Source organism: Micromonospora violae, assembly GCF_004217135.1.
Classification (GTDB): domain Bacteria; phylum Actinomycetota; class Actinomycetes; order Mycobacteriales; family Micromonosporaceae; genus Micromonospora; species Micromonospora violae.
The window spans coordinates 1,379,467-1,436,486 of the sequence record NZ_SHKK01000001.1 but is presented as its reverse complement, the minus strand read 5'-3'; the positions used below and the strand labels follow the sequence as shown (position 1 = coordinate 1,436,486).

Annotated in this window: 49 protein-coding genes, 2 pseudogenes and 1 riboswitch (2 of these 52 only partly in view); of the genes and pseudogenes, 19 read left to right on the top strand and 32 right to left on the bottom strand. The window is 70.2% G+C overall.

The window, feature by feature from the left end; translation table 11 throughout:
• A protein-coding gene (locus EV382_RS06275) for an acyl-CoA dehydrogenase (RefSeq protein WP_130400653.1) crosses the window boundary here: on the bottom strand, positions 1-1,739 show its 5' portion. 64 nt of this gene lie to the left of the window's left edge; the window shows 1,739 of its 1,803 coding nt (coding positions 1-1,739); it begins with the start codon at positions 1,737-1,739; its stop codon lies beyond the left edge, outside the window.
• 148 nt (positions 1,740-1,887) lie between these two features.
• Here EV382_RS06275 and EV382_RS06270 point away from each other — a divergent pair, with 148 nt between their 5' ends.
• Positions 1,888-2,310 carry an MmcQ/YjbR family DNA-binding protein gene (locus EV382_RS06270; RefSeq protein ID WP_130400652.1) on the top strand — a complete coding sequence of 141 codons (423 nt, stop codon included), beginning with the start codon at positions 1,888-1,890 and terminating at the stop codon, positions 2,308-2,310.
• An 86-nt stretch (positions 2,311-2,396) separates the two neighbouring features.
• Positions 2,397-3,434, top strand: a complete 1,038-nt coding sequence (locus EV382_RS06265) for an SMP-30/gluconolactonase/LRE family protein (RefSeq protein WP_130400651.1) — start codon at positions 2,397-2,399, stop codon at positions 3,432-3,434.
• A 36-nt stretch (positions 3,435-3,470) separates the two neighbouring features.
• On the opposite strand, the gene EV382_RS06260 is transcribed toward EV382_RS06265, so the two are convergent.
• From EV382_RS06260 to EV382_RS06250, 3 genes are all read right to left on the bottom strand, one after another.
• Positions 3,471-4,730 carry an MFS transporter gene (locus EV382_RS06260; protein ID WP_130400650.1) on the bottom strand — a complete coding sequence of 420 codons (1,260 nt, stop codon included), beginning with the start codon at positions 4,728-4,730 and terminating at the stop codon, positions 3,471-3,473.
• On the bottom strand, positions 4,727-5,323 hold the full coding sequence (locus tag EV382_RS06255; RefSeq protein ID WP_130400649.1) for an ArsR/SmtB family transcription factor: 597 nt from the start codon (positions 5,321-5,323) through the stop codon (positions 4,727-4,729). Before EV382_RS06255 ends, EV382_RS06260 begins: the two co-directional genes overlap by 4 nt.
• Before the next feature lie 66 nt (positions 5,324-5,389).
• The gene (locus EV382_RS06250; protein ID WP_130400648.1) at positions 5,390-7,015 is read right to left on the bottom strand and encodes an LLM class flavin-dependent oxidoreductase; all 1,626 of its coding nucleotides are present in this window, start codon (positions 7,013-7,015) and stop codon (positions 5,390-5,392) included.
• 113 nt (positions 7,016-7,128) lie between these two features.
• Between EV382_RS06250 and EV382_RS06245 the strand changes: the two genes are divergently transcribed.
• Positions 7,129-7,734: a MarR family winged helix-turn-helix transcriptional regulator gene (locus EV382_RS06245; protein WP_130400647.1), complete on the top strand. Its 606-nt coding sequence runs from the start codon at positions 7,129-7,131 to the stop codon at positions 7,732-7,734.
• A gap of 98 nt (positions 7,735-7,832) precedes the next feature.
• On the opposite strand, the gene EV382_RS06240 is transcribed toward EV382_RS06245, so the two are convergent.
• Together EV382_RS06240 and EV382_RS33290 are read right to left on the bottom strand one after the other, a co-directional pair.
• Positions 7,833-9,341: a CehA/McbA family metallohydrolase domain-containing protein gene (locus tag EV382_RS06240; protein ID WP_130400646.1), complete on the bottom strand. Its 1,509-nt coding sequence runs from the start codon at positions 9,339-9,341 to the stop codon at positions 7,833-7,835.
• 219 nt (positions 9,342-9,560) lie between these two features.
• Positions 9,561-10,199, bottom strand: a complete 639-nt coding sequence (locus EV382_RS33290) for a hypothetical protein (RefSeq protein ID WP_244236563.1) — start codon at positions 10,197-10,199, stop codon at positions 9,561-9,563.
• A 438-nt stretch (positions 10,200-10,637) separates the two neighbouring features.
• Between EV382_RS33290 and EV382_RS06230 the strand changes: the two genes are divergently transcribed.
• The gene (locus EV382_RS06230; protein WP_130400645.1) at positions 10,638-11,600 is read left to right on the top strand and encodes a helix-turn-helix transcriptional regulator; all 963 of its coding nucleotides are present in this window, start codon (positions 10,638-10,640) and stop codon (positions 11,598-11,600) included.
• 58 nt (positions 11,601-11,658) lie between these two features.
• Complete coding sequence (locus EV382_RS06225) at positions 11,659-12,300, top strand: DUF6624 domain-containing protein (RefSeq protein ID WP_130400644.1); 642 nt, start codon at positions 11,659-11,661, stop codon at positions 12,298-12,300.
• Between the two features lie 26 nt (positions 12,301-12,326).
• On the opposite strand, the gene EV382_RS06220 is transcribed toward EV382_RS06225, so the two are convergent.
• A complete protein-coding gene (locus tag EV382_RS06220; RefSeq protein WP_130408512.1) occupies positions 12,327-12,722 on the bottom strand; it encodes a winged helix-turn-helix transcriptional regulator in 396 nt (131 codons plus the stop codon).
• Positions 12,723-12,819: 97 nt separating this feature from the next.
• On the opposite strand from EV382_RS06220, the gene EV382_RS06215 reads away from it, so the two are divergent.
• Both EV382_RS06215 and EV382_RS06210 read left to right on the top strand, forming a co-directional pair.
• On the top strand, positions 12,820-13,677 hold the full coding sequence (locus EV382_RS06215; protein ID WP_130400643.1) for an SDR family oxidoreductase: 858 nt from the start codon (positions 12,820-12,822) through the stop codon (positions 13,675-13,677).
• 176 nt (positions 13,678-13,853) lie between these two features.
• On the top strand, positions 13,854-14,315 hold the full coding sequence (locus EV382_RS06210; protein WP_208758324.1) for a GNAT family N-acetyltransferase: 462 nt from the start codon (positions 13,854-13,856) through the stop codon (positions 14,313-14,315).
• 12 nt (positions 14,316-14,327) lie between these two features.
• Here EV382_RS06210 and EV382_RS06205 read toward each other — a convergent pair whose 3' ends face one another.
• The 8 genes from EV382_RS06205 to EV382_RS32625 are packed head-to-tail and all read right to left on the bottom strand — an operon-like array spanning position 14,328 to position 22,445.
• Positions 14,328-15,017, bottom strand: a complete 690-nt coding sequence (locus EV382_RS06205; protein ID WP_130400642.1) for a TetR/AcrR family transcriptional regulator — start codon at positions 15,015-15,017, stop codon at positions 14,328-14,330.
• Between the two features lie 46 nt (positions 15,018-15,063).
• Complete coding sequence (locus EV382_RS06200) at positions 15,064-15,822, bottom strand: hypothetical protein (RefSeq protein ID WP_130400641.1); 759 nt, start codon at positions 15,820-15,822, stop codon at positions 15,064-15,066.
• A gap of 29 nt (positions 15,823-15,851) precedes the next feature.
• Complete coding sequence (locus tag EV382_RS06195) at positions 15,852-17,054, bottom strand: amidohydrolase family protein (RefSeq protein ID WP_130400640.1); 1,203 nt, start codon at positions 17,052-17,054, stop codon at positions 15,852-15,854.
• On the bottom strand, positions 17,048-18,331 hold the full coding sequence (locus tag EV382_RS06190) for an aminotransferase class III-fold pyridoxal phosphate-dependent enzyme (protein WP_165435732.1): 1,284 nt from the start codon (positions 18,329-18,331) through the stop codon (positions 17,048-17,050). The genes EV382_RS06195 and EV382_RS06190 overlap by 7 nt, the downstream gene beginning before the upstream one ends.
• Positions 18,328-19,683, bottom strand: a complete 1,356-nt coding sequence (locus EV382_RS06185; RefSeq protein ID WP_165435731.1) for an RtcB family protein — start codon at positions 19,681-19,683, stop codon at positions 18,328-18,330. The genes EV382_RS06190 and EV382_RS06185 overlap by 4 nt, the downstream gene beginning before the upstream one ends.
• Complete coding sequence (locus EV382_RS06180) at positions 19,680-21,275, bottom strand: PEP/pyruvate-binding domain-containing protein (protein WP_130400637.1); 1,596 nt, start codon at positions 21,273-21,275, stop codon at positions 19,680-19,682. Before EV382_RS06180 ends, EV382_RS06185 begins: the two co-directional genes overlap by 4 nt.
• On the bottom strand, positions 21,260-22,279 hold the full coding sequence (locus tag EV382_RS06175) for a hypothetical protein (RefSeq protein WP_130400636.1): 1,020 nt from the start codon (positions 22,277-22,279) through the stop codon (positions 21,260-21,262). The genes EV382_RS06180 and EV382_RS06175 overlap by 16 nt, the downstream gene beginning before the upstream one ends.
• Positions 22,280-22,286: 7 nt before the next feature.
• On the bottom strand, positions 22,287-22,445 hold the full coding sequence (locus EV382_RS32625; RefSeq protein WP_165435730.1) for a hypothetical protein: 159 nt from the start codon (positions 22,443-22,445) through the stop codon (positions 22,287-22,289).
• Positions 22,446-22,634: 189 nt separating this feature from the next.
• Here EV382_RS32625 and EV382_RS06170 point away from each other — a divergent pair, with 189 nt between their 5' ends.
• A complete protein-coding gene (locus tag EV382_RS06170; RefSeq protein ID WP_208758323.1) occupies positions 22,635-23,201 on the top strand; it encodes a RipA family octameric membrane protein in 567 nt (188 codons plus the stop codon).
• Positions 23,202-23,239: 38 nt separating this feature from the next.
• Here EV382_RS06170 and EV382_RS06165 read toward each other — a convergent pair whose 3' ends face one another.
• A complete protein-coding gene (locus tag EV382_RS06165) occupies positions 23,240-23,878 on the bottom strand; it encodes an HAD family hydrolase (RefSeq protein WP_165435729.1) in 639 nt (212 codons plus the stop codon).
• 76 nt (positions 23,879-23,954) lie between these two features.
• On the bottom strand, positions 23,955-25,907 hold the full coding sequence (locus tag EV382_RS06160; RefSeq protein WP_130400634.1) for an HD domain-containing protein: 1,953 nt from the start codon (positions 25,905-25,907) through the stop codon (positions 23,955-23,957).
• A 314-nt stretch (positions 25,908-26,221) separates the two neighbouring features.
• On the opposite strand from EV382_RS06160, the gene EV382_RS06155 reads away from it, so the two are divergent.
• The 4 genes from EV382_RS06155 (at position 26,222) to EV382_RS06140 (ending at position 30,466) form a co-directional block, all read left to right on the top strand.
• Positions 26,222-27,160: an ion transporter gene (locus EV382_RS06155; protein WP_244236562.1), complete on the top strand. Its 939-nt coding sequence runs from the start codon at positions 26,222-26,224 to the stop codon at positions 27,158-27,160.
• 77 nt (positions 27,161-27,237) lie between these two features.
• A complete protein-coding gene (locus EV382_RS06150; RefSeq protein ID WP_130400633.1) occupies positions 27,238-28,413 on the top strand; it encodes an acyl-CoA dehydrogenase family protein in 1,176 nt (391 codons plus the stop codon).
• Positions 28,413-29,258, top strand: a complete 846-nt coding sequence (locus EV382_RS06145; protein ID WP_130400632.1) for a phosphate/phosphite/phosphonate ABC transporter substrate-binding protein — start codon at positions 28,413-28,415, stop codon at positions 29,256-29,258. The genes EV382_RS06150 and EV382_RS06145 overlap by 1 nt, the downstream gene beginning before the upstream one ends.
• Positions 29,255-30,466, top strand: coding sequence for a ferritin-like domain-containing protein (locus tag EV382_RS06140; RefSeq protein ID WP_130400631.1), 1,212 nt, complete (start codon positions 29,255-29,257; stop codon positions 30,464-30,466). The genes EV382_RS06145 and EV382_RS06140 overlap by 4 nt, the downstream gene beginning before the upstream one ends.
• 63 nt (positions 30,467-30,529) lie before the next feature.
• On the opposite strand, the gene EV382_RS06135 is transcribed toward EV382_RS06140, so the two are convergent.
• Both EV382_RS06135 and EV382_RS06130 read right to left on the bottom strand, forming a co-directional pair.
• Entirely contained in the window at positions 30,530-30,880 is a 351-nt protein-coding gene (locus EV382_RS06135; RefSeq protein ID WP_130400630.1) for a DUF1330 domain-containing protein, read from the bottom strand.
• A 111-nt stretch (positions 30,881-30,991) separates the two neighbouring features.
• Positions 30,992-31,582 (bottom strand): TetR/AcrR family transcriptional regulator, encoded by a 591-nt coding sequence (locus EV382_RS06130; protein WP_130400629.1) that lies wholly within the window; start codon positions 31,580-31,582, stop codon positions 30,992-30,994.
• Between the two features lie 117 nt (positions 31,583-31,699).
• On the opposite strand from EV382_RS06130, the gene EV382_RS06125 reads away from it, so the two are divergent.
• A complete protein-coding gene (locus tag EV382_RS06125) occupies positions 31,700-32,053 on the top strand; it encodes a TraR/DksA family transcriptional regulator (RefSeq protein WP_130400628.1) in 354 nt (117 codons plus the stop codon).
• Positions 32,054-32,201: 148 nt separating this feature from the next.
• Here EV382_RS06125 and eno read toward each other — a convergent pair whose 3' ends face one another.
• Positions 32,202-33,467 (bottom strand): phosphopyruvate hydratase, encoded by a 1,266-nt coding sequence (eno, locus tag EV382_RS06120; RefSeq protein ID WP_130400627.1) that lies wholly within the window; start codon positions 33,465-33,467, stop codon positions 32,202-32,204.
• Positions 33,468-33,585: 118 nt separating this feature from the next.
• Between eno and EV382_RS06115 the strand changes: the two genes are divergently transcribed.
• Positions 33,586-34,503 carry a MerR family transcriptional regulator gene (locus EV382_RS06115; protein WP_130400626.1) on the top strand — a complete coding sequence of 306 codons (918 nt, stop codon included), beginning with the start codon at positions 33,586-33,588 and terminating at the stop codon, positions 34,501-34,503.
• On the opposite strand, the gene EV382_RS06110 is transcribed toward EV382_RS06115, so the two are convergent.
• Positions 34,500-35,495, bottom strand: a complete 996-nt coding sequence (locus EV382_RS06110) for a ribonucleotide-diphosphate reductase subunit beta (RefSeq protein WP_130408504.1) — start codon at positions 35,493-35,495, stop codon at positions 34,500-34,502. The genes EV382_RS06115 and EV382_RS06110 overlap by 4 nt on opposite strands.
• A 38-nt stretch (positions 35,496-35,533) precedes the next feature.
• Positions 35,534-37,864, bottom strand: coding sequence for a ribonucleoside-diphosphate reductase subunit alpha (locus EV382_RS06105; RefSeq protein ID WP_244236908.1), 2,331 nt, complete (start codon positions 37,862-37,864; stop codon positions 35,534-35,536).
• Between the two features lie 192 nt (positions 37,865-38,056).
• Positions 38,057-38,273: riboswitch (cobalamin riboswitch) on the bottom strand.
• 295 nt (positions 38,274-38,568) lie between these two features.
• On the opposite strand from EV382_RS06105, the gene EV382_RS06100 reads away from it, so the two are divergent.
• Positions 38,569-40,005, top strand: a complete 1,437-nt coding sequence (locus tag EV382_RS06100) for an enolase C-terminal domain-like protein (protein ID WP_244236561.1) — start codon at positions 38,569-38,571, stop codon at positions 40,003-40,005.
• Positions 40,006-40,012: 7 nt separating this feature from the next.
• Positions 40,013-40,735 carry a FadR/GntR family transcriptional regulator gene (locus tag EV382_RS06095; RefSeq protein WP_130400625.1) on the top strand — a complete coding sequence of 241 codons (723 nt, stop codon included), beginning with the start codon at positions 40,013-40,015 and terminating at the stop codon, positions 40,733-40,735.
• A gap of 10 nt (positions 40,736-40,745) precedes the next feature.
• Here EV382_RS06095 and EV382_RS06090 read toward each other — a convergent pair whose 3' ends face one another.
• The 6 genes and pseudogenes from EV382_RS06090 to EV382_RS33935 all read right to left on the bottom strand — a co-directional run.
• Entirely contained in the window at positions 40,746-41,765 is a 1,020-nt protein-coding gene (locus EV382_RS06090; RefSeq protein ID WP_244236560.1) for an aldo/keto reductase, read from the bottom strand.
• Positions 41,762-42,580, bottom strand: coding sequence for an ATP-binding cassette domain-containing protein (locus EV382_RS06085; RefSeq protein ID WP_130400624.1), 819 nt, complete (start codon positions 42,578-42,580; stop codon positions 41,762-41,764). Before EV382_RS06085 ends, EV382_RS06090 begins: the two co-directional genes overlap by 4 nt.
• Positions 42,580-43,635: an ABC transporter substrate-binding protein gene (locus EV382_RS06080; protein ID WP_130400623.1), complete on the bottom strand. Its 1,056-nt coding sequence runs from the start codon at positions 43,633-43,635 to the stop codon at positions 42,580-42,582. Before EV382_RS06080 ends, EV382_RS06085 begins: the two co-directional genes overlap by 1 nt.
• A gap of 40 nt (positions 43,636-43,675) precedes the next feature.
• A complete protein-coding gene (locus EV382_RS06075) occupies positions 43,676-44,683 on the bottom strand; it encodes an ABC transporter permease (protein WP_130400622.1) in 1,008 nt (335 codons plus the stop codon).
• 318 nt (positions 44,684-45,001) lie between these two features.
• Positions 45,002-45,310: an amidohydrolase family protein gene (locus tag EV382_RS33755; protein WP_208758567.1), complete on the bottom strand. Its 309-nt coding sequence runs from the start codon at positions 45,308-45,310 to the stop codon at positions 45,002-45,004.
• Positions 45,298-45,650 (bottom strand): annotated as a pseudogene (locus EV382_RS33935) (amidohydrolase family protein); the annotation flags it as partial. The pseudogene EV382_RS33935 and the gene EV382_RS33755, both read right to left, overlap by 13 nt.
• A gap of 372 nt (positions 45,651-46,022) precedes the next feature.
• Between EV382_RS33935 and EV382_RS33930 the strand changes: the two are divergent.
• Positions 46,023-46,346: pseudogene (locus EV382_RS33930) on the top strand (histidine phosphatase family protein); the annotation flags it as partial.
• Between the two features lie 2 nt (positions 46,347-46,348).
• Here the strand turns inward: EV382_RS33930 and EV382_RS06060 are convergent.
• Positions 46,349-47,008 carry a response regulator gene (locus EV382_RS06060; RefSeq protein WP_130400621.1) on the bottom strand — a complete coding sequence of 220 codons (660 nt, stop codon included), beginning with the start codon at positions 47,006-47,008 and terminating at the stop codon, positions 46,349-46,351.
• The gene (locus EV382_RS06055) at positions 46,992-48,125 is read right to left on the bottom strand and encodes a sensor histidine kinase (protein ID WP_130400620.1); all 1,134 of its coding nucleotides are present in this window, start codon (positions 48,123-48,125) and stop codon (positions 46,992-46,994) included. Before EV382_RS06055 ends, EV382_RS06060 begins: the two co-directional genes overlap by 17 nt.
• Before the next feature lie 196 nt (positions 48,126-48,321).
• On the opposite strand from EV382_RS06055, the gene EV382_RS06050 reads away from it, so the two are divergent.
• Positions 48,322-49,260, top strand: coding sequence for a hypothetical protein (locus EV382_RS06050; protein ID WP_130400619.1), 939 nt, complete (start codon positions 48,322-48,324; stop codon positions 49,258-49,260).
• Here EV382_RS06050 and EV382_RS06045 read toward each other — a convergent pair.
• Together EV382_RS06045 and EV382_RS06040 are read right to left on the bottom strand one after the other, a co-directional pair.
• Positions 49,257-54,863, bottom strand: coding sequence for a GH92 family glycosyl hydrolase (locus EV382_RS06045; RefSeq protein ID WP_130400618.1), 5,607 nt, complete (start codon positions 54,861-54,863; stop codon positions 49,257-49,259). The genes EV382_RS06050 and EV382_RS06045 overlap by 4 nt on opposite strands.
• A gap of 267 nt (positions 54,864-55,130) precedes the next feature.
• On the bottom strand, positions 55,131-56,207 hold the full coding sequence (locus EV382_RS06040; protein WP_130400617.1) for a glycoside hydrolase family 19 protein: 1,077 nt from the start codon (positions 56,205-56,207) through the stop codon (positions 55,131-55,133).
• 425 nt (positions 56,208-56,632) lie between these two features.
• Between EV382_RS06040 and EV382_RS06035 the strand changes: the two genes are divergently transcribed.
• On the top strand, positions 56,633-57,020 hold the 5' end (the start) of the coding sequence (locus EV382_RS06035; RefSeq protein WP_130400616.1) for a polysaccharide deacetylase family protein. The gene runs 647 nt beyond the window's last position; 388 of the gene's 1,035 nt are visible here — the first part of the coding sequence; the start codon lies at positions 56,633-56,635; its stop codon lies off the right edge, out of view.

Genomic DNA, 57,020 nt, shown 5'->3' with positions numbered 1-57,020 from the left:
GGGCCGGTCCGGGGCAACTCGACAGTGAAGAAGTAGCGTGCGGCCTGCCGCTTGCCGGCGTGGAACGCGTCGCCGGCCCCCTCCGGCGGCAGCGCCAGCACCTGCTCCAACCACATCCACGCGACCACGACGTGCCCGACGGCCTCCAGGTAGGCGCTGGCGTTGGCCAACGCGAGCACCGGGTCACCGTCGGCCCAGAGTCGACGAGTGACAGCGGTGACCCGGTCCACCGCGGCGGCCAACCGGCCCGCCAGCTCGGCCGCCGCACCCTCGGCCTTGCGGGCCCGCTCCACCGTGTCACCGATCGTCGCGGTCAGCAGGGCGAGACCAGCGCCGCCCTGCATGGTCATCTTGCGCCCCAGCAGATCCAGTGCCTGGATGCCGTGGGTGCCCTCGTGGATCGGGTTGAGCCGGTTGTCCCGGTAGTGCTGCTCCACGTCGTGGTCGCGGGTGTAGCCAGCGCCGCCGAGCACCTGGATGGCCAGGTCGTTGGCGGCGAGGCACCACTGCGACGGCCAGCTCTTGGTGATCGGGGTGAGCACGTCCAGCAGCAGGTGCGCACGCTCGCGGTCGGCCTCGGCCGGGGCGGTCTTCTGCTCGTCGAGCAGCCGCGCGCAGTAGAGCACCAGCGCCAACGCCCCCTCCACGTAGCTCTTCTGCGCCAACAGCATCCGGCGGACGTCCGGGTGGTCAATGATCGGCACCTGCGGGGCGGCCGGGTCCTTCGCGCCGACCGGCCGGCCCTGCGGCCGCTCCTTCGCGTACGCCAGGCTCTTGAGGTAGCCGGTGTACCCCAACGCGGTGGCGCCCGCCCCGACCCCGATCCGCGCCTCGTTCATCATGTGGAACATCTGCGCCAGCCCCTGATGCGGCGCGCCGACCAGGTGGCCGACCGCTCCGGCGCGGCCGGCGGGGGTGTGTGCGCCGTCGCCGAAGCTGAGCAGGGTGTTGGTGGTGCCCCGGAACCCCATCTTGTGGTTGAGCCCGACCAACACCACGTCGTTGCGGTCGCCGAGCGACCCGTCGGGACCGACCAGCACCTTGGGGACGATGAACAGCGAGATGCCCTTGACCCCGGGCGGCGCGCCGGGGATGCGCGCCAACACCAGGTGGACGATGTTCTCGGCCAACTCGTGGTCACCACCGGAGATCCACATCTTGGTGCCGAAGAGCCGGTACGTGCCGTCCGCCTGGGGCTCGGCGCGGGTGGTGATGTCGGCCAGCGAGCTGCCGGCGTGCGGCTCGGACAGGCACATGGTGCCGAAGAACCGGCCGTCCAGCATGGGCCGGACGTAGGTGTCCACCTGCTCGGGGCTGCCGTGCGCCAGCAGCAGGTTGGCGTTGCCCAGGGTGAGGAACGGGTACGCCGACGTGGCCACGTTCGCGGCCTGGAACCAGGTGAAGCAGGCCGCCGCGACGGCCTGCGGCAGTTGCAGGCCACCGACCGTGGCGTCCAGCCCGGCGGTGAGCAGGCCCGTCTCGGCGAAGCTGTCCAACGCCGCGCGGACCTGCGGGATCAGCCGTACCCGCTGCCCGTCGAAGGTGGGTTCGGCGAGGTCGGCGGCCCGGTTGTGCGGGGCGAACTGCTCGGTGGCCACCCGCTCGGCGAGGTCCAGGGCGTCGTCGAACGTCTCCCGGGAGTGCTCGGCGTAGCGGGGACGCTCGACGAGCTCGGACACCCGCAGCCAGTCGTGCAGCAGAAAGTCGAGGTCGCGGCGGGAGAGCAGGGTGGACGGCACGGCACTCCTCAGCGGGCACGGGGGGCGGGCGGGGCGACGGCCCACTGTCGCCCCGCCCATCCTGGCCGATCGGCACGGCCCGCACCACCGGCCCGGCCCGGGTTGGACGGGCGGGACTTGTCACACCCACCGGTTAGCGTCGTTGGCCGTGACCGCACCCGGAGACGTTCCACCCGAGATCCTCGACCGGCTGCGGCCGATCTGCCTCGGGCTGCCGGAGACCTACGAGGAGCCGGCCTGGGTGGGCACCCGCTGGCGCATCCGCAAACGGACCGTCGCCCACGTGCTCACCGTCGACCCCGATCGTCAGCCGGTCCACGCCCGGGCTGCCGCACTCGACCAGCCGGCCTGCCTGCTGACCTTCCGGTCGCCACTCGACGAGATCGCCGGGCTGCTCGCCATGGGCCACCCGTTCTACAAACCGGACTGGAGCCCGACCGTGGTGGGCATGATCCTGGACGACGACACCGACTGGGATGAGGTCGGCGAGCTGCTGACCGAGAGCTACTGCCTGCTGGCCCCGAAGCGGCTCGCCACCCAGGTCGGCCCCCCGGCACCGCCGATGCGCTGAGCGCCGAGGGCACCCTGCCGCCGGTTGAGCGCCGGCGGTGTCCTGCGACCGGCGTTTCGGCCGGCACGCTCCGGGGATACCGCGCGATGTTGTCGCTGCCCACCGAGGAGGACCACCGGTTGACGCCGGTGTTCCAGGAAGACCGGGTGTGCACGGGCGTGACCACAGTGCGCGGGCGGGTGTTCCTGAGCTACCCGTCGGCGGATCGGCCCGGCGTCCAAGTGGTCGAGGCGTTGCCGGACGGCCGTCGTGTCCCGTACCCGGATGTCGCCTGGAACCGTGCCAACCGGTCGCCGAGTGAGGGGTTCGTGCACGTCAACGGTTTACGCGGCGGCCCGGACGGCCGGTTGTGGATCGTCGACTCGGGCACGCCGCAGCTCGGTGGAGCGCAGGTGCCGGGCGGCGCCCGGCTGATCGCTGTCAACCTGGACGGCGACCAGGTGGAGCGGGTCTACCACCTCGACGAGGCGGTGTACCCGGGCAGCTATGTCGACGACGTCCGCTTCAACGGCCGGATGGCGTACTTCAGCGACGCCGGAGCCGCCGGCCTCATCGTGCTCGACCTCGACTCGGGTCGGCCCCGGCGCGTGCTGGACGGGCATCCGAGCACGGCCGGCGGCCCGGTGGTCGCCGACGGTCGCGTGCTGCGTGACCCGGACGGTGCCGACGTACGCCTGCACGTCGACCAACTGGAGGTGTCGCCGGACGGCCGCTGGCTCTACTACCAGCCGGCCTCCGGCGGGATGTCCCGGATCGCCACCCGCTGGTTGGACGACCCGTCGGTGTCCGCCGACGAGATGGCCCGGACTGTCGAACGCTGGTGTGACACACCCAGCACCGGTGGCACGGCCATCGACGCCACCGGCACCATCTACCTCAGCGACCTGGAACGGCGGCGCGTCCTCGTCCTCGCACCCGACCGCAACGTACGGACGCTCGTCGCCGACCCCCGACTGGCCTGGGTGGACGCGATGTGGCTCGACGCCGATGCCCGGCTCTGGATGCCGGCGGCCCAGCTGCACCTGACCGCCGGGCTCAACGGCGGGGTCGCGGCCGTCGACTACCCGGTCCAGATCTACCGGATGCCCGTTGAGATCGGGCCGCCCGCCCGGGACCACGCCTGAGTGCCCCGATCCGGCAGCCGCCGTCGTAGGTCGGGGTTAGGCCGGCTCGTCGAGGGTTTTGATGTGGCGCACCGGTGACGCGAGCAACCACAGCACGGCGAGCGCGCCGCCCAGGCCGGCGATGGCCAACGTGGGCCGCAGCCCGATGGTGGTGCCCAACGCGCCACCGACCAGCGCGCCGAGCGGTCGGATGCCGTAGTTGACGGCGCTGTAGGCACCGGCCCGGCGTCCTCGCGCGTCGTCGGGTGTCACGGCGGTGAGGAGGGCGTTGAGGTTGACGTCCATCAGCATCACCCCGACGCTGGAGACCAGCTCGATGGCGGCCAGCGTCGCCACCTTCGCCCAGGTCGGCCCGGCCACCAGCGCGGTCGCCGCCAGCGGGGCGGGAAAGAGTACCGCGCCGATCATGGCGGTGCGTCCCAGGCCGATGGCGCGCGAGATCCGCGGTGCGAGCGCCGCTCCCGCGAACCCGCCGAGCGCTCCGATCCCGAGGGCGATGCCGATCGCGCCGGCCGACAGGTCGAGTTCCCGGCTGGCGTAGAGCACCAGCAGCGCGCTGGCGATGAAGGTGAAGAAGTTGACCGTGCTGGTGCAGCCGAGGGCGGCCCGCAGCACCGGGTGTCGCAGCACCAGCGTGAGCCCTTCCCGGACCAGGCCGAGCGTGGATGTCTGACGCGGCGGTGGCGGTGACTCTGTCACCGGGATGCGGTGCAGCAGCAGCGCGGAGCCGAGGAAGGACACCGCGTCGACGACGATCGCGACCGGCGCGCTGAGCGCCTGGACCAGCCCACCGCCGACGGCCGGGCCGGCGATGAAGGACAGCGACCGGCTCATGCTGAGTTTGCTGGTCGCGTCCACGTACGCCGATCGTGGCACCAGGGCGACGAAGAACGCCTGTCGTGCCATGGCGAACAGCACCGCCCCGACGCCGGTGAGCAGTGCCACCAGGTAGAGCTGGGTGAGGGTGATCGCGTCGAACAGGTAGGCCACCGGCAGGCTGAACAGCACCGCGGCGCGGACGAGGTCCGCGATGATCAGCAGCCGCCGCTTGTGGGTGCGCTGGTCGACCCAGGCACCGAGGAACAGGCCCAGCAGGTTGGGCAGCCAGATCAGCGCGGTGAGGACGCTGACCTGCACGGGTGTCGCGGTGAGCAGGGAGACGGCGATCAGCGGCAGAGCCAGTTCGCTGATCCGGTCACCGAACTGGGAGATCGTCTCGCTGGCCCAGAAGGCGCGGAACCGTCGGTCGCGGTGCAGGGCCGGCGGGGGCACCGGGGGGCTCACGGTGGCGGTCATGACGTGGCCGGGTCGTCGTCGCCGGGCTCGGGCAGGAGGTAGCGCAGCATCCGGACGATCCGCGCGCCGTCCGGGGCCGACTCCTCCTTGCGCCGCACGTACGGAGCGATCAGCTCCTCGATCGACTCCTCCAACTGCCGCAGCTCGTCGGCGGTGGCCACGAACCGGGTGTCGGCCATGCCGGCCAGCGCGCGCCAGTCGTCGTCCAGTCGGGGCTCGTCATGCAGCAACCACTGCTGGGGTACATCGGCTCTGCGGGCGAACATCTCGCCGCGCAGCTGTCGGCTGGCGGACTGCCCTTCGGCGCTGTCGGGCGCGGTGAAGCGGAAGCCCCGGGCGACAGCCTGCCACCACCGCTCCCGTTTGCTGGTGGCACCATCCCAGTCGGTGACCAGCCCGAACGTCGCGAGGTGCCGTAGGTGCCAGCTGACCACCGACGGCGTGGCACCGACGTGCGGCGAGAGCCCGGTCGCCGTCGCCGGGCCGTGCCGCTGAAGGTGTTCGAGGATCGCCAGCCGCACCGGGTGGGCCAGCGCCCGCAGCGCCTGCGGCTCGGTGATCTCGAAATCTCCGTACGGATTCTTGAGAGACATGTTTCGAAAGTAGTCTCTCAGGTTCCGTCAGGGCAAGCCCCGAGCCGCCGCGGCGGCGGCGCTCGATCAGGCGATGCCCAGCCGCGCCAACGGCTCCACCAGCTCCCGCTCCTCGTAGCTGAGGTGGGACAGCAGGGCGTCGGTCAGCAGGTCCACCGCCGCCCGCAGCTCGGCGAGGCCGTCCGGCGACCCGACATACGCGACCAGGGCGCGGTCGACGCCCTCCAGCACGTCGTGGATGACGTGATGCTCCTGCTCCAGCCGGTCGACCACCGGGCCGAGCCGGGGGTCGCGGGCCCGCAACCGGGGGAAGAACGACTGGTCCTCGATGGTGTGGTGAGTGGTGACGATGCGGCAGTACGACTCGCAGTAGACGCCGAGCGTCCACCGGTTCTGCCGCATGGTCATCGTGTTGATGTGGGACCGGGCCGCGCCGGCGTCGATCTCGCCGGCCGCCACCTGCTCGATCAGGTCGTGAATCTGGGCCAGCTCGGCGCGCAGGCCGTCGTGGATCTGCACGAGGTGCGCGCCGGTCGCCTGCTCCTGCGGGGTGTAGGTGCGCTCGGGGTCGGGGGCGGGCCCGGTCGGCCGGGTCGACTCGTCCCACACCCGCCGCTCGCTTCGCCGTACACCGTCATCGGCGGTCGGCACCACGGCGAACGCCCCGCCGGTCACGGTGGCGCGGCTCGCCCGCACCGGCGCGGCAGCGGCCGGCTCCGGCTCCGGCTCCGGCTCCGGCTCCGGCGTACGCTCCGCCGCCGGCGTACTCCCCGGCGCTGGCGCGCTCTGCGCCGCCGCGCCCCGGTCACGTTCGGCCGCGACCAGCTCGCGGACGGCGGGAGCCACCTCGCCGGCGAACCGACGCAGGTCGTCGGGGTCGTCGCTGGCCAGGATGAAGGTGCCGACGCCCTCCTCCAGCGCCAGCTCGGCCAACTCCTCGGCCCACTGCTCGGCAGGCCCGTTCAGCGGGCCGCGCCCGACGGCCGAGAACTCGCCGGCGATGTTGAGCAGTCGACGCACGTCCTGCGGGGACCGGCCGGCCTGCTGCGCCGCGTCATCGATGATCGCGTTGCCCTTGGCCAGGTCACCGGGCTGAAGGTAGCCCAGCGTGGGCAGCCAGCCATCGGCCCGACGGCCGGTGAGCTGGAGCATCCGCGGCTTGTACGCACCCAGCCAGATCGGCACCGCGTGGGCCGGCGCGGGCCCACGCTTGGCGCCCACCACCCGGTAGAACTCGCCGTCGACCCGTACCCCGCCGCGCGTCTCGGCGTCCCAGAACTGCCGGATGACCTCGATCGCCTCCTCCAGCGCCCGGACGCCCTGGCCGGGGGTCAACCGCCGGCCGCCCATCGCCTCGATGGCATCCCAGAACGCCCCCGCCCCGAGGCCGAGGCTGACCCGGCCATCGCTGAGCAGGTCCAGGCTGGCGACACTGCGGGCGAGCACCGCCGGCGGGCGCAGGGGCAGGTTCGTCACGTTCGCCGCCAGGCGCACCCGGCTGGTGCGGGCCGCCACGAAGCTCAGCAACGTCCAGGTGTCGAGGAACGCCGGCTGGTACGGGTGGTCCTGGAAGGTGACCAGGTCCAGTCCGACCTGTTCGGCCAGGACCGCGACGCCGACCGTACGGTCCGGATCGCCAGCGCTGGGCGTGACGAAGGACCCGAAGACCAGGTCGTGGCCGTAGTCGCTCATCTGGGCACCTCCTGATTCCGCGACACCTCGGGCGACGCGCCGCGACCATAACCTTATGCCAGGCAGAAGATCTGTTGCCAACAAGGTCTGGCTCGCTGCGGTATTGTCGGGGGATGACGGGTGCCACTCACCGGCCGGATCGGCCCGATCCGCTCGACGACGACCTGGGTTGGATGCTCGGGATCGTCTTCCGCGGCTACGTCCGGGCGGCCGAGCACGCGCTCAGCGACTTCCCCGGTGGCCCGCGCGGCTACCAACTGCTCACGGCGGCGATCAACGGGCCGGCCCGAAACCAGGGCGCGATCGCCGAGGAGATCGGCATCGACCGCACCGTCCTCACCTACCTGATCGATGACCTGGAGGGGCCCGGGTTCGTCGCCCGTCGGGCGGACCCGGCCGACCGGCGCAACCGGCTGGTCGAGGTCACCGACGCCGGCCGTGCCGCCTGGGAGCAGCGGCGACTGGCACTACGGCGGGTCGAGTCACATCTGCTGGGGGCGCTCACGCCCACCGAGTCGGCGACGCTGCGGTCACTGCTGCAGAAGGTCGCCTGTTCGGCTCAGGCGGCTGACCCGCTGCGCGACCTCTGCGAGGTGGTGACGCAGGTGCACGACGACGCCGCGCCAGCGGAGGCACCGACTTCGCGCCAGACCGGTGCCACGACGGTGCGGGGCGGACGAGCCGCCACCCCCCGTGCCCGCCGCCGCGGCACCGGCTGACCTGCCGCTACGGCGGGCGGCGCGGGCCCGCCCGGCAGCACCCGACGTGGTCCGTCGAGCGGTGCCGGACAGGCCCGCAATGTCGCTACCGCGCTCGGTCAGCGCACGTGCACGAACACCGGGTTCGAGTAGAACCACAGGTCGCTCCACGGGCTCTCCAGCCCGTCGGCGAGCGGCTCGGCCTCGTCCGTGCTGGTGCCCCGCACCCGCGCGTAGGTGTCGGCCTCGACGTTGCGCAGGGTGTGCCGGATGACGTAGTCCGCACCCTGGCGACGCCAGTCGCGCGGGCCGAACCGGGCGACGACCTTGGTGGTGGGGTTGGTGTCGGCGTCCAGGCTGGCGCTCGGGCCGGTGATCTGGCCGACGATCAGGTCGACCCGGCGGACCTCGGGCCGGTCACCGTTGCCGTTGACGCCGTCCAGCGGACGGAACTTGATCTCGATCTCGACATCGGTGCGGTTGCGGCGGTTGACCGTGATGGTCTCGCCCACCTCGGCGGTCTGGCCCTGGGACTTGGCCGTGACGTCGAGGCTGCGGATCAGGTCACCGGTGGTGACCCAGATCCGGCCGTTGCGCAGGCCGTCCATGATGTCGCCGTAGTCCTGGCGGGCGTGCACGTACGTCTTGCTGTACTCGCCCGGCCAGAAGTCGGAGCCGCCGCGGGTCCAGTGCACGTGCGAGTCCGAGGTCGCCGTGATCCACCAGCGTCGACCCTCGCCGAGCAGCGAGTCCCAGAGGCCACCGACCCGGGCGGTCATCTGGTCGAAGCCACCGTAGGTGGGGTGGTTGCCGTACCCGCCCCGCGCGCCACCGTTGAGCGGGCCGGCCTGGTGGCCGGGGGCGCCCTCGAAGCCGATGTAGACGTCCGGCGCGGCGTTGTTGCCGTTGCGGAACTCGCGCGGGGTGTCCTGACCGTAGACACCGAGACCGGGCGCCGAACGGGACGCGTGGTGGGCGATCACCAGCGGCTTGTGCGGCATGCCCCGGGCGACCTTGAGGAACTCGACCATCTTGGCCTCGGTGTCGCGCGCCGGGTCGGTTGGGAACGCGTCGTACTTGGCGAACCGGCTCTCCAACTCGAAGAGCTGCTTCGCCTCGTCGTCGTGGCGCGGGATCATCAGCGTGTGGTGGTCCAGCGCGGGCGCGTCGAACTCCATGCCCCAGAACTGGAGCACCTCGGGGACCAGCTTGCGGGACCGCAGCAGGTCGGGGTACGCCTGCTCGATGTTCACCTTCGAGTGGGTCGGTCCACCGTGGTCGGTGCACATCGCCCAGGTCAGACCGAAGTGCTTCGCCATGATCGCGTTGGTGACGATCGGGTAGACCGCGTCCGCGCCCTTGTGGAAGACGACCGGCGACTTGGTGGTGTCGAACTCACCGCTGTACTCGGAGTGGATGTGGTGGTCGCCCGCACGCCACGCCCGGTTCTTCGTGTTCCCCCGGTCGTCCTTGTCGTCGCCGGGTCGGCGCTCCTCGTCGGCCCAGGCCGCGCCGCCACCGATCAGTGGGCTGGCGGCGGCCAGCGTCGCACCGACACCCGCGTACTTGACCAGCTTGCGCCGGGACAGCTGCGCGTGCTCGGTCTCTTCGGAATGCTTGTCTCTCACCTGAGAGCCTTTCCTCGATCAAGCGAATGCTCTTTCGATGAAGGAGCCTCGGAGAGGGCAGTGAACAGCCGCCGAACGCGACCGGTGCTAGCGATGAACACCCTGCCCCGTCCTGTGGGCAGCGCCGGGCGGGGCAGCGGTGGGTCACCTCGTGACTCGCGTGGAGTGCGCCGTCCGGACCAGGCCCCGGCCGGGCCGCGCGCGGGGCCGGCGGCCCGGTCAGAGCCGGGCGCGGGGCAGCCAGCCCAGGAAGCGGAGCCGGGCCCGGGGCAGCGGCAGCGTGGGCAAATCCTGGGCGGCGGCGACGAGGCAGGAGCCGAGATAGACCGCGAGGGAGGCGCGTGCGCCACCGAACTCGGCGAGCAGTTGGCTCTGCTTGGTGGCGCAGGGCCACTCGCGGCCGCATCCGGTGCAGGTCCAACTCGGCGGGTTGGGGAGGTGCTCCGGCAGCTTGGCCCGGCGGTACCGGCCGACGACGCTGTTGTCCGAGCGCACATCGCGACGCCGGGACACGGGGCCCTGGTTGCGGTGGGCCAGCGGACGGGCGCCCGGCAGGTAACGCCCGACGGTGCCGAAGAGCACCCCGACCCGGATCAGGGCGTCCGGCCCCACGTGCTGGGCCAGCAACGCGGTCATCAGGTAGTGCCCCAGCAGGTCGAAGGCGTCACGGTTCAGACCCAGGTCGCGGCAGAGGTCGACGAAGTGCGGGGTGGTCAGCGGCACCTGGTTGTCGAGGGCACGGCGCAGTACCTGACGCAGCCCACGCCCGAGCCCTTCCAGCACGTCCCCCTCCCCCAGACCCAGGCTGTCCTCGTCCGCCACTCGGGCCAGCGCCTCGGCCACGGCCAACCGAACCACCCGGTCAGGATCAGTACCGTCCAACGCGTCCCCCCTCCGTACGCCGGCCTCCCGGCAGCCAGCCGGACGTCCTCCGACGAATCATGAACAAGATTTCGCTGTCCTCCACGCGGGTGGCTAGCCCCGCAGGCGCAGAACCATTCGACGCGTTAGCCGGAAAACGAAGTCGAGCTGCCGACACACCACGCTGATTCGCGGGACGGCGGGTCGCTGACTGTCGTATGGTGAAATTCCCATACACAGATTTTGCGACTCAGCGCTCCTGAATGGTCCGACCAGATCCGAGACCCTGTCGCTGCCGTCCCGCTCGCGACGCTCCCTCTCACCGCACCGCCGGCCACCGACGTGCCGGGTCACCGCCGAACACCCCGGCAGGTCCCGATCCTGCCGTCGCACCGTTCCACGACCGGGCGGCACTCCACCGGACGGAGACAGCGGATGACGTCATCGCCAGTGCAGACCCACCAGTTCGACAGTCGTGACCCGGCGGCCATCCAGGATTTCCTGTCGGCCACGTACGACCCGAAACTGCATATCCAGAGCAGGAACGGATACCGGCTCACCCATCGCCGCGTGGACACCGGTCCTTTCGCCATCGCGACCACCCGCCAGACCGGGCACCTCGACATCGGTGCCGCCACCCTCGGCGGGCTGGTCATCGGTCGTACCCGCACCGCACGCGTCGATCGCTCCTGCGCCGGCTCGACCCACCGGTTCGGCCCCGGCGAAGCCTTCCTCGTCACCAGACCGCAGGAGCCGTGCACCGTCCGCTGGCACCCCGGTGAGGTGGAGCTCTGCGTCCTGGACCTGTCGGTGCTGGCGCAGGTGGCCACCACCGCGCCGGCCCGCCGGCCCGGTCGCATCCAGTTCACCGAGCTGGGCCCGGTCAGCGCGGCCCTCGCCCGGCAGTGGCACAACACCACCAGTTTCGTCCGTGAGATCGTGCTGAACAGCCCGGCGGCCGGGGCGCAACCGCTGGTGATCGGCAACGCCGCCCGGATGCTGGCCGCAGCGGCGCTCGCGGTCTTTCCCAACACCGCGTTCACCGAACCGACCGCCGCGGACCGGCACGACGCCACGACCGCCACGTTGCGACGGGCGATCACCTTCCTGGAGGAACACGCCGACCGGGACATCAGCGCGGCCGACATCGCCAGTGCCGCCGGCGTCTCCCTGCGGGCGGTGCAACTCGCCTTCCGCCGCCATCTCGGCACCACCCCCATGGCCCACCTGCGTCGGATCCGGCTCGTTCGGGCACACCACGATCTGGTGCGGGCCGACCCGCACCAGGAGACCGTCTCGGCGATCGCCAGTCGGTGGGGGTTCGCGAGCCACAGCAGATTCACCGCGCGATACCACGCGAGCTACGGCGTGCCGCCGCGCGAGACCCTGCACACCTGAGAGACGGCACCGGTCTGCGCCTTGTGTCGGTGGCCACGACCCGACGACAATCGGCGACGTGAAGGTCCCGAGGCCGATCGCGGTGCCGCTGGTGGCACTGCTGAGCATCGCCGCCTGCGGCACCTCGTCCCGGTCGGCCGGTGACCCACCGAGCAGCGTGCCGTCGGCGTCTCCGAGCGCCCTCTCCCCCACCGCCCGACCCTCGGACGCCTTCGACACGGCGCTGCACGACGAGTTGATCGCGATGCTGGAGCGCGACCAGGCCGACCGCGAGGGCACCCCGCAGACCGACTCCGACCAGGAGCGCACCGCCCGGCTGAAGGACATCATCCGTACTCACGGCTGGCCGACCTTCGCCCTGGTGGGTGAGGACGGCGGCAACGCCGCCTGGGCGATCGCCCAGCACTCCGACCAGGATCCGACCTTCCAACAGGAGGCACTGGACCTGCTGCGGGCCGCGGTCGCCGCCGGCCAGGCATCGCCGGGCAACCTGGCCTACCTGGAGGACCGGGTCGCGGTGGGCAAGGGCGAGCCCCAGGTGTACGGCACACAGATCCGCTGCGGACCGGGCGGCCCGGTCCCGGCGACCCCGATCAGGGATGAGCCGGGTGTCGAGCGGCGGCGGGCCGAGGCCGGCCTACCCACGCTGGCCAGCTATCTGGCCGAGATGACCACGATCTGCGCGCAGGACAGCAACTGACGCGGGCGTAACCGCGACGGTCGTCGCTAGCCCCGATCGCGCTCGTGGCTGTCACGGGCGGTCTGCACCTCGGGCACCGACGCCTCCAGCAGATCGGCGAGGCCCCGCAGTTGCTCGGCGACGCGGGTGCCGAGCGGGGTCAGCGAGTATTCGACGCGGGGTGGGATCGCGGTGAGCACCTCACGGGTGAGCATCCCGTCGCGTTCGAGGGTCTGCAGGGTCTGGGAGAGCATCCGCTCACTGACCCCGTCGATGCGGCGACGCAGCGCGTTGAACCGGTAGCGGCCCTCGCCGAGCGCCAACAGGGCCAGCGAGGCCCACTTCGAGGTGACGTCCTCGAAGGCCGCGCGGGAAGCGCAACCGCGCGCGAAGACATCGGTGACGAATTCCTGGGTAGGCCCCGCCGGATCCTGGGCCGGCATGTTGCTCACCTCACCAGCCTAGCGCACCCATCCTATTAGTAAGTGCTATAGATTCGTAAGTGCATGCAGATTTGCCCCTACCCTGTCGGAGGTTCCCATGCCCACCTATGCCGTCACCGGCGCCACCGGCCGGCTGGGCCGCCTGGTGATCGAGCAGCTGCTCGACAGCGGTGTTCCCGCCGTCGAGATCGCCGCCATCGTCCGCAGCCCGGAGAAGGCCGCCGACCTGGCCAAGCGAGGGGTCGAGATCCGCAAGGCCAACTACGACGACCCGTCGACGCTGCCCGGCGCCGTGGCCGGCGTACGCAGGCTGCTGCTCATCTCCGGCGACACTCCCGGCCAGCGCGTCGCGCAGCACACCGCGGTCATCGACGCCGCCAAGCTCGCCGGCGTCGAGCGTCTCGTCTACACCAGCATCCTGAAGGCCGACACCACCGCGAACCCGCTCGCCCCGGAGCACAAGGCCACCGAGGAGGTGCTCGCCGCGTCCGGTCTGACCTACACCGTGCTCCGCAACAGCTGGTACACCGAGAACTACACCGACCAGCTGCCGCAGTACCTCGGGTCCGGCACGATCCTCGGCGCCACCGGCGGCAGCAAGATCTCCGCCGCGCCCCGGGCCGACTACGCGGGGGCCGCCGTGGCGGCGCTGACCCGCGAGGAGGACGGCAACGCCGTCTACGAACTGGGCGGCACCGCGTTCACCTTCGACGAGCTGGCCCAGGCGGTCTCGGAGGTGACCGGCACCACCGTCGTGCACCAGGACATGTCCGCCGCCGAGCTGGCCTCGGCCCTGGAGAACGTCGGCCTCGACGCGGGCACCGCCAGGTTCGTCGCCGCGCTCGACCACTCGATCGCCAACGGCGAACTGGCGACCGACAGCGACGACCTCAGCCGACTGCTGGGCCGTCCCAGCACCCCGCTGCGCGACGCCATCCGGGCCGCGCGCGCCTGACCGGGTCCGCGCCGAAGCGGGCGACGAAGCCTCCGGGCGCCGTCGCCCGCTTCGCCACCTGGTGCACGTATCCTCGACGGCATGGCGAGGCACATCGACGACCAGCTCTCCCGGCCCGCCGGATCGTCACGTCGGCACCCCACGCGGTCCGACCTGGACACTCTGGCGTCGGCCCGGTGAGCGGGCGCGATGTCGTCGTCCGGGCCGCCGTGGCGGCGGACGACCCCGAGCAGGTCTTCGATGTGCTGTGGCAGCTCGCGCCCGACGACGCGCGGCCGGACGCCAGCCAGTTGGCCACCGCCTGGCGTGGCCTGCACGCGCAAGCTGGCCGCCGCCTGCTGCTGGCCGTCGCCGGGGACACCGTCGTCGGCACCCTGGACACCCTCGTCGCCCCCAACCTCACCCACGGCGCGCGACCGTACATGGTGGTGGAGAACGTGGTGGTCGCGCCCGACTGGCGTCGTCGCGGCGTCGCCCGGGCCCTCGTCATGGCGGCGCTCGACGACGCGACGGCGGCCGGTTGCTACAAGGTGCAGCTGGTGTCGAACGCCGCGCGCACCGACGCCCACCGGTTCTACGCGTCCGTCGGGTTCGCGCAGTCCGCCGTCGGTTACCGCAGGTACCTCACCACCACGTGACAGGCACGCCGGTCAGCCCGCCCCGGTCGAGTCGGCGAGCAGCAGACCGGTCAGCAGACCCCGCAGGGTCCGCTCGACGAGGTCCGCTCGGGGCGCCGGCCCGGAGGGCTGACTGAAGGCCGCGACCAGGTGCGGGTACGCCGTGAGGTCCACCCCGGCGAAGCTGAACGCCCCGGCGGCGGACTCGCGGCGGGCGAAGAGGCTCGCCACGCCGGTCATCATGGCGATGGCCTCGAACTTGGCGGCCGCCGGGCAGCGCACGGGTTCCAGGACCCGGATGCAGTTGTCGAACCAGGCCAGGCTCTCCGGGCCGATGCCGGACGACCGGTGGATCACGTCGAGCAGCCACGGATGGGCCGTGAACAGCGCCACCTGCCGGCGACCCAACACCACCATCGTCTCCAACCAGTCGCCCTCCACCTGCGGGTAGGGGCGCAACTCCCCCACGGCCCGGTCGGTCATCAGATCCAGCAGATCGTCACGGGACGACAGGTACCGGTAGAGGGATCCGGCCCCGGTGCCCAGCGCTCCGGCGACGGCCCGCATCGACACCGCCGCGAGCCCTTCGCTGTCGGCCAGGGCGATGGCGGCCACCACGATGGCGTCCCGACTGTGCGCCGGAGTGGGGCCACGGCTGCCGCGCTCGGGCCTGCTCCAGATCGACTGCCGGTCGGGGCCGGTACTCGCGGGTGCGTCGCTCACTGATCTACTGTAAACTGCAAACGTTGTTCGCAGTCATTCCGGTTGGTTAGATCGGCGGCACCGGCCGCCAGCTCAGGGTGCCGTCGTCCCAGCCCGTCGGCAACGGGTACGGCGCATACTCCTTGACGTCGCGAACTGGCGACTCGAGCGCCAGCGCGATGAACTTCTTGGCCCGGCACCGGGCGTCGTTCACCAGGTACAGGCTGCGGCAGGTGTTGATCGAAGGACCTCGCCCGGCCAGCCCGGCGTCCAACTCCGCCTTTACCGTCCACAGTCGGTCATTGGCCAGATGGAGTCGGCGGAAGGCGTCACCGGCGAAGATGTCCGGCAGCCGGTACGCGAGCCAGATCTCGCTCAGCATGTCCGCGTCAGCCGACGTGGGCGCACCCAGGCGCTGCTGCCGTACACGTTGGATGGCAATCTGGTCTGCGTAGATATCCAGGCCGACGACCACCTCCACGAGCGCAGTTTCGCTGCCGTCGCCGAAGCTGGTGTCGACGGCGCGGCGGTGCCCGGCCCGGTCGGCGTTCAACCGCTGGATATCAGCGAACAGGTGCCGGAATTTCGGTCCGAACGCGCCACGTCGCTCCGCGGTCCGCGTTGCGTTCTCCAGGTGCCACAACCTCCGGTGAACCGAGCCGAGCAGCGCGTATGCCGGCACCGTGCGCGGCGGGCGAAAACCGGCGGCGGCCCATGCCGCATCGAGCCCAGCCGCTTCGACGGCGGCGATGCGTCGATGGTGCTCGTCGTGGAGCAGTTCACGTTTGACGTCCAGCAGGGCGAGCCGGTCAAGGACGGCGCCCACGCTGGCGAAGTACGGCAATGGACAAGCGGTCACGTCGAGCGGATTCGGTCGGTCAGTCCGTAGAAACGCACGCAGTTGCCGGCCAGGATGCGATGGCGCTCCTCGGCGGATACACCGGAGAGGCTCGCCTCCGCTACCTGGCGGGACCGCGGCCAGAAGGTGCCGAAGTGGGGATAGTCGGTGGACCACATGAGGTTGTCGACGCCAATGGCATATCGGCTCTGGATGCCGGCGCGGTCGTCGAGGAATGACCCGGTCATGTGCGAGTGCCAATAGTGCGAGGGAGGGTGGCGCAGCAGGATCCGGCGCAGGTGCCGGTTCCGACGCCAGATGTCGTCGACAGCCTCCAGAGCCCGTGGTATCCAGCCAACCCAGGTTTCGATGAACCCGATCCGCAGCCCTGGGTGGGCGTCGAACAGTCCGGACAGCAGGAGATCGCTGAGAACGGCAGCGGCGCGGCCCAGACTGACGCCGAAGTTGGGGGCGCGGTGGTGGTACTCCAGCGGTCGGGGAGCATGGTCCGGCCTGTGCGGGTGGAAACGGACGCTGGTGAGCTCGTCGTCGAGCCGTCGCTCCTGCAGCTCGCGCAGCAGTAGCCGCTCCTCGCGCGATCGGAACCCGACGTGCATGCAGATGGGCAGTCCAAGCTCCTCGGCGCAGCTCCAAAACGGCGCGCTGGCCGCGTCAAGATGGTCGCCGCCGGTGGGCCAGCAGGGCAGCACCGCCCCCACAAAGCCCTGTTCGACGCAGGACCGGAGGGTCCGGACGCAGTCGTCGACACCGGTGGTGGGCAGCTGCGCCACCGGAAAGAGCCGGTCGGGTGCCGCGGAGCAGAATTCCTCCACGATGAAACGGTTGTACGCCTCCACCCCGGCGAGCACGAAGGCCGGATCGGGGTCGTCGAGGAAGTGCCCCATCGGACGGGCGCTGGGGAAGATGACCTCCGCTGCGACGCCGTCGGCGTCCTGGTCAATGAGCCGCGCCGCGCCGTCGAACGTGCCGGGTCGGATCTCGTCGTAACGGACGCCACTGGGGCGGAGTTGGTCGTCGGGCCGGCCAGGTAGGCCGGCCAGGCCGATCGGCTCCGGTTCGCGGGCACCGGCGTAGCGCCAGGCGTGCCCACCGTCGGCGTCCTCCACGAGTTGCGGTGCCTGGTCCCGGTACCGCGCTGGCAGCCAGCGGTCCCACAGATGTGGCGGGTCGAGGATGTGCGAGTCGGCAGAGATCAACATATTGTCGCGTCCTCTCCGGAGGGAAGTGCCGCCGCCGCGGCCCGTACCGCGGCGGCGATTCGTGCGCACGCCAGGTCGGCCGTGTCGTCGGAGACGGTCAGCGCGGGAAGCAGGATGAGCGCGCTGGCGGTGGGCATCGGGACCAGTACCCGCCGGTGCAGCAGGTCGGCGGCGACGAAGAGCGCGGTCTCCGGATTGGGAAGAGCGAGCTCGAATGCCGCACCGTGGCGCCGCAGCTGTCGTCCGGAATCGTCGGGGTGGCCCAGGTGATGACGCAGGCGCAGGGCGAACGCCTCGGCGGTCCGCTGGTAACACCGTTGGTTGTCGGGGTCGGTGAGCTGTGCCAGAGCGGCGCGGCCAACCGCCATACCAAGGAGGCTGCCGCCGTAGGAGGATCGGAGCGGGCTACGCCAGTCGCGCAGGACGCCCTCGTCGCGTAGCCCGTACGCCGCCACCGGGTAGAGCCCGGCGGACAGCGCTTTCCCGACGAGCAGGATGTCCGGAACGATCCCGCTGTTCTCGTGCGCCCACAGCGGGCCGCAACGGTTCAACCCGGACTTGGTTTCGTCGAGGACGAGGATGGTGCCGGTGGTGTCGCAGCGGAGCCGCAGCGCGCGCAGCCATTCCGCGCTAAGGAGACAGATCCGGCCGCTCAGTTGAACCGGTTCCGCGATCACGGCCGCGACCCGGTCGTCGATCAGCGCCAGCGCGACATCATCGTTCGGGGTGATCCGGATCGGCTCGACGGCGAGTCGGGGGTAGGGACCGGGCAGGTGCCGCGGGTCGGTCACGGCGGCCGCCAGCCCGGCCTGCCCGTGGTAGCCGCCGTGCAGCGCGACGACACGATCCCGTCCGGTGGCCGCCATGGCCGTACGCAGCGCGAACTCGGCGGCCTCACTGCCGCCGCCGCAGAACTGCCACCGCCACCGGCCCTCCCCCACCGTGGTGCTGAGGTCGGCGGCCAGGTCGGCGCGGAGTTGGCTGGGTAGTTGCTGGTCGCCGATGTCCATGGTGCGCAGCGCGTCCCGCAGCGCGTCGACGGCGGCCCGGGGGCGGTGGCCCAGCGCCGCCACACCAGCGCCGCACCGCAGGTCGAGATAAGCGGTGCCGTCCGGATCCCGGACGAGGTCCCGGTCGCCACCGTTGGTGAGGATCGATGCCCGCAGTGCCCGCAGGGGTGCGCTGATGTCGTCCGCGACGTGAGCGGCGTAGTCGTCGAGCAGCCGCTGTCGCTGCGAATCGGCGGTGGTCGGATCGGCGATCCACCAGGCTGTCACAGCCCGAGCTCCCGATAGTTCATGAGCTGCCTCAGCCGTGCGGCCGGGCGGGCGATCCCCAGGCTCGCGAGTTGGCCGATGACGCCCTCGATGTTGCCCAGGTCGGCCCAGAACCGACTTTCGTCGAAGCGGGTGTTCGCGGTCATCGTGTCGACCCAGCCGCGTAGTGCGCCGGGGCTGACGTCCAGATCAGGGCGGTCCCAGACGGACGGCGGGACGGCGGGCGTCTCGCGGACGGGAGCGCCGTGGCAGCACACCCCGTCGCTGACTGCCGTGTCATCTCCGCTGTGGCACAGATAGGCGTGGGTATGTTCACCGCCGGTGATGAACACCGGCCGGGCGGCGTGCAGCGGTTGCAGCCCGCGCCGTGCGCGGATCGCGTCGTCGACCTGCTCGAAGGCGGTGTGGTCGACGTGGCGCAGTTGTACGGCCGGTGCGACGACAGCTGTGGGCAGGGCTGCGGTGAGGGCCTGAATGACCCGGTCCGCGACGATCTGCCGGTTGGCGTAGCCGAAGTTCCGGGCCGCCATGGCGGTGCCCAGTAGGGCGCGTCCTCGGGTGCTGTCGAGATCGACGGCGAACAGCCCGTCGGCGGCGTCGTGTTCCAGGGAGATGCCGGAGTGGACCGCGTCCTGGGCGAGATCGAGGAACAGGCCGCGCCGATTGAGGTGGTCGCGGATCGGTGCCGCGCCGACATGGACGACGACGATGATCCGACCGGTGGATGGTGTGCTCGGCCGCAGCGGCTGCTGCACGACGTAGCAGGCGACGAAGTGCCCAGCCGCGCTACCGAGGCTGCGTTGCAGGGTCGTGTCGGTGAAGTCCGGGTCGAGGAGCGCCAGCTCCGTGGGCCAGTCGTTGTGCTCTTCGGCCGGAGCTGCCGAGGTGGTGAACGCGGCGGGCGCGGCAAGCGCATCGAGGCCGCCGACAAGTACGTCGCGTACGTGGCAGGATGCGTCGGGCCGGTCCGGGGAGTCCACGGCGATTTGCCGCAGCATGCCGTCGTACGCGGACGCCATGGCCGTCCTGTCCATCTCGTCCGGGTCGACGGTGATGCCGGAGTCGACGACGAGATATCCGCAGCCCATGTCGGGTGCCGACAGTGGATACAGCCACCCCGGTTCGGTGTGGAGAGCGATGCCGGCGGGGAAACCGAAGGGCTTCACGCTGACGTCGGGATGCACGACGACCGGCCCGTGGACGTACGGCAGTTGCGCGACTCGCGCGAGTCGGTCACGCAGCGGAGAGGCGAGCAGCGGACCGAGGAACTCGCCGCCGAGCAGAAACCGCACCGCCCGGTCGCCAGCATTCCGGAAGCGTCCCTCGAAGTGGTCGAACGACGAGTACGTCATTGCAGCGCACCCGGTACGGACAGCAGCCGGCACACCCGGCGCAGCAGATCCGGGTCCACCCCGCGTGCCAGCAACGACCATCCGCCGGATACCTGCCGAAGCCGCCAACCGGGCTCGGGGCACAGCGTTTCGGCGACTTCGGTGGTGGCGACGACGACGACCAGGTGGTCGGGGGCAGCGGCGAGGGCGTCGGGGGCGACCGAACCGTAGCGGGTGAGGATCAACACGACCACGTCGCAGGCGGTGAAGACCTCGTCGGCCGGGTCGGGTGGCTGGTCCGGTGGGAGGAATCCGACGCTGACGTCGTCGGCCGGCTCGGCCGGGCGATCGATGTCCTCCGGCACGGGAGCGGCTCGGACGGTGCCTGCGGTGCCATCCACTGTCACCACCATGTCCTCGGGGAGCGCCGTGGTGGCTTCGTGGATACCGATCACGCAGGGCTTACCGAGCTCCCGAGCGACGATTGCGATATGGCACAGCACCCCGCCGTCGGTGCTGACGATGGCCGACGCGCGGGCGATTGCGGGCAGCAGCTCGGGGCGGGCCGCCCCGCACACGAGAACCCGTCCGTCGGCAGGGGTGTACCGGCCGATACCGGCCGGCGAGGACACTGGCCCGCGCCACGTACCGGGCGCACCGGGTTCACCGCGCAGGGTTCCGGTTGGCTCTCGGCGCCGATCGGATGCGGTCGGTTCCGTCGGTCGGGCGGTCAGAGGGCGTAACTGCACCAGCCACACCGTGCCGTTGGCGTCCTCGACCCATTCCACGTCCACACCACTGGAACAGCCGGGCACCGGACGACCCACCAGTCGCTCCAGTTCGGCGAGCAGCCCCGGGTGCAGGCAACCCCGCTCGGCCAGGGCCGGCGGCAGGCGTAGGTAGGCCAGCCCGGCTGGCTCGTCGACATAAACGACCTTGGCCGGAAACCCGTGGTCGGTGACCACGACATCGCCGGGTCGATGCGCGTGGTCCGGCACCGGATACACGGCCAACGGCTTTGGTCGGACCCGGTGCCCGCCCACTGGGCCGCTGCGGTGGGAGTCACCGGCGCTGATGCCCTCGACGAGGTGCACCGCCAGCCCCCAGGTGCCCTCGACGAGCAACTGCGGTCCGTCCGGTGTGTGCCAGCCGAATGCCACTCCGCTGCTGCGGGCGGGCACGGTGGCCTGCACCACGATGGCCATCCGGCCGGCGGACCGTGGCAGGCCAACGGCATCCTCGTAGGCGGCCCGGGTCGTGGACCGGGTGGAGGCGATCACCGACGTCAGGGCGTCGGTGAGGCCCACCGGGTCCAGCCGGCTGAATGCAGAGCCGAAGACACCCGCATAGCTGTGCGCGGCCTGGTCTTCCACCTCCGCAGACGAACGCACAACCAGGTGGCTGACGCCGCTGTCGCGCGCCCACGCCGCGATCTCCATGCTGCTCTGCCGCAGCCACGACGGGTCGGCCTCTCCGCTCTGTGGAACTGCGGTAGCGGGAATCACCGCGGTGGGCGGGACGCGCCACCCATGGGCGTCGGCGACACGCAGACCGAACGCCTTGCCGCCAACCTCGGTGGCGGGTCCGGACAGGTCGGTCAGGAGCGCAGCCACGCCCAAGCTCCATCGGTGGCATCGATGAGCAGTACCGGGCGGTCCCCAGCGGTCTCGTCAGTGTCGCAGGCGCTCGGCAGCACCGTACCGAGGTCCAGGCCGCCACGGTCGGCGGCAGAGCGCAGCGTCTGCAATGTCTTGGCCTGCCACCGGCGGCGTTGCTCCTCCTCCTCGGCGGCGAGCCGACACATCGACACGAACGCCCAGGTGCGGGCCACGCGCCGGCCCGTGCCGCCGGCCGCCAGCAGCAGCATGCTCGTGTCCCGGGCCAGCCGCCGCCGGGCAGCGTCCCGGGAGTCGCGCATGGCTTCCAAGTAGCCCACCTCCGGCGGGTCGAGCGATCGGACGTACGTCTCCAAGGTCCGCGCGTCCTCGAACGGGCGCTGCGGGAGGCCGGGCGCCTGCAGATGCCCGATGCTCGCGGAGAGCTCCGCCGCTCGCTGGCTCGACCAACCACCGGCGTGGATGGCGTGATGGGCGGCAGCCGTGAGCGTGGCGAAGTCGGTCAGGTGCGCGGATGTGTTCGGCACGAGAAGGCGCATGAGAAGCTCCCGGGCAGCCTGGGGGTCACGAGTGAGGCCGGCCAACCAGGTCTCGATGTCGGTGAGCGGCAGCGCCCAGTTCAGGACGTGGAAGGCCATCAGCTCGGCGAGCGCGTCAACCGCCGCCTGGATGCCGCCGGCTGTCGGGGCATCAGCACCGGCCAGCCGAGCGGTGGCCTCGGCGACCCGGCTAACGCACCTGCTCAGTCGTCCCGCGAGGCCGGCCACGAAGGACGGCTCGGCGCAGCGGTTGCCGAACTCGTGCAGCGTTCGGTCGTAGTGTCCCGCCGGAATGTCGAGCAGTCCGGGGCGTCGGTGCGCCCCCCACCGGTCGGCGCACTCGAGCAGGATCCGTGGCGCCAGCGCCGCGCCGGTGCTGTAGAGCGCGAGTTCCAGCGGCGAAGCGGTGGGAAAGTCGACCTCGTAGTCGAGCACCACGATGTCGCGCCACCGACTCTCCACCCTGGGATCACCGCTGCTTGGGCTCGTCGCGGGCGTCCGGTGCCGGCGTGGAGGGCGGGTGCGAGCGGTCGGCCGACTGCTCGTCCAGGGTGCTGCGGTGCCGGCTGCCGCCGAGTTTCTGAATAAGGCGTGCGATAGCCAGATCGCTCGCGACGCTTTCGGCCACGTCATACCCCTTCCTCTGACGCGTCCGCCGAGGCACGGCCGACGGCGCAGTGACCAGTGTCACTGGATGCGAATGGGACACTATGAGGTACGCGCCCCGTACACAAGAGTCGGCGAAGCGCCGGACGAGTTCTGTCCGTTGATCGTCGAATGTCTTGGCGAGAGGAGCAGAGATGCCGATAATCGGCGGATGCTGACGGGCGCGGCACGACAGTACCTTGGACGCAACCAGGTGGACATTGCGGCAATTCGATCGGCGCTATGGACGTCCGAGGTGACCGCCGACTCGTATGGGGGCGAGACCGAGCGGTATCAGGGCGCGATTCTCGAACAATACAAGATCTACGTCGAGATGGCCGACCGCGTGAGCGCGCGGAGGGGCTCGACGAACACCTTCTTCCTAGCCGTGAACACCGCCGTCTTCACACTGGTCAACGTCATCTGGGCGCAGGGCGTACAGGTGCCCCGCACCGCACTGGTGCTCCCACTGGCCATCCTCGTCGCGCAGTGCGCCGCGTGGTCGTGGATTCTGCGCTCGTACCGGCAGCTGGCGTCCGCCAAGTTCCGCGTGATCGGCGCACTCGAGGAGCGGCTACCGGCGTCGCCGTATTGGAGGGCGGAGTGGAAGGGCCTCGGCTCCGGCAGGGATCGGTCGCTGTACTGGCCAATGGCCTATCTTGAGCAGTGGGTGCCGGTCGTGTTCGCCGTGGCCTACCTGATCCTGCTCGGTCTGGTCCTGGCCGTCACGGTCTCCTGAAAGGGTCGAGCCCGCCCCACCCCTCCGCCCACGGCCTCCTACGAGCGGACGCTCGACAGTACTCGCCGCATCTCGTCCAGGCTGGTGTAGAAGTGGGCCCGCCAGCCAGCCTCCGTCGCTACCGACACGTTGGCTTGGTCATCGTCGAAAAACCACATCCGCTGCGGGTCGTCGCATCCCGTCCTCGCCTGAGCGGCGAGATAAAAGTCGATATTGCTCTTGGTCATGCCCAGCTCACCCGACCACAGGATGTGATCGAACAGGTCACCGAGGCCCACCTGGTCGGTCAGGTAGGCGATCCGGTACTTCTCCTGGTTGGTCACCGCAATGGCCGTACCCCCCGTCCGCTCCCGCCACATCCGGACTTCGGCGGCGACATCCTCGTCGACTCGCGCGTCATTGACGAACCAGTAATTGAGAAAATCGTCGACCGTCACGGCGGGGTTGAGCTCGGGCAGCACGGTCTCGAGGGTCTCCCGCAGGTCACGCTTACCCACAATGATCTCCGGCCAGTAGACCTTGAAGAACCGCTGGCCCAGCGCGCGCGGGTCGATCCCCAGATCGTGCTGAATGTGGGTGTCCCACGGCCCGCCGTCGAACCGGTCATTCGGATGAACCAGCACACCGTCCACGTCGAGGGCCAGTATGTTCAGATTGCGGTCGGTCCCGATGCTCATCGTCGTCATGCACCTTCGTCGGTCGGGAAGATAGGGGCGGCTGCGTGCAGCGTAGGCGATGTCAGGCGGAGGCTTGTCACCTCATCGACCGTGTCGCGTCCGTCGAGTCTTTCCAGGATCTGTCGATCACCTGCAGGGCGCTGTCAAGAGCGCGGGCAATCTGACTGGTCGTCGCGTTGCGGATCGGAGCACCCAGGAACGGCACCTCCTCGTGACCGATCAACGCCCAGGGGAACCGGTCCAGCTCCTCCCGGTAGTCGGCCTTTGCATCGAGCGACACGGGAACAATCCGCTCCGGCGGCACCTTCCGGCCCAGCGCGATCAACTCCGGGTAGATGTTGCCCTTCGGGTCGGTTGCCCGCTCGGCGTAGGCAGGAGAGAGAAGGATGAGCGCGGCATCGGCCTGCGCCGCATACCTCGACCCGTTCTTCTTGGTGTTTCCACCCAGGCCGTGATAGTCCTCGACGAAGGCGTAGTACCGACGACGGCGCTCGTACAACAGGCGCAGCATCGCCCGCATCGAGTCGATGTCCTCCCAGCAGAACGACACGAAGATCGACGGCCCGCTGTGCGTCTCCTCCGCACGGGTATCGTCCACGACGGAGAGCCGCACCTCGGCGTCGCGGGTGATAGCGGCCTGGTAGAGCCCGCGCCGCTCCGCCGCCCCTCGAGCAACAGTGGCCCGGAACCAGGCGGTCCGCTGCGGTGGCACGAAAAAGAGCACGTTGTTCTGGACCGGCGGCGAGTCCCACATCATCTGCAGGAACTCACTCACGTGCCCGGCCGTCCGCTCCAGCGGAACCGTCTCCAGCGGCGCGGCGTACGGTGCCCCGCTCACGCGCACCGACGCCGGGCGGTACAGACGATGCGTCTCGTAGTCCCAGTACGCGTCGACGAAGATGTCCGGTCGCAGGACCAATTGCGCCGGCGACTCGGCACTGGTCGGCCGGTCCAACCAGTGATACTCGTACGGCGTACCACCACCCAGCAGCTCGTCGGCGGCGCGCGCCACGTGGCGGTCCAGTACCTCTGCTTCCCGATCGGCGCGCAGCTGACGTAGACCGGCGAACAGGGACGTGTCGTCCAAACGGCTGAACGCCTCACCACTGAGCGTCCCGTAGCGGGCGTCGAAGTACTTGGTCATCCAGTCGGGCTGTCGGCGCAGCAGCTCCGACATCACGACCGCCAGCAACGTGACCCGGAACCGCACCGCGGGCGCCGAATAGACCTGCGAACGTAGCACCGCCCGCAACATCAGAAAGTTGGCCACTGGTCCGGTCGAGTTGAAGATCGGACCGTCGCGATCGTAGGTGATCAGCGACTCGATGACGTGGGCCGCTGACGACAGGCCACTGTCGATCGAGTGGTGCGAGTCCCGGTGGACGTAGTCCAGCCGGTCGGCGTCGACCACCCCATCGACGATCTGACGGACCGCCAGCAGAGCGTCCGTAACGTGGATGTCCGGTGTCGGCTGACCGGCAATCAGGTAGGCGAGCACGCCGATGTCCAGCCCGGTACGGAGCGGTTCGTGCACCTGAAACACATCGATGATGCCGTTGAGCGTGAACAACTCCTTGTCGGACATTCCGTGGGTCGACACCTCCAAGTCCGCGGCGACCCGGGTGGCGATCGTCGCGTGGGGGTAAAGGAACAGGCCCACCGACGGCTTGTGCGGCAGCTCGCCGATGTCCTGGAGCAACCCGGCGAACACCACGTGTTCGGCGAGTCGGCGGATGAGCGTCGCGTCGTCGCCGTCGGCGAGGGAGGGCACCGCCTCACGCAGTCCGGCCATCGTCACCGGGGTGAAGAATCCCATCCGGTGCAGGCGCTGCATCAGTCGCAGCGCCACATGCGCCGTCCCCACCGCATGCGAGAACCTGTTGTGCGTCGAGGACAGGAACGCATGGTCGCCGAAGGGAAGCTGCTGGAGCCGCCTCAGTCGTTGCAGTTGCGGGGACTCCAGCAGGAGTTGAAGGAGATCGCGTCGGGCGAACAGTGTCGGGTCATCGAAGTCGATGACGCCGTGCACGGCGTCATGGATAGGCCAACTCTGACCATGCATGGTCCCTCACCCCCCGGCTCCGCTCCGGCGGCACACCGCGACTGCCAGCCGATCAGTTCGAGCCTCCATCGAAAGACTCACATCAGCGACGCCAGCACGATGTCGGATATCTGATACGGCGCTCGGAGGTGGGCTGCCCCGCCCGTGCGGGCGGGAGGGATCGCGCCACCGCCATGGCGCCTGATTAGGCTGACGGGCATGCCGCCAGAGCGCCCGCACCGCCCGGACGACCGTCGAAGGTCGACCCCCGCCGCGGCGCGCCTGATCGGGCCGGCCGACTGGTGAGTGACGCACCAGTGCCCGCCCCGCGGGGTGCGCCACCGCGGCACCGCTCGGGCTGGATCGACCGTTGCGACCGACTCGCCCGGTCGCGCCCCTTCGAGATCGCCATCGTGGTGGTCATCCTCGCCAACGGCATCGTGCTCGGCCTGGAGACGTACGACGACCTGAGCCCGGCGGGCACCGCGCTGCACGCGCTGGAGCTGCTCTTCCGGGCCGTCTTCGTCGTCGAGATCGCCGTCCGGCTGACGGCGTACGGCAAGCGCCCACAGGACTTCTTCCGGCACGGCTGGAACGTCTTCGACTTCGTGGTGATCGCGGCGATCTTCATCCCGGGCCTGCACGGCGACCCGGCCCTGCTGCGGGTCGTACGGGTCGCCCGGATGGTCCGCCTGGTGCGGTTCTCGCCAGGTCTGCGGACCATCGTCTCCGCGCTGTGGCGCAGCCTGCCGGGCGTCACCGGGTTCCTCGCCCTGGCCGTGGTGACGCTCTACGTGTACGGCATGGCCGGCTGGCTGATCTTCGGCAACAGGTATCCCGAGGAGTACGGCGACATCGGGCGATCACTGCTGACGCTGTTCGTGCTGTTGTCGCTGGAGACGCTGCCGGACCTCATCGAGCAGGGCTTGGCGATCTCACCATGGACGCTGCTCTACTACGTCAGCTATGTGGTCATCACCGTCAACCTGCTGCTCAACATCCTCATCGCGGTCATCGTGAACTCCATGGAGGAGGCCCGCCGGTTGGAGATGACCGAGCGGCTGGCTCCCGGGTACGACGAGGACGGCGACGGCGTACCGGACGAGGTGGACCGCATCGCGCTGACCCAACGGCTGGACGACCTGCGGGCGGTCATCACCGAGTTGGAACGGGAACTGCGCATCGACCGGGACGACGGGTCCGGTCGACCTCATCGGGACAACGCCCGCGTCAGACGGTAATCCGACGCTCGCGCTGCGTCCTCCCGTTCGGATAGTGTCGACGGCGGTCCCAACGGCCCTTCTGAGGGGGTACCGGCATGACGGCCACTGTCGACAATGCCCAGACCGCCGCCGAACCCGCCAACCTGCTCGACCCGGTGATCGACGATGTGATCCGCCCGCAGGCGCCAATCGTCGACCGGGATGGGGCCTTCCCTCGCCCGGGTGTCGACGCTCTCGCCGCCGCCGGCCTGCTCGGCCTGGCCTCCTCGACCGAGGTCGGTGGCGGCGGCCACGGCATGCGGACGGTCGCCGGGGTCATCGAACGGCTGGCCGCCGAGTGCGGGTCCACCGCGATGGTGGTGCTCATGCACTACGCGGCGACCGCGGTCATCGAGGCGCACGGCCCGCGCGACGTCCGCGCGGCCATCGCCGCCGGCGATCACCTCACCACGCTGGCGTTCTCCGAGTACGGCTCGCGCAGCCACTTCTGGTCGCCGACCGGCACCGCGAGCGCCGCCGCCGCCGCCGACGACACGGTCCTCCTGGAGGCCCGTAAGAGCTGGGTCACCTCGGCCGGCGAGGCCGACAGCTACGTCTGGTCGAGTCTTCCGCTGACCCGCGAGGCCGGCCCGATGACGCTGTGGCTCGTGCCGGCCGGCAGCCCTGGCCTGAGCGTGACCGGCGACTTCGACGGCCTGGGCCTGCGCGGCAACGGCTCTCGGCCGATGACCGCCGACGGGCTCCGGGTTCCGGCGGCGGCGATGATGGCGGCCGACGGCGCCGGGCTCGACACCGCGCTCGGCGCGGTCCTGCCCTGGTTCCTGGTGCTCAACGCCGCCTTCTGCCTCGGCCTCGCCGACAGTGCGGTGACCGAGGCCGGCCGACATCTGACCAGAACAACGCTCACGCACACCGGTGCCGCCCTGCGCGACGCGCCCGTCACCCGACGCGACCTCGCCCGACTGATGATCCGCACCGACGCGCTGCGCGCCTTCCTGGGCGACACGCTCACCGCCCTGGAGACCGGCCGCGACGACGCGATGCTGCGGGTGCTCCAGGTCAAGGCGCTCGCCGGCGAAACGGTCGCCGAGGTGACCGACGGCGCGATGCAGCTCTGCGGCGGCAGCGCCTTCCGCAAGGAGTTGGGCCTTGAGCGCCGTTTCCGGGACGCCCGCGCGGCTCGGGTGATGGCACCGACCACCGACGCGCTGCACGACTTCGTCGGTCGTGTCGCCACCGGGCTGCCACTGCTCGACGAGGCCAACCGCTGATGCCCGCGCCAACCGTTCTGCTGGGCGCGGTGGCGTACGACCCGAAGGTGGTGACCATCTGGGAGGGCTTCCGCGCCTGGTTGCGCGGCCGGGGCCTGGATTTCGACTTCGTCCTCTACTCGCACTACGAGCGACAGGTCGAGGACCTCGTCGCCGGGCGGATCGACGCGGCCTGGAACTCGCCCCTGGCCTGGCTGCGGGCCGAACGACTGGCGGCCGCCAACGGCACGACCGTACGCGCGCTCACGATGCGCGACACCGACCAGGACCTCACCTCGATCGTGGTGGTTCGCGCGGACTCGCCGGTGCGGCAGCTCGCGGACCTCAACGGCCGGGCGGTCGCCGTCGGGGCGATCGACAGTCCACAGGCGACGCTCATTCCGCTGGGCCACCTCGCGGCAGCCGGGGTCACTGTCGACGTACGCCGCTTCGACGTGGGCGTCGGCCTGCACGGCGACCACATCGGCGGCGAACGCGACGCGGCCCGCGCCCTGGTGGCCGGCGAGGTCGACGCGGCCTGCATGATCGACGCCAACCATCTGGCGTTCGTACGGGAGGGCACCTTACCGCCCGAGGGCACCCGGATCGTGGCGCAGACCGCACGCTACGACCACTGCAACATGACGGTCCGCGCGCCGGAGTCCGACGGGGTCCGGCTCTTCGGCACGCTGCTGCTCGGCATGTCGTACGCCGATCCGCAGGTGCGTCCGCTGCTCGACCTGGAGGGGCTGACGGCCTGGCGGGAGGGCCGCACCACGGGCTACGCGGCCCTCGCCGAGGCGGTCGACGCCAGCGGCTTCTACTCCCCCGACGGGCGGGTGACGGCCACGGACTACCGGCCGTGAGCGCGACACCGGTCGCCGAGGTACACCTCGCTGACCTGGGTTTCGGGCAGGGCGCGCACCTGCTCGTGCAACGCGCCCTGGCCGGGCTGCCGCCCGGCGGTCGGTTGGCGGTGTCCGGCCGCGACCCGGCGCTGCGCGTACACCTGCCCGCCTGGTGTCGGGGCCGGGGCCATCGGGTCGAATGGCCGGATCGGGACGACCGGAGCGACCTCGTCGCGGTGGTGGTCCGGGGCTCGGCGGACGACGACCGCTGGCACGGCGCGGAGCGGGCCGGCCCGGCGCAGCCGTCGGCGCTCACCAGGCGTCCGCCGGCGCGGTGGGGGCTCGGCGCCCGCGGCGCGCTCCTCGAAACCGGCGGTCCCGAGGCGCGGTTCGACCTGGACGACCGCGATCTGGTCTGGGCCGACATCGCCCCCCACCTGTACGCCCAGGCGGCCGCCCGACAGTGGGATCCGCAGACCGCGGTGCCGTGGGACGACCCGTTCGCGCTGCCGGCCGACGTCGAGGCCGCGGTGGTGCAGGTGATGACCTACCTGGTTGAGAACGAGCAGGCCGCCCTCGTCGTACCGGCCCGGTTCGTGGGGCGCATCCATCCGCACTTCCGGGAGGTGGTGCAGCTGCTCGCGGTGCAGATGGCCGACGAGGCCCGGCACATGGAGGTCTTCAGCCGGCGGGCGCTGCTGCGCGGCGCCGAGTTGGGCACGTCATCGGCGGGCGGCCGGCAGTCGCTGTTCACGCTCGTCGCGGAGTCCGACTTCGCGTTGGCGTCGTTCCTGCTCTCCGTGCTCGGCGAGGGGAGCTTCGTCGACCTGCTCTCGTTCCTGCACCAGTTCGCCCCGGATCCGGTGACGCGGCGGATCTGTTGGCTCGCCATGCAGGACGAGCGCCGGCACGTGGTGTTCGGCATGGCGCACCTGGAGCATCAGGCGCAGGTGGATCCGCTGCTGCGCGACCGGCTGCGGGCCGCCATCCACCGCCGTCACGACGCGCTGATCGACACCGCCGGCCTCAACGCGGACGTCTTCGACGCCCTGGTGGTGCTCGCGGCGGGTGGTTGGCGGCCGGACGACGTGTCCACCGGCTTTGACCGGGTGCGGGCTCTGCAGGACGCGATGGATCAGGGCCGTCAGCGCCGACTCGTCCGCCTGGGCTTCCGGCCCGACGAGGCGGCGGCGCTCTCCGCCCTGCACACCCGCAACTTCATGTAGGCGACCCCCGCGCACGGCGGGTCGTGCGCGGGGGTCGAGGTCCCACAGGTCAGCAGCCGGTGGTCACTGGCCGAGCAGGGTCCTGATCTTCTGCGCGTAGCCGGCCACCGTGAAGTCCGGGCCGACGGAGTCCACCAGGATCAGGTCGTTGATGGTGTGTGCGGTGCGCAGCGACAGGATCGCCTGGTACTCGGGCGAGTTGTACCAGGTCTTCGCGGTCGCCGCGTCCGGGAACTCGATCAGCACGACCGAGCCGGGCCAGCTGCCCTCCAGGACCTCCACCTCGGCGTCGATGACGAGCCACTTGGCGCCGTACGCCTCGGTGGTGGCCTGCACCTGCTCCAGGTAGCGCAGGGACTCCTCGGTCGGCACCCCGCCCGGGATGCGCAGGTGGTTGATCAGGTAGGTGCTCATGGTTTTCTCCTCAGTGCGGGTGTGGGTGGTCCGATCGAAGGCGTACGACCGGTCGTCTTGGAATGGATACGCGCCGGGACAGCGGGATTGGCCCGCATCATCAGTAACGGATCAGGTGAGGATCCGGGTGGTGGTGATGTCGAAGAACTCCCGCAGGGCGGCCGGGTCACCGGATGCCTTCGCCCGCGCCGCCGCCCCCTCGTAGCTGGAGACGATGAAACCGGCGAGGCTCCTGGCGGGTTCGTCGCCCTGTAGCTCACCGGCCGCACGTGCCTGCTCGATGGCGTCGCCGAGAGTCGCGACCCATCGGCCGAAGCTGGCGTCGACGGCAGCTCGCAGGACGTCACTGTGTGCCGGAATCTCGCTGGCGAAGTTGCCGAGCAGGCAACCACGGTCACCCATGGTGTCGGCGAGGCCGGTGATGTAGCGCAGGTGCGCGATGATCCGCTCGCGCGCGGTGCCACCCTGCCTGCCGTCGAGCATCTCCAGCCCCATCGCCTCGGAATATCTCGCCACCGAGTCGAGGGCGAGATCCTCCTTGCTGCCGAAGTGGTTGTAGAAGGTGCCCTTGGGGGCCCCGGCGGCAGCGACGATGTCCTGCACGCTCGTCCCGTTGTAGCCGCGCAGGTGGAACAGGTCCAACGCGGCGTCGGACAACCGCTGCCTGGTCCCGGCGGAGGCCGGCGACTTCGATCGTGCCATGGCTTGGCGCTCCTTCCGGTCGGGCTGCGGCTGACTGACACCCAGAACAATATGACCAGTCGTCTCGGAATGCCAAGGGATGTGACCACGGTCATGGCCCAGTACCGTGGAGCGGTCATGGACAGGTACGCGAGCCCGGTCCGCCGGGAGCTGCTACGGCTGCGCGAGCAGACCGAGGCGCAGGCCACTGCACTGGAGAACGACCTGCGCGGCCTCTTCGAGGCGTCCCGGTCGTCCAACGCCGACGACGAACACGACCCCGAGGGCAGCACCATCGCCTTCGAACGCGCACAGCTCACCGCCGTCCTCGACGCCACCCGCCGACGCCTGGCCGAGCTGGACGTCGCGCTGCGACGGGTGGACGACGGCAGCTACGGCGTGTGCGAAGGGTGCCATCGCCCCATCCCCGCCGAGCGTCTCGTCGCCCGCCCGTCAGCGCGTACGTGTGTGGCCTGCGCCAGCCGACGCTAGCGGGAGCCGCCGCACCGTCGCCCGTAGGACTCCGTCAGGTGATGGCCGGCGCTTTCAGTCGTGCGGCGTCGAACGCCGCCCAGGTCGGCCATCAGCACTGTCCTTTCCCGCGGGCCCGAGGCTCGACGCCGGTCAACCGACCGCGCCGCTATCGCCGCCCAGCGTAGATCGCGCGGCCGTCGAGCTCCTCCTCGATACGAATGAGCTGGTTGTACTTGGCCGTGCGGTCCGAGCGCGACAGCGAGCCGGTCTTGATCTGCCCGCATCCGACGGCCACCGCCAGGTCAGCGATGGTGGTGTCCTCGGTCTCCCCGGACCGGTGCGACATCACCACCCGGTACCCCGCCTTGTGGGCGGCGTCCACCGTCGCCAGGGTCTCGGTGAGCGTGCCGATCTGGTTGACCTTGACCAGGATCGCGTTGGCGTAGCCGCCGTCGATCCCGTCGCGCAGCCGGTCGACGTCGGTGCAGAAGACGTCGTCGCCGACCAGCTGCACGCGCTCCCCCGCCGCCGCCGTCAGCCGCTTCCAGCCGGCGATGTCGTCCTCGGCCATCGGGTCCTCGATCGAGCTGATCGGGTACCGGGAGACCAGGTCCAGCAGGTAGTCGATGTGCTCGTCAACGGTGCGTTGGCGTCCCTCGCCGACGTAGTCGTAGACGCCCGAGCGGAAGAACTCCGAACTGGCCGGGTCGAGGCAGATCTGCACGTCCACCCCGGGCTCGTAGCCGGTGTCCTCGATGGCGCGCAGCACGAACCGCAGCGCCTCGTCGGCGTCGGTGACGTTCGGCGCGAAGCCCCCCTCGTCGCCGACGGCGGTGTGGTGACCGGCCGCGGCCAGGGACCCCTTGAGGGTGTGGAAGACCTCCGCGCCCATCCGGACCGCCTCGGCGAAGGTCTGCGCGCCGACCGGCGCGATCATGAACTCCTGGAAGTCGAGCGGATTGTCGGCGTGCGCGCCGCCGTTGATGATGTTGATCATCGGCACCGGCAGCAGACGAGCGCCGACGCCACCGACGTAGCGGTAGAGCGGCTGCCGGTGGGCCGACGCCGCCGCCTTCGCCGCCGCCAGGGACACCGCCAGGATCGCGTTGGCACCCAGCCGACCCTTGTCCTTGGAACCGTCGAGGTCGATCATCGTCTCGTCGATCAGGGCCTGGTCCTCCGCGTCGAGCCCGAGCACCGCGTCGGCGATCTCGCCGTTGACCGCGGCGACGGCCTTGCTGACCCCCTTGCCGTGAAAACGCGTCCGGTCCCCGTCGCGCAGCTCGACCGCCTCGTTCGCCCCCGTCGACGCGCCGGACGGCACGGCCGCCCGGCCGGTCGACCCGTCGGCGAGGACCACGTCGGCCTCCACGGTCGGGTTGCCCCTGCTGTCGAGGATCTGCCGACCCCGCACCCGGCTGATTGCCGTCATCACACACTCCCTGTTCAAGCTGCCTTTTCGCCGCCAGACTGGCAGGAAACGACGGCCTCCGCACCGCGACGATGGACACGTTGACCCGTACCCCGGGGTGCGGGTTTAGGGTCGCGGGATGCGGGTGGGTGAGTTGGCACGACGGACCGGAACGACGGTCCGGGCACTGCGGTACTACGAGTCGGCCGGGCTGGTCGTGCCCCGACGGTTACGCAACGGCTACCGGGAGTACGACCCGATCGCGGTGCGGCTGGTGGCCCAGATCCGCGAGCTGATGGCGCTCGGCCTCACCGTCGAGGAGACCCGCCCGTTCGTCGAGTCGATCGCCGGTGGCGCCGACGACACCGACGTGTGCGCGGCGGCGGTGGCCACGTACCGCAGCACCATCGGCAGCCTCCAGGAACGGATCGGCAAGTTGACCGCCCAGCGGGACGCGCTGGACGCGCGCCTCGACGCCGCCGCGACCCGGGTCGTACCCGGCAATCACCCGCAATCGGACGCCGACCCCACCACGTTGGTCGGCGTCCGACTGCCACCCCTGTCCTTCTACGGCACCGACGGCCGTCCGGTCGATCTCAGCGCGCTCGGCGCCGGGCGCACCGTCATCTTCGTGTACCCACTGACCGGGCGGCCCGGCGTCGACCTGCCCAACGGCCTGTTGGAGATCCACGGTGCGCGCGGCAGCACGGAACAGGCCGCCTGGTTCCGCGACCACCACGCGGAACTGCGCGCGGCCGGTGCCGCCCGGGTGTACGGCCTGTCCGCACAGTCGACCGGCTACCAGCGGGAACTCGCGCACCGGCTGCGGCTGCCCTACCCGCTGATCCCCGACCCGAGGCTGACCCTGGCCGACGCGCTGCGTCTGCCGACCCGCACCGCGGGTGACATGACGCTCTACGAGCGGTTGACCCTGATCGTCGCCGACGGCGCAGTCGAACACGTCTTCCACCCGATCCCGGACCCGGCGTCGCACCCCCTAGAGGTGATGCGGTGGCTCACCAAACGACGCCAGGCCCCCGGATCGGCCGCCGCCTAGAAATCGTCGTCGAAGGCGACGGTGCCACTCACCCCGACCTGGTACGCCGACACCCGCCGCTCGAAGAAGTTGGACAGCTCCTGCACGTCCTGCAACTCCATGAAACCGAACGGGTTGCTCGACCCGTAGAGCGGCGCGATGCCGAGCTGGGCGAGGCGGCGGTCGGCGACGTGTTGGAGGTACTCCCGCATGTCGGCCAGGGTCAGACCGGGCACGCCCTGGCCCAGCAGGTCCTCGGCGAACTGCACCTCACACTCGACGGCCTCGGTGAGCATCTGGCGGACCTGGTCGGCGAGGTCGTCGTCGAACAGGTCCGGCTCCTCGGCGCGGACGGTGTCGACGACGTCGAACGCGAACGCCATGTGCATGGACTCGTCGCGGAACACCCAGTTGGTGCCGGAGGCGAGGCCGTGCAGCAGGCCACGGGAGCGCAGGAAGTAGACGTAGGCGAACGCGCCGTAGAAGAACAACCCCTCGATGCAGGCGGCGAAGCAGATCAGGTTGAGCAGGAACGCTCGCCGGTCCTCGCGCGTCCGCAGCTCCCGCAGGTCGCCCAGAGAGTCGATCCAGCGGAAGCAGAATTCGGCCTTGCGACGGATCGAGGGGATGTTCTCGATGGCGGCGAAGGCCTCGAAGCGTTCGGTCTCGTCCGGCACGTACGTGTCGAGCAGGTTGAGATAGAACTGGACGTGCACGGCCTCCTCGAACAGCTGCCGGGACAGGTAAAGGCGGCCCTCGGGGCTGTTGACGTGCTGGTACAGGTTGAGCACCAGATTGTTGGCGACGATCGTGTCGCCGGTGGCGAAGAACGCCACCAGGCGGCTGACCAGGTGCCGTTCGGCCGGCGACAGTTTGTCCAGGTCGGCGAGGTCGGCGTGCAGGTCGACCTCCTCGACGGTCCAGGTGTTGCGGATCGCGTCCCGGAACCGGTCGAAGAAGTGCGGGTAACGCATCGGGCGGAGGGTGAGGTCCATCCCGGGGTCGAGCAGCATGTGCGTGGTCCTCAGGTCGGTGGTGGTGTCGGCGGGGGTCACTGGCAGGCCTCGCACGACTCGGGGTTCTCCAACGAGCAGGCCAGCGCCTCGGCGTCGACGGCGACGGTGAGAGCGGCCGGCGCGACGGCGCTGACGGTGGCCTGCTGGATCCGGGTGGCGGGGCGTGAGCGCAGGTAGTAGGTGGTCTTCAGGCCGGCCTTCCAGGCGTACAGGTACATCGAGGAGAGCTTGCCGATGGTCGGTGCGGCCAGGAACAGGTTCAGCGACTGGGACTGGTCGATGAACGGGGCGCGGGCGGCGGCCAGGTCGATCAGCGCCCGCTGCGGCAGCTCCCACGCGGTGCGGAACAACTCCCGTACGTCGGCCGGCAACTCCGCGATGTCCTGCACCGATCCCTCCGCCCGCTTGATCGCCGAACGGATCCGGTCGGTCCACAGACCGCGGGCCTTCAGCTCGCGTACCAGAGCGGTGTTGACCTGGAGGAACTCCCCCGACAGGGTCTCGCGCTTGAACAGGTTGGACACCTGCGGCTCGATGCACTCGTAGCACCCGGCGATCGAGGCGATGGTCGCGGTGGGCGCGACCGCGACCAGCAGCGAGTTGCGCAGCCCGTACGCCTCGACCCGCTCCCGCAGCGCGTCCCACCGCGCGGTCTGCGTACCCTCGACGCCCCACAGGTCGGGCTGGAGCTGGCCCCGCGCGGCCCGGGTCTGCGGGTACGCCGGGTGCGCACCGAACTCCCGCGCCAGGTCGGTGGAGGTCTCCAACGCGGTCAGGTACAGCTCCTCGCTGATCCGGGTGGACAGCTCCCGCGCGGCCGGCGAGTCGAACGGCAGTCGCAGCGCGAAGAAGACGTCCTGCAGGCCCATCAGCCCGAGCCCGACCGGCCGCCAGCGGGGGTTGCTCGCCGCCGCCTGCGCGGTCGGGTAGTAGTTGATGTCGATGACCCGGTCGAGGAAGGTCACCGCGGTGCGTACCGTGGCGCGCAGCCGCTCCCAGTCGATGCCGTCGGCGGTGAGGTGGGCGGCCAGGTTCACCGAGCCGAGGTTGCACACGGCGGTCTCGGCGTCGCTGGACACCTCGACGATCTCGGTGCAGAGGTTGGACAGGTGCACCACGTTGCCCTGCTCGGCGGTCTGGTTGCAGAGCCGGTTCGCGGCGTCCTTGAAGGTCATCCACCCGTTGCCGGTCTGGGCGAGGGTGCGCATCATCTTCCCGTACAGCTCCCGCGCCGGGACCTGCCGCACGTAGCGACCCTGCGCCTCGGCCTCCCGGTACGCGGCGTCGAACCGCTCCCCCCACAGGTCGGGCAGCTCGGGCACCTCGTGCGGGTCGAACAGCGACCACGGCTCGTCGGCCTCGACCCGGCGCATGAACTCGTCCGGGATCCAGTTGGCCAGGTTCAGGTTGTGGGTACGCCGGGCGTCCTCGCCGGTGTTGTCCCGCAGTTGCAGGAACTCCTCGATGTCCGGGTGCCACGGCTCCAGGTAGACGCAGGCCGCGCCCTTGCGCCGGCCGCCCTGGTTGACCGCGGCGACGCTCGCGTCCAGCGTGCGCAGCCACGGCACGATCCCGTTGGACTGCCCGTTCGTGCCCCGGATCAGCGCGCCCCGGGAGCGGACCCGCGAGTACGCGATGCCAATACCGCCGGCGAACTTGGACAGGTTGGCGACCTGGGCGTACCGCGCATAGATCGAGTCCAACTCGTCGAGCGGGGAGTCGACCAGGTAGCAGGAGGACATCTGGGTGTGCCTGGTCCCGGAGTTGAACAAGGTCGGTGAGCTGGGCAGGTAGGCCAGGCTGGACATCAACCGGTAGAAGTCGACGGCCTCGTCGGCCGTCCGGGACAGGCCGCAGGCCACCCGCAGCAGCCAGAACTGCGGGGTCTCCAGCACCAGCCGGCTGGTGGGGTGGCGCAGCAGGTAACGGTCGTACACCGTGCGCAGGCCGAAGTACTCGAACCTGCGGTCCCCGTCCGGGTCGACGGCGGCATCGAGCGTCCTGGCGTGCGCGGCGACGAACACGGCGGTGTCGTCGCCGATCAGGCCCTCGGTGTGGCCGACCCGGATCGCCGCGCTGAACGAGGTGATGCCCTGCCGACGCACCTCCTTGTCGACGTAGCCGGCCAGCAGCCGGGCGGCGAGGCGGGAGTACTGCGGCTCCTCACCGATCATCTCGGCCGCGGTCTGGATGGACAGCCGGTCCAGTTCGGCGGTGGTCGCGCCGTCGTACAGGCCGCTGATGGTGCGGGTGGCCACCCGCATCGGGTCGACGTCGGTCAGGTCGTCGGCCCACCGCTCGACCGCCCGGACGATCTTGTTGACGTCCACGGGTTCGGTGCCGCCGTCGCGCTTGCGGACCTGCATCGGCGTCCGCCGTACGGCCGCGTCGCCGCTGGCCGGGACTATCTCGGTGACTGTCACCACTCGCTCCTCGGAGTTCGAGACCTGGTGGCCCGGACGCGAGGAGACAGACACCGACGGACGCCACGCCAGCCCGGCGTGGGTCAGGTGGCGTCAGCCGTCCCACGCGGCCTCGGACCGCCGCCCACCCGGGTGCGGGTACGCGGCGCGCTGGCAGGTCTTCGGACTCGCGGGCACGACCGGGATCGCCGGTCTCCTACTGGCCGTCGCTTCCCAGGCCGATGGATGGCCCAGTGCTGATGACGGCGGTTGTTCCCACTCACCGCTGCGGGACAGTCCCGGAATTCCACCGGGTTCCCTGTTGCCTCGACCGCGCCGGATGAGCGGCCGAACCAGCTGCGCTCGACACCATATATAGGGACGCAGCCGTTGTCACACCCCACATGTCGGTGCCGGGCGTGTCGGCGGCCGGCCGGTGACCACCGTCACCACCAGGGCCCGCCGACGCCGGGCACGGCGGGGCGGCCCCCGAAGATGTCGACAATCGACGAAGATCTGGGGCGTCGAGGCGGCCGCGACCGCAGGTGGAGTGTGGATGTCGTCGGACCCCCCGACCGGGTCCGGAAGACCCGGAAACATCGTATGTCTGGCACCTGACCGGCGATCGACGACGTTGACGGTCGGAGGAAACCCTCCGTATACTCCCAATGATCATCAGATCTTTTGCCGAGCTGGGCGAGGGGCGCATGCCGCAGATCACTGCCGTCACCGTCGAAGATGTCCGCTTCCCCACCTCCCTGACCGCTGACGGGTCAGACGCCATGAACAAGGACGGTGACTACTCGGCGGCCTACGTCGTCCTGCACACCGACGGCGTCGACGGCACGGGTGCGCCGCTCGCGGGGCACGGCCTGACCTTCACCATCGGTCGCGGCAACGACATCGTCGCGGCAGCGGCAGTCCACCAGGCACAGCAACTCGTGGGCCTCGACGTGGCGACGATGGCCGCGGACATGGGCGCCGTCTACCGCCTGCTCACCTCCGACTCGCAGCTGCGGTGGCTCGGTCCGGAGAAGGGTGTCGTCCACCTGTCCCTCGCCGCCGTGTTGAACGCGTCATGGGACCTGGTCGCCCGGCTCGCCGACAAGCCGCTGTGGCGGCTGCTCGTCGACATGTCCCCCGAACAACTCGTCGACATCGCCGACCTGCGCTACCTTTCCGACGCGCTGACCCGGGACGAGGCGCTGTCCATCCTGCGGGCCAAGGAGGGCACGAAGGCCGCCCGCCTCGCCGAGCTCGACCGGACCGGCTACCCCGCCTACACCACCTCGGCGGGCTGGCTCGGCTACGACGACGACAAGCTGCGCCGGCTGTGCCAGGAGGCGGTCGACAGCGGCTACGGCTACGTCAAGCTCAAGGTCGGCGCCAACCTCGACGACGACATCCGCCGGTGCGCGATCGCGCGGGAGATCCTCGGGCCGGACCGCAACCTGATGATCGACGCCAACCAGGTGTGGGACGTCGGCCAGGCCATCGAGTGGGTCACCGCCCTCGCCCGGTTCACACCACTGTGGATCGAGGAGCCGACCAGCCCCGACGACATCCTGGGCCACGCCGCCGTCCGCCGCGCCGTCGCGCCGATCGGCGTCGCCACCGGCGAGCACTGCCACAACCGGGTGATGTTCAAGCAGCTGTTCCAGGCTCAGGCCATCGACTTCTGCCAGCTGGACACCGGCCGGCTGGCCAGCATCAACGAGATCGTCGCCGTGCTGCTGCTCGCCGCGAAGTTTGACATCCCGGTGTGCCCGCACGCCGGCGGCGTCGGGCTGTGCGAGATGGTCCAACACGTGTCGGTGCTCGACTACGTCGCGATCTCCGGGGATCTCACCAACCGGGTCACCGAGTTCGTCGACCACCTGCACGAGCACTTCACCGACCCGTGCATCATCCGCGACACCGGCTCGGGCAGCGGTTACGTCCTGCCCAGCGCGCCGGGCTACTCCACCCGGATGCGTCCCGAGTCGGTCGCGCTCTACCGGTTCCCCGACGGCCACTACTGGGCGGCGACAGACCCGACTACCGTGTCATCTCCGGAGGCGGCGTACGTGATCGCGGGTGGGACGGCCACCCCCGCCGGGCGCTAGGGGAGTCATGTCTCGCACTGACGAAGTGGTCAACGGCATCAAACGGATGATCCTCGAAGGGCAGTTCCGGCCCGGAGACCGGTTGCCCATCGAGAAGGACCTCGCCGAGTCGCTCGGTGTCTCGCGGGGCTCGCTACGCGAGGGAATGTCGGCCCTGTCGATCCTCGGCATCGTCAACATCCGCCAGGGTGACGGCACCTACGTCACCAACCTCGACGCGCCGCAGCTGCTGGCCCCGATGGGTTTCGTGGTGGACTTCCAGGGTCAGGGCGACCCCCGGCACATCCACACCGTTCGACGGCTGCTGGAGTGCGAGGCCGCCCGGCTGGCGGCCACCAGGATCACCGACGAGGCCCTGGCCCAGGCGGCGGACCTGCTCGACGAGGCGGCCCGGATGATCGGCCAGTCACCGCAGGACCATGAGCGCATCATGGAAATCGACATCGCCTTTCACCGGATCATCGCCGTGCACGCCGAGAATCCGGTGCTCGTCGGCCTGATCGAAGCCTTCGCCGGGCGCACCATCCGCGGCCGGCTCTGGCGGAGCCTGCACGAGGAGGGCGCGGACCTGCGTACCCACGACGAGCACGTGGCGATCCTGAAGGCCCTCGTGGCGCGCGACCCGGAGCGGGCCCGCACCCGGATGGCCAACCACCTGATCGGCGTGGAGGAATCGTTGCAGGGGTCACCCGACGACGCCGATACGAGCATCGAGGCGACCCGGTCCTGACCGCCGGCCGCTACGACTGCACGTCGAGCAGCCCCTCGTCGTACAACGCCGCCCAGAGCTGATCCGGGACGTCCACGCCGGAGCGGCGCAGCGTCTCGGTCACCTGGGCCTCGTCGCGCATGCCGACCAATGTCGAAACCACCGCCGGGTGACGACGGACGAACGCCAACGCCGCCTGGGGCAGCGTGACGCCGTACGTCTGGCAGACCCGCGCCACCCGGCGGGCGTGGTCGATCACCTCTGCCGGCGCCTGCCGGTAGTCGTAGACGGCGTCGTTCGGTGGCATCTCCCGGGCCAGCAGCCCGGAGTTGTAGACCCCGGCGACCACCACACCGACGTGCCGGGCCTGCGCGACGGGCAGCAGGTCGGTCAACGCACCCTGCTCCAGCAGGGTGTAGCGGCCGGCGCACATCACCAGGTCAACGTCGGTCTCCGCCACGAAGCGGGCCAGCATCGCGGACTGGTTCATCCCCACGCCGACCGCACCGATCACGCCCTGCTCCCGCAGCTCCACCAACGCCGGAACAGCTTCGCGCGCGGCCTGCTCCCAGTGCTCGTCCGGATCATGCAGGTAGACCACGTCGATGCGGTCCAGGCCGGTACGCCGAAGGCTCGCCGCCAACGAACGGCGCACGCCGTCGCGGCTGAAATCCCAGACCCGGCGATGATCGGCGGGAACGTCGAACCCCTCCGGATCCCGCCGGTGAGCCGTCTCCGGCGACGGCACGAGCAGCCGACCGACCTTCGTCGACACCACGTACTCGTCGCGCGGGCGGGAGCGCAGCGCCGCTCCCAGCCGCCGTTCGGACAGGCCCAGCCCGTAGTGCGGTGCCGTGTCGAAGTATCGGATGCCACCCGCCCACGCGGCGTCCACCGCGGCGGCGAACTGCTGATCCGACGTCGCCCGGTAGAGATTGCCGCCCTGCGAGGCACCGAAGCCCAGTGGGCTCAGCCGCAGCGGCGACCCGACGGTGTTCGGGGTCGCCCGACGGGCGGGATCGCGCGCACCCCGCTGGACGGCCGCCGTCACCGCTCGTCCCGATCCGTGCTGGTGCTGCCGGTCATCGCCGCGACCAGGTCGTCGGTGGTGACCTCGTCGGCGCGGAGTTGGGCCGCGCGCCGGCCGAGGCGCAGCACCTCGACCCGGTCGGCGATCTCCAGCACCTGCGGCATGTTGTGACTCACCAGCACCACCGACATGCCGGCGTCGCGGGCCCGTCGAACGACGTCGAGCACCCGCCCGGTCTGGACCACCCCCAGCGCCGCGGTGGGCTCATCGAGGATGACCACGTTGGTCGCCCAGATGATGGCGCGGGCCACCGCGACGCACTGCCGCTGCCCACCGGAGAGCATGGCGATCGGGGTGGTGACCCGAGGGATCCGTACGCCCAGTTCGTCGAGGGCTGCGGCCGCGCCCTGCCGCATGGCGCGTTTGTCCAACAGCCCGAGCCGACCGAGCGGACCGGAGCGCAGGATCTCCCGGCCGAGATACAGGTTGGCGGCGACGCTGAGGTCGTCGGCGACGGCGAGATCCTGGTAGACGGTCTCCACCCCCGCCCGACGGGCGTCGACCGGGGTGGAGAACTGGACCGGACGGCCGCCGACCCGGATCTCACCCTCGTCGGGCGGGTGCACACCGGACAGGGTCTTGATCAGTGTGCTCTTTCCGGCGCCGTTGTCGCCGATCAACGCGACGACCTCACCCCGGCGGACCGTGAAGTCGGCACCCCGCAACGCCTCGACGTGCCCGAACCGCTTGACGATGCCGCGGGCTTCGAGGACCGGCGGTTCCGCGTCGGTGGGGTGCTGATCGCGGTCGGCGGTTTCCGTGGGGATCGTGCCCATCACTGCACCGGCGGGTTGGCGCAGCTGGGTTCGAGCACCGCCTTGATCTCTGCCGAGTCGATGTTCTCCTTGGTGACGAAGGTGACGCCGGTGTCGGCCGACGCCAGCGGCGCCTTGTCCCGAAGGTGCTTGACCATCTTGTCGACGCCGAAGTAGCCCATCTTGAACGGGTTCTGCACGACCAGCGCCGAGATCTGACCGCTGCGCACCCCGGCGATCTCGTCCGGGGCCGCGTCCCAGCCGATGATGACCACCTTGCCGGACTTGCCGGCCGCCTGGATGGCCTGCGCGGCACCGAGCACGCTCGGCTCGTTGGCCGCGAAGATGCCGGCGAGCTTGGGGTTGGCGGTGAGGATGTTCTCGGTGACCCGGCGGGCCTCGTTGACGTCACTCTTGCTCGGCTGCTGACCGACCAGCTTCAGGTTGGGGTACTGGGCGAGGCCGGCCTTGAAGCCGTCGACCCGCTCGGTGTTGGTCTGCGAGCCGGGCTGGAACTCGACCAGCGCCACCTCGTGGTTGCCGGGCCCGAGTTCGGTGGCGAGCAGCTTCGCCGCCTCGACCGCCGACGCGCGGTTGTCGGTGGCGTAGAGGGGCACATTCGACGGCTGCGGGCTGGTGCCCGAGTCGATCATGGCGACCGGGATGTTGGCGGCGAGCGCCTTGTCGGTCGCCGGTGCCAGCGCGCTGGAGTCGGTCGCCGCGTAGACGATGCCGTCGACCTTCTTGGTGACGAAGTTCTGGATGAGGTTGACCTGTCCTTCGACATCGGTCTCGGCGGTCACCCCGTCCCACTGGACGGTGACGTCGCCCGCGCGCTGCGCGGCGCACTCCGCTCCCGCCTTGACCGTGTTCCAGTAGTCGGCCCCGACCGCCTTGGGTACGACGGCGAGCTTCAACGGGCCGCTCGCGTCCTTTGTCGCGCCGTCGCCGCCGCCGTCGCGGACCTCGACCCCGCCGCAGGCGCTGAGCAGAGCGGTCGCCGCGGCCGCGGCCAGGATCGCCTGCGCGCGCCGGAGTGACCCTCGCGTCTGCCGGCTGGTGGTGGTGTGTGCCATGGTGTGCGTCCTTCCTCGTTCGGACTCTCGGAATGGCATGTCAACCGCGTGATTCCAGCCGCCGGCGGCGGTACTGGTCGAAGTAGACGGCGGCCCAGATGATCACGCCGACGATCACCTGCTGGTAGTGGATGCTGATGTCGAGCAGGACGGCGCCGTTGCGGACCAGGGCGATGAGGAACGCGCCGATGATGGTGCCGACGATCCGGCCCTGCCCGCCGAAGAGGCTGGCGCCGCCGATGACCGCGGCGGCGATGACGTCGAGCTCCAACGAGATGCCGTAGTTGGGCTGGCCGGAGTTGACCCGGGAGGCTGCGATCATGCCGCCCAACCCGACCAGCACGCCGGCCAGCACGTACACCCCGGTCAGGTGCCGTCCCACCCGGACGCCGGAGCGGCGGGCGGCCTCCAGGTTGGAACCCATCGCGTAGGTGTACTGACCGAAGCGGGTCTGGGAGAGCAGGAAGGCGACCCCCACGGCGACCAGGACGGTGATCACCACGGCGAACGGAATGCCGAGGATCTCCCCGTTGCCGAGCAGTTGGAAGGATCGCGGCAGGCCGTAGACACCGACCGCTCCGGTGATGATGAAGACGAGGCCGCGGCCCACGGACATCGTCCCCAGTGTCGCGATGAACGGCGGAATCCGAGCGACAGTCACCAGCAGCCCGTTCAACAGACCGGCCAGCGCGCCGACACCGATCGCGACCGCCGTCGCCGCCCAGACCGAGAAGCCGAGATCGCGCACGACCATCGCACCCAGCACGCCGGCGAGCGCGGCCACCGACCCCACCGACAGGTCGATGCCCTTGGTGATGATGACCATCGTCTGGGCCGTGGCGATGATGGCGATCACCGCCGTCTGCGCCCCGATGTTGAAGAGGTTGTCCGCGGTCAGGAAGTAGGGACTCGCGAAGGTCAAGGCGATGAACAGGACGACCAACGCGGTGGCGGCGGTGAACTCGGAGACGGCGTGGGAGACCCGTTCGCGCAACCAGTCGCTGAGTTCGCCGCGCTGCGTGCCGGCGGTTGCCTCGACGCTACTCATCGTCGGACCTGACCTCCCCAAGCGTGGCGCCGGCGACCGACGGGGACCCGCCGACGAGCCGAACGCCTGTGAGCGACCGACCCGCGCGAAGGCAGCGCGGTCGAGAGCCCGCACAACCATCGAGATAGGTCGGATGTTTCCCACGATCAGGCGTTACCTTGCCACGCATTCACGTATGTTGCCAAGGTCTTACCGGCATGTTTTGCCATCGTTACCTGTGCCGCCGAAGGCCTCCGGCCGACCAGACCGACAGCGACCTCCAGCGATAGCATGTTATCGATAACATGCTATGTCACCAGGACGGAAGTCGCTGCCGCCTCAGGACAGGGACAACCCGTACGCCCCGGCGGCGGTCTGCCGCCAGATCGCCGAGCGCTCACCGTCGGAGAGCGGGGCCAGCAACTCACCGAGAGCCGCCACCCAGCGGGTGTACGAGGTGGCGAGCAGGCACACCGGCCAGTCCGAGCCGAACATCAGCCGATCCGGCCCGAACACGTCGAGGGCGTGCTCGACGGCGGGCCGCAGGTCGGCGGCCGTCCAGGAACCACCCTCACCCCGGTCGCCAGGCCGGAGAGCTTCGCCGTCGTGTTGGGCTCGGCCGCCAGCGCCCGCAGGTCGCGGCGCCAGTCATCGAGATCGGCCCGCCCGAGCGAGGGCTTGCCGAGGTGGTCGAGGACGAACCGTACCTGGGGCGGTCGCGGACGAGCTGGGTGGCCGCCGGCAGTTGGTGCGGACGCACCAGGAGGTCGAAGACGAGACCGACGGCACCGACGGCGGCGACGCCCCGCCGCGCCTCGAGACGGTCGAGATAGGTCGGATCTGGTTCGGACTGGACCAGGTGGCGGATGCCGACCAGCCGCTCACCGCCGCGCGCCCGGCGTGGCCGGTCGAGGCGACGACCGACGTCGGCCGCGGTGAGGTCGACCCAGCCGACGACCCCGGCGACGAGGGGGTCGTCGGCCGCGATGCCAGCAGCTCGGGAGTCTCCGACCGGACGGCGACGGACTGCACGACCACGGTCTTCGCCGCCCCGGCGGCCCGGGCCACCGGGGCGAGTTCGCCCGTCGTCATCGGACCCGTCCCGGCGCCGTCACGTCCACCCCACACCCCGCCCCGGCCACTGATCGAACCCCACCGGGCCAACCCGGAGACACACCACCGATCTGGCAGATTGACCATGTTAGCGGTAACAGACTGTTCATAGATGGCGGAACGCGCGACGTGGCCGGCCCCCGACACAGTCGTCTTTTGGTCTGACGAATCTCCCTGCCCCCGCTACCGCTCCGACCCGATCGACACCGCGGGTCGGTGACACCGTCGGTGCCCTGGTGACTGGGCCGGGCGTTCGATCGAGGAGATCGCCGTCGAGCAGCCGCAGGTGCTGCACGAGTGCCTCTCCAGCGCTGACTCCGCGCCGCACGGCGGTGAGTCCGTCGCGGCTCTACGGGATCGGGTCGGTCGCTGGTTGGACGGGCAACGAGGCACCGGCCGACGGGTCACCGCGATCGCGCGCCCGCTGGTGATCCGGGTCGCGGTCGTGCACGCTCTGGACCTGCCTTTGGCGACATACCGGCAGGTAGACGTGGAGCCGTTGGCCGTTGTCCGGCTCACGAGCCCGGACACCCGCTGGCACCTACGACTGACCACACCGCGAACAGGCTGAGGTCAGTCCAGCACGCCGGCTTGGTAGGCGAGAATCGCGGCCTGGACCCGATTGGCCAGGCCCAGCTTCGCCAGAATGCGGCTGACGTGGGTCTTCACCGTCGCCTCACTCATGAAGAGCGTGGCCGCGATCGCGGTGTTGGACAATCCGCCACCGACAGCTACCAGGACTTCCCGCTCCCTTTCGGTGAGCACCGCTAGTCGTTGTTCGGCATTGCTGCGCCGGTGGGATGTCGGGCCCGAGAATTGTCGAAGCAGCCTGCGGGTGACCCTCGGGGAGATCATCGCGTCACCGCGCGCCGCGCTGCGCACCGCGTTGAGCATGTCCTCGGCGGAGGCATCCTTCAGCAGGAAGCCGACGGCGCCGTAGCGTAGGGCGGTGTGCACGTACTCGTCGAGATCGAATGTGGTGAGCACGACGACGTGCGGTGGCCGATCGAGCCGGGCGATCCGCTCGATCGCAGTCAGCCCGTCGGTCCGCGGCATGCGGATGTCCATGAGGACGACGTCGGGCCGGAGCGTCCGTGCGAACTCGACCGCTTCGGCTCCGTCGGACGCCTCTCCCACCACCGCGATGTCCGGGGCCGCGTCGAGGATGGTGCGCAGCGTCGAACGCACCATCCATTCGTCGTCGACGATCAAGGTTCTAGTCGGTGAGGTCATGGTTTCTTCCCGGTGCGATCGGTAGCTCGGCGACCAGGCTGAACCCTCCATCGGCCGTGGGGCCGGAGGTCAGTTCCCCGCCAATCAGGTGAACGCGCTCGGCGAGGCCGAGGAGCCCGTGGCGGCCGCCCGGCAGCGGCGGGGTCGTGGTGGGCCGTCCGCGGCCGCTACTGATCACCACCTGAAGCGACTGCCGCGTCTGCCTGATGCGGATCCGGGTTCTGGCACCGGGAGCGTGCTTGTGCACGTTGGTGAGGGACTCCTGGACGATGCGGTAGGCGGCGTGCTCGACCAGCAGCGGTAGGCGTTCAGCGGTTTCCTTCTCCAGGCTCAGGGTGACCGGTACACCGAGCCGCCGAGAGTCCGCGACCAACGCGTCGAGATCGGCCACGCCGGGGTGCGGGGTAATCGGCGCGTCATCATCGCTGCGGAGAATTCCGACCAGAGCGCGCAGCTCAGCGAGTGCCTCACGCCCGATCGCTCCGATCTGCCGTCCCCGGACCACCGCGTCCTCACCCCCGGCCGACTCCAGGGCGGTGGCCTGCAGCACAATCAGCGCCACCCGATGGGCGACGACGTCATGCATATCGCGGGCGATCTGGGCCCGTTCGTCGCTCCGGGCCTGGGCCACACGCTGGTGCTGTTCGCGTTCGAGGCGTTCGGCCCGCTCCCGTATCCGTTCGACCAGCTCGCGTCGGGTGCCGACGTACAGCCCGAGGAAGGCCGGGGCAACGCAGACTGCGACGGTGACCGGGATCGCTCCGTCCGCGCCGGCGTACCGCCATATCGGGGTGCCGACCAGGACCACCGAGACCAGCACGCTCACGGCGACCTTCGGCCACGCCATGGTGCGCTCTGCCAGCGTGTAGAGCGCGAGCACCACCGTCGCCTGGGCCGACACGAGCGCGGTCGCCGTCAGGGCACCAGCCAGCAGGACCGTCGGAGCCTGTCGGCGCCGCCAGGTCAGCAGGCCGACCGCGAGGCCGAGCGAGCTGCCGAGCCACACCGGAGGAAGGCCGGGACCGAAGCCGGCGAGGGCAGGACCGAAGAAGTCCACCCCGAACTGGCCGGTCGCCGCGCACGCTGCCATGGCGAACGCCGCTACCGCGTCGATCATCGACCGGCCGCGGGACCAGCGCAGAAGCTGGTTCAGGAGACGCGAGATTATGATGCTGCCAGCGTAGGGCCGACCGACGGGCACAGGCATCGGCCTAAAGATGTACGCCACCCCCGCCGGTCATCACCGAGAGATTGATTCGTTCTGTCGGATCCGCCGACGCACCGCGCGACGCGCCCCGGCGAGGGTTGGGGGCATGGCCAGACGACATCTCGACCCGCGAATGATGCAGCTCGTCTTCGGTGTTTTCGCCCTCACCGCAGGCACCTTGACCGCGCTGCGTCCCGATCCACCGCATCCGCTCTTCACGACCGCGGCGACATCCGGTTACGCGCTTGCCACAGTGCTTTCGTTCGGCGGCTGGCTCGCGCTCAGGCACCCCGCACTCGCCGCCCGTACCCGGCAGGTGCTGATCGTCTTCCATCTGCTCTTCGTGCCGGCGCAGTTCCTGTTTCTGCTCGCCCACGCCACCCCGTGGCTCGGGATGGCCCTGTCCTCGGCGATCGCGGTCGGCCTGAAGCCGCGCTTCCCCCGCCTGGGGCGGACGCCGCGGAAGGTGTGGCTGACGCTGCACGTCGGCATCGGGGTCGGTTGGCTGGGCGTCGCGACCGGCATGCTGTTGCTGGCAATCACCGGGGCGGTGGCCGACAGCCACGAGCTACAGCACGGGGCTTACCTGTTGCTGCACACGTTCGAGATTATGCTGGCGATCCCGAGCGCCTTTGCGGCGATCATCACCGGTGTCGTGGTTTCGCTCGGCACCCCGTGGGGTCTGCTCAAACACAGGTGGGTGCTGGCCAAGCTGGTTATCGCGCTCGCCCTACCGTTTCTCGCGGTCTTCGAAGGCCCCTGGATCGAGGAACTTGAGGCCCGCAGCGCATCCGGCCCGATCGAGACCGGGACCACCGGGATGCTGCTGATCGGCGCCATGGGGCTGTTCGCCACCCTGCTGTGGGCCGCGACGATCCTCTCGGTCTTCAAGCCCGGCGGGCGGACCCGGTGGGGCCGCAGCAGGGACGCGCGAGTGGGCCGCGCCGGCCGGGAGCCGGCACGGCCCACTCGTGATTCGTCAACCCGTCTCGCATCACGACAGGTCCAACGAGCGACCTTTCCCGATCTGCGAGGCGGTAGTTAGCCGGTGACGGTGAACGGTCGGGACACCGTCGTCGCCGACGTGGCACCGTTCAGCGTGACGCTGGTGGCGCCCGCCTTCGCCACACCCGGAACGCTGACCGTCGCTCCGGAGATGACGCCGTCACCGTTGGCGCGCACCGTGCTGACCGCGAGTCCGCTCCCGAAGGTGACGGTGACCGTCTCGTTCGGAGCGAACCCGTAGCCGTCGAGCGTGATCGCCGTGCCGCGCGGCCCCGAGCGGGTCAGCAGCGCCGCCCGCGGCCGGTAGGTCCGCGCCTGCGGCTCCCCGGTCACCTGGACGGTGGCCGTGGCCGGCGTACGCGAGGACGCGCCCGTCGCGGTGACGGCGTACCGGCCGGGTTGCGCGTTGCCGGAGGTCGGCACCGAGACGCGGACCGTTCCCGACGCGGAGGCCGCGACCTTCATGGTCCGGCCCGGGTCGGTGCCGACGCTGACGGTCACCTGCTCACCCGCGGCGAAGCCGCTGCCGGCGACGGTGATCGCCGCACCGCCCCGGACGGTCCCGGACGCGGACAGCGCGATCGACGGCTGCGATCCGCCGCGGACCACGGTGACGGTGAAGGACCCGGAGCGGCTCGACTGCGTGTCCCACGCGGTGACGCGCACCGTGTAGGTGCCCTCCCGCGAGTAGGTGTGCTGGCCACTCATCGCGCCGGACGCACCGATCGTCACGTCGTTCGGAATCGTGCCGTCACCCCACTGGACGCGGGCACGGTAGCCCGTCGCGCCGGGAACACCGCCGGTCACCGTACCGAGGTTCGCCGCGAGGGTCTGCCCGGCCTCGACCGTCTGGTCCTTCGGGGCCACGGTGGCCAGCGCCGCGGTGGGCGTGCCGTCGTTGGCCACGGCGAACACGTGGATCCGACCCGCCGAGCGAGGGTCACCGGTCTGCGTCGGCAGGGTCACCGACACCAGCGTCTTGCCCGCCGGAATCTGGTACGGCGCAGTGGCGAACAGGAACGGCTGGGCGCCGTCCCGGCTCAGGCCGTGCAGGCGGTACGCCGTCCGGGCGACGATGATGTTGCCGTAGGACGGGGTGCCGTTGGCGTTGCCGCCCAGCGTCCAGTCGCTGAACTGGATCGGAATGCTGGCCGTGCTGCCGTCGCTGAACGTCGCCGTACCGGTGGTGCTCTGGTTGCCCTGCGTTCCGGCGCCGATGAACGAGATGCTCTTCGCGTCCTGCGGAAGGTCGAGAACGACCGTCGCCCCGTTACCGGTAGCGTTGTCCGGCTGCCCGGCCGGGATCACCGGCAGGGTGTACCGCAGCGCGGTTCCGGGAACCTGCTGCGGCTGGCCCTGGATCGCACCGCCGGCCGCCAGGGCGGCCCGCGAGTACGCCCACGACTTGGCGTCACAGTCGGCCGCGAGGACCGCTTCGTCACCGACGCAGACGGTGTCGAACGCGGCGGCGAGACCGGAGGACGGGGCGTACGCCACCTCGACGCCGACCGTCGCGGCGCTCTGGCTTGCGCCGTCAGTCACCGTGACGGTCGCCTGGTGGTAGCCCGGCGTGGCGTAGGTGTGCGACCCACCGATGCGGTAGACCGACCGGGAGCTCAACGTCAACGTGCCCGCGGTGACCGGCGTGCCGTCACCCCAGTCGATGGTGGCCTGGTAGCCGTTGGCGTCGCCGCCGGTGACGGTGCCCAGCGGCATCGAGACGGGTGCGCCGGCGGTGGCGTGCACGCCCTCCGTGGCGGTCACCGCGATGTCGCCGCCGCCGAGGTCGAGGTCACCCCCGGTGAGCAGTTCGACCTCGGCGAGGTTGGTCTGCGCGGCGCCGACGGTCCTGGTCACGGCGAGGCGGAACTGCGCGAAGCGTCCCGGCTTGTCGATCGAGTACGGGCGGGTCTGGTTGCGCCACGGGAACACCTGATCCGTGCGGGAGTCGACGGTGGTCCAGGTGAGGCCGTCGTTGGAGCCCTGTAGGCGCCAGTTCGCCGGATCGCCCGCAGCGGCCCCGGACGTGACCGTGTAGTACGTCGGCTTCTGCTTGCCGGCACGGAAGGCCCAGGTGATCTCCGGAGTCGCCGAGGTGAAGGTCAGCTGCGAGGTGGACGAGTCGTCGAAGAGCTTCTTCGCGTCCTGACCGCCGGTGGCGGTCGCGGTGCCGAGGCCGGGGCCGGTGACGTCCTGCAACGGCTTCGGAGCCTCGTTGCCCTTGGTCAGCGACGGCGGCGCGTCGTTCTTGCCGCTGCCCCACGACGACGGCTTCGGGCCCATCTGGAAGTCGATGGTGCCGCCCTTGGCGAACGCCGACACGTCCAGGGAGAGGCCGCGCTGCTTCTTGCCGTTGACCTTGACGTCCTGCACGTAGACGTTCGCGACGCTGTTGTTCGGCGCGTTGACGACGATGTCGCCGGTGCTGCGGTGCACGGTCATCCTGGTGAACTGCGGCGAGCCGATGGTCCACTCGGACGACCCGGCCTGCAGCGGGTAGATGCCCAGCGAGCTGAGGATGTACCAGGACGACATCTCGCCGTTGTCCTCGTCGCCCAGGTAGCCCTGGCCGATCTCACTGCCGACGTAGAGGCGACGCAGGATCTCCCGGACCGCCGCCTGGGTCTTGTCCGGCGCGCCAGCGAAGTTGTACATGTACGGGATGTGGTGTGACGGCTGGTTGCTCATGCCGAGCTGACCCATCCGCACCGCTCGCGCCTCGACCATCTCGTGGATGATGCCGCCGTACCCGCCGGGGCGGTCGGCGTTCTCCGGGGTGGAGAAGTAGGTGTCGAGCTTGTCGCGCAACGCCTTCTGCCCACCGACCAGGTTGGCCAGGCCCTGACCGTCCTGCTGCGCGGTGAAGGCGAAGTTCCACCCGTTCGTCTCGGTGTAGACGCCACCCCAGTCCAGCGGGTCACCGGCGAGGAAGTTGCCGGCGGCGTCGCGGCCCTGCATGAGCTTCGTCTTCGAGTCGAACAGGTGGACGTAGTTGCGGGCGCGCTCCAGGAAGTAGCGCGACTCCTCCTTGAGCCGGGCGCGCTCCGACTTCGGCGTGGCCGGGTCCTTGGCGAGGGCCGCACCCATGTTGCCGATGCCGTAGTCGTTGATGTAGCCCTCCAGCGCCCACGACACCGACTCCGGCGTGGAGGTCGGGGTGTAGCCGAGGAACAGCGAGTTTTCGATGCCCTTGCGGCCGACCTCGGGACGCCCGGACGCGACGGTCGCGTCCTTGACGGCCGCGTTGTACGCCGCGAGCGGGTCGGGCAGCTTGACCCCGGAGAGGTACGCCTGGGCCAGCGCCACGTTGGAGCTGGTGCCGGTCATCAGGTCCGCGTAGCCGGGCGACGACCAGCGGGCGATCCAACCGCCATCGCGGTAGTGCTGGACGAAGCCGTCCGCGATCTTGGCCGCGATGTCCGGGTAGAGCAGCGAGTAGGCGGGCCACACGGTGCGGTAGGTGTCCCAGAAACCGTTGTTGACGTAGATCTGACCGTCGACGATCTTCGCACCGGTGCGGGTGGCGGTCGACGTGCCGGTCGGCTCCGAGACCGGGCTCGCGTACTGCCAGCGCGGCGCGGCGGCGGTGCCGGTGTTCTCCGACTGCGAGTTCGGGTAGAGGTTCAGCCGGTACAGGTTCGAGTACATCGAGACCAGCTGCGCCTCGGTCGCGCCGCGCACCTCGACCCGGCCGAGCCGGTCCTTCCACGCGGCCGTCGCGGCGGCGTGGATCTGGTCGAAGCTCTTGCCGGTGACCTCCAGGTCGAGGTTCTTGCGCGCCTGGTCGACGGAGAGGAACGACGTCGCGAGGCGCATCGTCACCTCCCGGGTCGTGGTGAGGTCAAAGGTGGCCGAGGTCGCGGCGGACGCCGTCGGCGCCCGGTCGAACGTGCCCGCCACGAACATGCGGCTGCGGCCGGCGGAGAAGCCGCTTCCGTTGTCGACCCAGCCGGTGAACGTGGCGTCCGTGCCGATGGTGAACGTGCCGGTGTGGAAGACCAGGCTTCCCGTCGCCTGGCCGGCCGGGAAGGTGAACCGCATGATCCCGGCGTGGTCGGTGGGCGACATCTCCGCGACGAGGCCGTTCTGCGTCGTGACCCGGTAGAGGTCCGGCTGCGCGATCTCGTCGTCGTGGCTGAAGGCGAGCGCGCGGCTGGCGGGGTCACCGGTCAGTGAGCCGTTGCCGACGACCGGCATGACCGACATCCGGTTGCGGTCACCCATCCACGGGCTCGGCTCGTGGGAGATCGCGAGGCCCTGCAGCATGGGCAGGTTGGCCTCGTTGTTGTTGCGGTGGTACTCGTACTCCCAGGATTCGGAGTCCGCGTCGGTGACCGGGGTGAAGAAGTTGAAGCCGTTCGGCACCGCGGTGATCGGCAGGTTGTTGCCGCGCGAGAAGCCGATCGACGAGTTGGTGCCACGTCGGGTGTCGACGTAGTTGGTCAGCTTCGAGCCGTCGATCGACGCCGGCGAGCCCTCCACCTCGATGTCGTCGAGCCAACCCTGGAACCGGGTGTCCCCGGTGGCCGTGGGGGCGTCGTACGCCAGCAGGATGCGGTCGATCGTCTTGCCCCGCGCGATGGTGCCGAGGTCGGTCCGCACGAGGTTCCACTGGTCGGCGAAGAGCGCCTTCGAGGCACCCTGGCCGGCGGCGGTGAGCAGGTTGCCGTGCTGGTCGACAGGGGCGCGCCCGCTCAGGTAGCTGCCGTCGGTGAAGTGCAGGTCGAGCGCGGCGTAGGTGGACGGGTACTGGCCGTCCCCACCGGTGAACTCCGGGAAGATCTTGTACGACAGGCGGGTCTTCGGCCCGACCGGGATGTCGACGTCGAAGAGCTTGTTGGTCCCGTACGAGCGGCCACTGCCCGGGGCGCCGCCGGCGTACCGCAGCGCGGCCAGCCCGGTGAAGCCGGCTTCCGGCTTCGTGGTGTACCCGTCGTTCGGGCCGGCGGTGACCACGCTGACCATCGGCGTGGCCGGCAGGGGGACGTCCGAGCCGTCGCTGATGTTCCAGTCGCCGAGCTGCACGAGCGGGTCACCGGAGTTCGCGGTGACGTTGAGCCGGTAGAAGCTGTAGGCGGTGGTGTTGGTGAAGCTGTACTTGTTGGTCGCGAAGCGACCGCTGAACTTCTCGCCGGTGCGCTTGTCCAGGTCGGTCCAGGCTTTGCCGTCGTTCGACCCCTGGATGACGAAGTCCTTGGGGTCTCGCTCGGGTGCGTCGTTGGCGGCGGTCAGCGAGTAGCGCACCACGGTCGCCGGCTTGGCGAGCTGGTAGGTCACCCAGCCGGTGGTGGCGAACACGAGCCACTTGGTGGACGGATCGTCGTCCTTGAGGTTCGCGGCGATCTCTCTCGGCTGGTACTCGTCGCTCGCGGTCACGGCGGTGACCTGGCCGAGCAGGGTGCCGGGCAGGGTGGAGACCTTGCCGCTCAGGTTGGCCTGGATCGGCTTTCCGTTCGCGCCGACCTCGACCGTGCTGGTGGCGGGCTGCGGGTCGGCGGGCTCGAACGAGGAGGTGAAGTTGCCGGGCGTTGCCGGCTGGGGCGCGGCGTTCGCCAGGGGCGCGGCGACGAGCAGGCCCAGCGGTAGCAGGGCTGCTGTCGTCACCGCCAGCAGGCGAGGACGCGCAAGGGGGGTGTGCGACATGAGGGACGGAAGCCTTTCGCCTCGAACCAGGTCGAGTACGTCGAACGTGTGGGCAGAGTGGAGCTTGCGAGCCCTGACATCGTTGTCATCGGAGTCGGTGAGCAACGGGAGCCGGGGCGTCGGACTGCCGCTGATAGTTCCCGGAGCACCACGGCGATGTCAACGGGTTGATCGCGTCGAAACAGTCACCACTCCAACCGCGACCCGGCCGCCGAGGCACCGGGCCCCGGCCGCGTCCGACGACGAATGCCGAGGCCCGGCCCCGGATCAGCAGTAGAGATTGGCTCCGGCGGGCACGCCGAGGATGCCGACGAACTGCTGGTACCTGGTGACGCGACTCTGCACCTGTGCGGGGTTTCCGTTGTTGCACTCGATCGAGCCGTTGATGCTGCGGATCGTCTGCCCGAATCCGGCGCCGGTGACCATCGCGTTGTGGGCGGTCATGGTGCCCGGCCCGTTCTGGGTCATCCAGTACCAGATGCCGGTCTTCCAGGCCACCGCCGCGTCGTTCTGCACCAACCACGGGTTGGTCAGCAGCGGCAGGTTGAGCGCGTTACCGGCGGCGTTGTAGTTGAAGTTCCAACTGAGCTGGATCGGCCCGCGCCCGTAGTAGGCGGCCTGCCCGGCGGGGCATCCGTACGGCTGGCCCGGGTCGCAGTAGTGCGGGTAGTTCGCCGTGTTCTGCTCGACGATGTGCACGAGGCCGCCGGTCTCGTGGTACACGTTCGCCAGGAAGGCCGCGGCCTCCTGGCGCTGGACGGTGGCACTGCCGGTCCGCGCGAACGCCGGGTAGGCGCTGAGCGCGGCGACGAGCCCCGCGTACGAGTAGAAGGAGTTGCGACCGGGGAACATCTGGTTGAACTGGGCCTCGGTGACCACGAAGCCACCGGGGTTGGTGGGAGGCGGGGTGGTCGGCGGCTGGCCGCCACAGGTGTAGGGCTCCCAGTACCAGGTGCTGATGATGGGGTCGTACCCGGGATTGTCGTGCTCGGCGATGTAGTAGAGACCGTTGGTGTACCGCACGATGGCGCCGGTGGCGTACCAGGTCCCGGCGGTCCAGTTCGGGTAGGAGCAGGTCCCCCCGGGTGGTGTGCCACCTCCCCCGCACGCGCCGAGATCCTCCCAGACGCCGGTGGTACCCGGCGGCGCCTCGTTCTGGGTCCACCACTTCGCCCGGTAGTTGCGGCCGTTGTGGGAGACCTGGGCGTCTCCCCAGTAGACGGCCGAGGCTTGCCATGCCGCGGAGCAGGCCGCCGCCGACGCGGCCGTGGCCGGGATGACCGCGACCAGTCCACCGGCGACGATCAGTGCCACCAGCGCGACCAGCGCGCGCAGTCTCGTCATGTGATCACTCCTTCCTGGGATCTCACTGCCGACAGCCGAGCCGGGTATCGACGGAAGTGACTGTAACATTTTCTGTTCAGAGTCTTTACTATTCCGCGCGGATCCGACGGGGGCGACCGGATGACCACTGTCGATATTTCCGGCTACTTTCCGGATCACGTCGGCGGCACCACCGCCACGTGTCGCGCCCAGAACCCGCCCCGACCACGGCATGCCTGGCCACACCCTGAACGGCCCTCTGCGTTGTTCCGAAGATGTTCCGGAACTTGTTGACGCGTCGGAATTCTCGCTGTAATACTCCGATCCACTGAGGTCAATGCAACGGCTTCGCACGGCTTCGGGTCCACCGACCCACTCATCCACACCTGTCCGGACTGCGCCGCCCACCACCAGGGCGCGTCCGGGCCTGCGCGAAGGGGCACCAGATGAGCAGGCTCTTCCCCCGCACGGCCCTGTGGTCGAGGCGGCTGCGCGCGGCGCTCGCCGTCCTCGCCACCGCCGTGGCCATGTGCGGCGTCGTCCTCGCCGCCAGCTCGACCCCGTCGAGCGCCGCCACCTGCAACGGGTACGTCGGCCTCACCTTCGACGACGGTCCGACCGGCAGCACCAGCGCCCTGCTGAACGTGCTGCGCAACAACGGCGTACGGGCCACCATGTTCAACGTCGGGCAGAACGTCCAGAACAACCGGTCCGCCGCACAGGCACAGGTCGCCGCCGGCATGTGGGTCGCCAACCACAGCTGGAACCACGCCCACATGACCTCGATGAGTCAGTCGCAGATGCAGTCGGACCTGTCCCAGACCAGCTCGGCGA

What these genes read in the sequence shown, in the direction of transcription:
- EV382_RS06265 (WP_130400651.1), top strand. Translation starts at nt 2,397, where the DNA reads ATGTTGTCGCTGCCCACCGAGGAGGACCACCGGTTGACGCCGGTGTTC.
- EV382_RS06260 (WP_130400650.1), bottom strand. Translation starts at nt 4,730, where the DNA reads ATGACCGCCACCGTGAGCCCCCCGGTGCCCCCGCCGGCCCTGCACCGC.
- EV382_RS06255 (WP_130400649.1), bottom strand. Translation starts at nt 5,323, where the DNA reads ATGTCTCTCAAGAATCCGTACGGAGATTTCGAGATCACCGAGCCGCAG.
- EV382_RS06250 (WP_130400648.1), bottom strand. Translation starts at nt 7,015, where the DNA reads ATGAGCGACTACGGCCACGACCTGGTCTTCGGGTCCTTCGTCACGCCC.
- EV382_RS06245 (WP_130400647.1), top strand. Translation starts at nt 7,129, where the DNA reads ATGACGGGTGCCACTCACCGGCCGGATCGGCCCGATCCGCTCGACGAC.
- EV382_RS06230 (WP_130400645.1), top strand. Translation starts at nt 10,638, where the DNA reads ATGACGTCATCGCCAGTGCAGACCCACCAGTTCGACAGTCGTGACCCG.
- EV382_RS06220 (WP_130408512.1), bottom strand. Translation starts at nt 12,722, where the DNA reads ATGCCGGCCCAGGATCCGGCGGGGCCTACCCAGGAATTCGTCACCGAT.
- EV382_RS06215 (WP_130400643.1), top strand. Translation starts at nt 12,820, where the DNA reads ATGCCCACCTATGCCGTCACCGGCGCCACCGGCCGGCTGGGCCGCCTG.
- EV382_RS06195 (WP_130400640.1), bottom strand. Translation starts at nt 17,054, where the DNA reads ATGTTGATCTCTGCCGACTCGCACATCCTCGACCCGCCACATCTGTGG.
- EV382_RS06185 (WP_165435731.1), bottom strand. Translation starts at nt 19,683, where the DNA reads ATGACGTACTCGTCGTTCGACCACTTCGAGGGACGCTTCCGGAATGCT.
- EV382_RS06170 (WP_208758323.1), top strand. Translation starts at nt 22,635, where the DNA reads ATGCTGACGGGCGCGGCACGACAGTACCTTGGACGCAACCAGGTGGAC.
- EV382_RS06165 (WP_165435729.1), bottom strand. Translation starts at nt 23,878, where the DNA reads ATGAGCATCGGGACCGACCGCAATCTGAACATACTGGCCCTCGACGTG.
- EV382_RS06150 (WP_130400633.1), top strand. Translation starts at nt 27,238, where the DNA reads ATGACGGCCACTGTCGACAATGCCCAGACCGCCGCCGAACCCGCCAAC.
- EV382_RS06145 (WP_130400632.1), top strand. Translation starts at nt 28,413, where the DNA reads ATGCCCGCGCCAACCGTTCTGCTGGGCGCGGTGGCGTACGACCCGAAG.
- EV382_RS06135 (WP_130400630.1), bottom strand. Translation starts at nt 30,880, where the DNA reads ATGAGCACCTACCTGATCAACCACCTGCGCATCCCGGGCGGGGTGCCG.
- EV382_RS06130 (WP_130400629.1), bottom strand. Translation starts at nt 31,582, where the DNA reads ATGGCACGATCGAAGTCGCCGGCCTCCGCCGGGACCAGGCAGCGGTTG.
- EV382_RS06125 (WP_130400628.1), top strand. Translation starts at nt 31,700, where the DNA reads ATGGACAGGTACGCGAGCCCGGTCCGCCGGGAGCTGCTACGGCTGCGC.
- eno (WP_130400627.1), bottom strand. Translation starts at nt 33,467, where the DNA reads ATGACGGCAATCAGCCGGGTGCGGGGTCGGCAGATCCTCGACAGCAGG.
- EV382_RS06115 (WP_130400626.1), top strand. Translation starts at nt 33,586, where the DNA reads ATGCGGGTGGGTGAGTTGGCACGACGGACCGGAACGACGGTCCGGGCA.
- EV382_RS06110 (WP_130408504.1), bottom strand. Translation starts at nt 35,495, where the DNA reads ATGCTGCTCGACCCCGGGATGGACCTCACCCTCCGCCCGATGCGTTAC.
- EV382_RS06105 (WP_244236908.1), bottom strand. Translation starts at nt 37,864, where the DNA reads ATGCAGGTCCGCAAGCGCGACGGCGGCACCGAACCCGTGGACGTCAAC.
- EV382_RS06100 (WP_244236561.1), top strand. Translation starts at nt 38,569, where the DNA reads ATGATCATCAGATCTTTTGCCGAGCTGGGCGAGGGGCGCATGCCGCAG.
- EV382_RS06095 (WP_130400625.1), top strand. Translation starts at nt 40,013, where the DNA reads ATGTCTCGCACTGACGAAGTGGTCAACGGCATCAAACGGATGATCCTC.
- EV382_RS06085 (WP_130400624.1), bottom strand. Translation starts at nt 42,580, where the DNA reads ATGGGCACGATCCCCACGGAAACCGCCGACCGCGATCAGCACCCCACC.
- EV382_RS06080 (WP_130400623.1), bottom strand. Translation starts at nt 43,635, where the DNA reads ATGGCACACACCACCACCAGCCGGCAGACGCGAGGGTCACTCCGGCGC.
- EV382_RS06075 (WP_130400622.1), bottom strand. Translation starts at nt 44,683, where the DNA reads ATGAGTAGCGTCGAGGCAACCGCCGGCACGCAGCGCGGCGAACTCAGC.
- EV382_RS06060 (WP_130400621.1), bottom strand. Translation starts at nt 47,008, where the DNA reads ATGACCTCACCGACTAGAACCTTGATCGTCGACGACGAATGGATGGTG.
- EV382_RS06055 (WP_130400620.1), bottom strand. Translation starts at nt 48,125, where the DNA reads ATGATCGACGCGGTAGCGGCGTTCGCCATGGCAGCGTGCGCGGCGACC.
- EV382_RS06050 (WP_130400619.1), top strand. Translation starts at nt 48,322, where the DNA reads ATGGCCAGACGACATCTCGACCCGCGAATGATGCAGCTCGTCTTCGGT.
- EV382_RS06045 (WP_130400618.1), bottom strand. Translation starts at nt 54,863, where the DNA reads ATGTCGCACACCCCCCTTGCGCGTCCTCGCCTGCTGGCGGTGACGACA.
- EV382_RS06040 (WP_130400617.1), bottom strand. Translation starts at nt 56,207, where the DNA reads ATGACGAGACTGCGCGCGCTGGTCGCGCTGGTGGCACTGATCGTCGCC.